General features: G+C 72.8%; 49 protein-coding genes and 2 tRNA genes (1 of these 51 only partly in view). 24 read left to right on the top strand and 27 right to left on the bottom strand.

Features of this window, described 5'->3' with window-relative positions; translation table 11 throughout:
* From ACI3ET_RS03705 to ACI3ET_RS03670, 8 genes are all read right to left on the bottom strand, one after another.
* Window positions 1-324 carry the 5' portion of a sucrase ferredoxin gene (locus ACI3ET_RS03705; RefSeq protein ID WP_405031606.1) on the bottom strand. It extends 645 nt beyond the left edge of the window, so 324 of the gene's 969 nt are visible here — the first part of the coding sequence; the start codon lies at window positions 322-324; the stop codon falls past the left edge of the window.
* 15 nt (window positions 325-339) lie between these two features.
* Window positions 340-2,712, bottom strand: coding sequence for a CHAT domain-containing protein (locus ACI3ET_RS03700; protein ID WP_405031605.1), 2,373 nt, complete (start codon window positions 2,710-2,712; stop codon window positions 340-342).
* 193 nt (window positions 2,713-2,905) lie between these two features.
* The gene (locus tag ACI3ET_RS03695) at window positions 2,906-3,379 is read right to left on the bottom strand and encodes a carboxypeptidase regulatory-like domain-containing protein (protein WP_405031604.1); all 474 of its coding nucleotides are present in this window, start codon (window positions 3,377-3,379) and stop codon (window positions 2,906-2,908) included.
* Window positions 3,380-3,383: 4 nt separating this feature from the next.
* Entirely contained in the window at window positions 3,384-3,956 is a 573-nt protein-coding gene (locus ACI3ET_RS03690; protein WP_405031603.1) for an RNA polymerase sigma factor, read from the bottom strand.
* Window positions 3,953-5,668 carry a S8 family serine peptidase gene (locus ACI3ET_RS03685; protein ID WP_405031602.1) on the bottom strand — a complete coding sequence of 572 codons (1,716 nt, stop codon included), beginning with the start codon at window positions 5,666-5,668 and terminating at the stop codon, window positions 3,953-3,955. The genes ACI3ET_RS03690 and ACI3ET_RS03685 overlap by 4 nt, the downstream gene beginning before the upstream one ends.
* Before the next feature lie 449 nt (window positions 5,669-6,117).
* Complete coding sequence (gene ndk / locus ACI3ET_RS03680; protein ID WP_405031601.1) at window positions 6,118-6,558, bottom strand: nucleoside-diphosphate kinase; 441 nt, start codon at window positions 6,556-6,558, stop codon at window positions 6,118-6,120.
* Window positions 6,559-6,607: 49 nt separating this feature from the next.
* The gene (locus ACI3ET_RS03675) at window positions 6,608-7,438 is read right to left on the bottom strand and encodes an undecaprenyl-diphosphate phosphatase (RefSeq protein ID WP_405031600.1); all 831 of its coding nucleotides are present in this window, start codon (window positions 7,436-7,438) and stop codon (window positions 6,608-6,610) included.
* A 4-nt stretch (window positions 7,439-7,442) separates the two neighbouring features.
* Window positions 7,443-7,796, bottom strand: coding sequence for a DUF4233 domain-containing protein (locus ACI3ET_RS03670; RefSeq protein ID WP_405031599.1), 354 nt, complete (start codon window positions 7,794-7,796; stop codon window positions 7,443-7,445).
* A gap of 155 nt (window positions 7,797-7,951) precedes the next feature.
* Here ACI3ET_RS03670 and ACI3ET_RS03665 point away from each other — a divergent pair, with 155 nt between their 5' ends.
* Window positions 7,952-8,566 (top strand): DUF3105 domain-containing protein, encoded by a 615-nt coding sequence (locus ACI3ET_RS03665; protein WP_405031598.1) that lies wholly within the window; start codon window positions 7,952-7,954, stop codon window positions 8,564-8,566.
* Window positions 8,563-9,375 carry a DUF305 domain-containing protein gene (locus ACI3ET_RS03660; RefSeq protein ID WP_405031597.1) on the top strand — a complete coding sequence of 271 codons (813 nt, stop codon included), beginning with the start codon at window positions 8,563-8,565 and terminating at the stop codon, window positions 9,373-9,375. The genes ACI3ET_RS03665 and ACI3ET_RS03660 overlap by 4 nt, the downstream gene beginning before the upstream one ends.
* An 85-nt stretch (window positions 9,376-9,460) precedes the next feature.
* On the opposite strand, the gene ACI3ET_RS03655 is transcribed toward ACI3ET_RS03660, so the two are convergent.
* Both ACI3ET_RS03655 and ileS read right to left on the bottom strand, forming a co-directional pair.
* Window positions 9,461-10,909, bottom strand: coding sequence for a bifunctional folylpolyglutamate synthase/dihydrofolate synthase (locus ACI3ET_RS03655; RefSeq protein ID WP_405031596.1), 1,449 nt, complete (start codon window positions 10,907-10,909; stop codon window positions 9,461-9,463).
* A complete protein-coding gene (gene ileS, locus ACI3ET_RS03650; RefSeq protein WP_405031595.1) occupies window positions 10,906-14,310 on the bottom strand; it encodes an isoleucine--tRNA ligase in 3,405 nt (1,134 codons plus the stop codon). Before ileS ends, ACI3ET_RS03655 begins: the two co-directional genes overlap by 4 nt.
* Before the next feature lie 324 nt (window positions 14,311-14,634).
* On the opposite strand from ileS, the gene ACI3ET_RS03645 reads away from it, so the two are divergent.
* Window positions 14,635-16,005 (top strand): FAD-binding oxidoreductase, encoded by a 1,371-nt coding sequence (locus tag ACI3ET_RS03645; RefSeq protein ID WP_405031594.1) that lies wholly within the window; start codon window positions 14,635-14,637, stop codon window positions 16,003-16,005.
* 120 nt (window positions 16,006-16,125) lie between these two features.
* Here ACI3ET_RS03645 and ACI3ET_RS03640 read toward each other — a convergent pair whose 3' ends face one another.
* Window positions 16,126-18,030, bottom strand: coding sequence for an alanine/glycine:cation symporter family protein (locus ACI3ET_RS03640; protein WP_405031593.1), 1,905 nt, complete (start codon window positions 18,028-18,030; stop codon window positions 16,126-16,128).
* Between the two features lie 199 nt (window positions 18,031-18,229).
* On the opposite strand from ACI3ET_RS03640, the gene valS reads away from it, so the two are divergent.
* The 6 genes from valS (at window position 18,230) to ACI3ET_RS03610 (ending at window position 25,308) form a co-directional block, all read left to right on the top strand.
* Complete coding sequence (gene valS / locus ACI3ET_RS03635) at window positions 18,230-20,944, top strand: valine--tRNA ligase (RefSeq protein WP_405031592.1); 2,715 nt, start codon at window positions 18,230-18,232, stop codon at window positions 20,942-20,944.
* Window positions 20,945-20,954: 10 nt separating this feature from the next.
* A complete protein-coding gene (locus ACI3ET_RS03630; protein ID WP_405031591.1) occupies window positions 20,955-21,743 on the top strand; it encodes a DUF4129 domain-containing protein in 789 nt (262 codons plus the stop codon).
* The gene (locus tag ACI3ET_RS03625; protein ID WP_405031590.1) at window positions 21,740-22,270 is read left to right on the top strand and encodes a hypothetical protein; all 531 of its coding nucleotides are present in this window, start codon (window positions 21,740-21,742) and stop codon (window positions 22,268-22,270) included. The genes ACI3ET_RS03630 and ACI3ET_RS03625 overlap by 4 nt, the downstream gene beginning before the upstream one ends.
* Window positions 22,270-23,280: an AAA family ATPase gene (locus tag ACI3ET_RS03620; RefSeq protein ID WP_405031589.1), complete on the top strand. Its 1,011-nt coding sequence runs from the start codon at window positions 22,270-22,272 to the stop codon at window positions 23,278-23,280. Before ACI3ET_RS03625 ends, ACI3ET_RS03620 begins: the two co-directional genes overlap by 1 nt.
* Window positions 23,281-23,398: 118 nt before the next feature.
* Window positions 23,399-24,772 carry a DUF58 domain-containing protein gene (locus tag ACI3ET_RS03615; protein WP_405031588.1) on the top strand — a complete coding sequence of 458 codons (1,374 nt, stop codon included), beginning with the start codon at window positions 23,399-23,401 and terminating at the stop codon, window positions 24,770-24,772.
* Complete coding sequence (locus tag ACI3ET_RS03610; protein ID WP_405031587.1) at window positions 24,769-25,308, top strand: hypothetical protein; 540 nt, start codon at window positions 24,769-24,771, stop codon at window positions 25,306-25,308. The genes ACI3ET_RS03615 and ACI3ET_RS03610 overlap by 4 nt, the downstream gene beginning before the upstream one ends.
* A 23-nt stretch (window positions 25,309-25,331) precedes the next feature.
* Here the strand turns inward: ACI3ET_RS03610 and clpX are convergent, their stop codons facing one another.
* From clpX to ACI3ET_RS03585, 5 genes are all read right to left on the bottom strand, one after another.
* Entirely contained in the window at window positions 25,332-26,606 is a 1,275-nt protein-coding gene (gene clpX, locus ACI3ET_RS03605) for an ATP-dependent Clp protease ATP-binding subunit ClpX (protein WP_405031586.1), read from the bottom strand.
* Window positions 26,607-26,831: 225 nt separating this feature from the next.
* A complete protein-coding gene (locus tag ACI3ET_RS03600) occupies window positions 26,832-27,503 on the bottom strand; it encodes an ATP-dependent Clp protease proteolytic subunit (RefSeq protein ID WP_405031585.1) in 672 nt (223 codons plus the stop codon).
* Window positions 27,504-27,533: 30 nt separating this feature from the next.
* Window positions 27,534-28,139, bottom strand: a complete 606-nt coding sequence (locus tag ACI3ET_RS03595) for an ATP-dependent Clp protease proteolytic subunit (protein WP_405031584.1) — start codon at window positions 28,137-28,139, stop codon at window positions 27,534-27,536.
* A 156-nt stretch (window positions 28,140-28,295) separates the two neighbouring features.
* The gene (locus tag ACI3ET_RS03590) at window positions 28,296-29,234 is read right to left on the bottom strand and encodes a DMT family transporter (RefSeq protein ID WP_405031583.1); all 939 of its coding nucleotides are present in this window, start codon (window positions 29,232-29,234) and stop codon (window positions 28,296-28,298) included.
* 92 nt (window positions 29,235-29,326) lie between these two features.
* Window positions 29,327-30,103, bottom strand: coding sequence for an IclR family transcriptional regulator (locus ACI3ET_RS03585; RefSeq protein ID WP_405031582.1), 777 nt, complete (start codon window positions 30,101-30,103; stop codon window positions 29,327-29,329).
* A gap of 94 nt (window positions 30,104-30,197) precedes the next feature.
* Here ACI3ET_RS03585 and ACI3ET_RS03580 point away from each other — a divergent pair, with 94 nt between their 5' ends.
* The 4 genes from ACI3ET_RS03580 to ACI3ET_RS03565 are packed head-to-tail and all read left to right on the top strand — an operon-like array spanning window position 30,198 to window position 34,238.
* Window positions 30,198-31,370 carry a cupin domain-containing protein gene (locus tag ACI3ET_RS03580; protein WP_463671514.1) on the top strand — a complete coding sequence of 391 codons (1,173 nt, stop codon included), beginning with the start codon at window positions 30,198-30,200 and terminating at the stop codon, window positions 31,368-31,370.
* The gene (locus ACI3ET_RS03575; RefSeq protein ID WP_405031581.1) at window positions 31,367-32,212 is read left to right on the top strand and encodes a fumarylacetoacetate hydrolase family protein; all 846 of its coding nucleotides are present in this window, start codon (window positions 31,367-31,369) and stop codon (window positions 32,210-32,212) included. The genes ACI3ET_RS03580 and ACI3ET_RS03575 overlap by 4 nt, the downstream gene beginning before the upstream one ends.
* Window positions 32,212-32,934: a maleylpyruvate isomerase family mycothiol-dependent enzyme gene (locus ACI3ET_RS03570; protein ID WP_405031580.1), complete on the top strand. Its 723-nt coding sequence runs from the start codon at window positions 32,212-32,214 to the stop codon at window positions 32,932-32,934. Before ACI3ET_RS03575 ends, ACI3ET_RS03570 begins: the two co-directional genes overlap by 1 nt.
* A 29-nt stretch (window positions 32,935-32,963) precedes the next feature.
* Entirely contained in the window at window positions 32,964-34,238 is a 1,275-nt protein-coding gene (locus ACI3ET_RS03565) for an FAD-dependent monooxygenase (RefSeq protein ID WP_405031579.1), read from the top strand.
* Between the two features lie 133 nt (window positions 34,239-34,371).
* Here the strand turns inward: ACI3ET_RS03565 and tig are convergent, their stop codons facing one another.
* Complete coding sequence (tig, locus tag ACI3ET_RS03560) at window positions 34,372-35,802, bottom strand: trigger factor (RefSeq protein WP_405031578.1); 1,431 nt, start codon at window positions 35,800-35,802, stop codon at window positions 34,372-34,374.
* Between the two features lie 84 nt (window positions 35,803-35,886).
* Window positions 35,887-35,963, bottom strand: a tRNA-Pro gene (locus tag ACI3ET_RS03555).
* A gap of 90 nt (window positions 35,964-36,053) precedes the next feature.
* Here ACI3ET_RS03555 and ACI3ET_RS03550 point away from each other — a divergent pair.
* Together ACI3ET_RS03550 and ACI3ET_RS03545 are read left to right on the top strand one after the other, a co-directional pair.
* Window positions 36,054-36,124: transfer RNA gene (locus ACI3ET_RS03550), tRNA-Gly, on the top strand.
* A gap of 49 nt (window positions 36,125-36,173) precedes the next feature.
* Window positions 36,174-36,788 (top strand): SIMPL domain-containing protein, encoded by a 615-nt coding sequence (locus ACI3ET_RS03545; RefSeq protein ID WP_405031577.1) that lies wholly within the window; start codon window positions 36,174-36,176, stop codon window positions 36,786-36,788.
* Between the two features lie 6 nt (window positions 36,789-36,794).
* Here ACI3ET_RS03545 and ACI3ET_RS03540 read toward each other — a convergent pair whose 3' ends face one another.
* A complete protein-coding gene (locus ACI3ET_RS03540) occupies window positions 36,795-37,262 on the bottom strand; it encodes a ribose-5-phosphate isomerase (protein WP_405031576.1) in 468 nt (155 codons plus the stop codon).
* On the bottom strand, window positions 37,262-37,906 hold the full coding sequence (locus tag ACI3ET_RS03535; RefSeq protein ID WP_405031575.1) for a mycothiol-dependent nitroreductase Rv2466c family protein: 645 nt from the start codon (window positions 37,904-37,906) through the stop codon (window positions 37,262-37,264). The genes ACI3ET_RS03540 and ACI3ET_RS03535 overlap by 1 nt, the downstream gene beginning before the upstream one ends.
* 93 nt (window positions 37,907-37,999) lie before the next feature.
* On the opposite strand from ACI3ET_RS03535, the gene pepN reads away from it, so the two are divergent.
* The gene (pepN, locus tag ACI3ET_RS03530) at window positions 38,000-40,570 is read left to right on the top strand and encodes an aminopeptidase N (RefSeq protein ID WP_405031574.1); all 2,571 of its coding nucleotides are present in this window, start codon (window positions 38,000-38,002) and stop codon (window positions 40,568-40,570) included.
* A 30-nt stretch (window positions 40,571-40,600) separates the two neighbouring features.
* On the opposite strand, the gene malQ is transcribed toward pepN, so the two are convergent.
* Window positions 40,601-42,727, bottom strand: a complete 2,127-nt coding sequence (gene malQ / locus ACI3ET_RS03525; RefSeq protein ID WP_405031573.1) for a 4-alpha-glucanotransferase — start codon at window positions 42,725-42,727, stop codon at window positions 40,601-40,603.
* Window positions 42,728-42,868: 141 nt separating this feature from the next.
* Here malQ and ACI3ET_RS03520 point away from each other — a divergent pair, with 141 nt between their 5' ends.
* From ACI3ET_RS03520 to ACI3ET_RS03505, 4 genes are all read left to right on the top strand, one after another.
* Window positions 42,869-43,774: a mechanosensitive ion channel family protein gene (locus tag ACI3ET_RS03520; RefSeq protein ID WP_405031572.1), complete on the top strand. Its 906-nt coding sequence runs from the start codon at window positions 42,869-42,871 to the stop codon at window positions 43,772-43,774.
* Window positions 43,775-43,781: 7 nt separating this feature from the next.
* Window positions 43,782-45,140 carry a hypothetical protein gene (locus ACI3ET_RS03515; RefSeq protein ID WP_405031571.1) on the top strand — a complete coding sequence of 453 codons (1,359 nt, stop codon included), beginning with the start codon at window positions 43,782-43,784 and terminating at the stop codon, window positions 45,138-45,140.
* 262 nt (window positions 45,141-45,402) lie between these two features.
* Entirely contained in the window at window positions 45,403-45,831 is a 429-nt protein-coding gene (locus tag ACI3ET_RS03510; RefSeq protein WP_405031570.1) for a globin, read from the top strand.
* 25 nt (window positions 45,832-45,856) lie between these two features.
* A complete protein-coding gene (locus tag ACI3ET_RS03505) occupies window positions 45,857-47,572 on the top strand; it encodes a glycoside hydrolase family 13 protein (RefSeq protein WP_405031569.1) in 1,716 nt (571 codons plus the stop codon).
* 13 nt (window positions 47,573-47,585) lie between these two features.
* On the opposite strand, the gene ACI3ET_RS03500 is transcribed toward ACI3ET_RS03505, so the two are convergent.
* From ACI3ET_RS03500 to ACI3ET_RS03475, 6 genes are all read right to left on the bottom strand, one after another.
* Window positions 47,586-48,887: a hemolysin family protein gene (locus ACI3ET_RS03500; protein WP_405031568.1), complete on the bottom strand. Its 1,302-nt coding sequence runs from the start codon at window positions 48,885-48,887 to the stop codon at window positions 47,586-47,588.
* 26 nt (window positions 48,888-48,913) lie between these two features.
* Entirely contained in the window at window positions 48,914-50,233 is a 1,320-nt protein-coding gene (locus ACI3ET_RS03495; RefSeq protein ID WP_405031567.1) for an MFS transporter, read from the bottom strand.
* A 96-nt stretch (window positions 50,234-50,329) separates the two neighbouring features.
* The gene (locus ACI3ET_RS03490; protein ID WP_405031566.1) at window positions 50,330-50,899 is read right to left on the bottom strand and encodes an ArsR/SmtB family transcription factor; all 570 of its coding nucleotides are present in this window, start codon (window positions 50,897-50,899) and stop codon (window positions 50,330-50,332) included.
* A 116-nt stretch (window positions 50,900-51,015) separates the two neighbouring features.
* Window positions 51,016-51,672, bottom strand: a complete 657-nt coding sequence (locus ACI3ET_RS03485; protein ID WP_405031565.1) for a hypothetical protein — start codon at window positions 51,670-51,672, stop codon at window positions 51,016-51,018.
* Window positions 51,669-52,154 carry an acyl-CoA thioesterase gene (locus ACI3ET_RS03480; RefSeq protein WP_405031564.1) on the bottom strand — a complete coding sequence of 162 codons (486 nt, stop codon included), beginning with the start codon at window positions 52,152-52,154 and terminating at the stop codon, window positions 51,669-51,671. The genes ACI3ET_RS03485 and ACI3ET_RS03480 overlap by 4 nt, the downstream gene beginning before the upstream one ends.
* Window positions 52,155-52,183: 29 nt before the next feature.
* Window positions 52,184-52,897 (bottom strand): FadR/GntR family transcriptional regulator, encoded by a 714-nt coding sequence (locus ACI3ET_RS03475; RefSeq protein WP_405031563.1) that lies wholly within the window; start codon window positions 52,895-52,897, stop codon window positions 52,184-52,186.
* Between the two features lie 141 nt (window positions 52,898-53,038).
* Here ACI3ET_RS03475 and ACI3ET_RS03470 point away from each other — a divergent pair, with 141 nt between their 5' ends.
* From ACI3ET_RS03470 to ACI3ET_RS03455, 4 genes are all read left to right on the top strand, one after another.
* Complete coding sequence (locus tag ACI3ET_RS03470) at window positions 53,039-53,791, top strand: (Fe-S)-binding protein (protein WP_405031562.1); 753 nt, start codon at window positions 53,039-53,041, stop codon at window positions 53,789-53,791.
* Between the two features lie 122 nt (window positions 53,792-53,913).
* Window positions 53,914-55,344, top strand: a complete 1,431-nt coding sequence (locus ACI3ET_RS03465; RefSeq protein WP_405031676.1) for a LutB/LldF family L-lactate oxidation iron-sulfur protein — start codon at window positions 53,914-53,916, stop codon at window positions 55,342-55,344.
* Complete coding sequence (locus ACI3ET_RS03460; protein WP_405031561.1) at window positions 55,341-55,976, top strand: LutC/YkgG family protein; 636 nt, start codon at window positions 55,341-55,343, stop codon at window positions 55,974-55,976. The genes ACI3ET_RS03465 and ACI3ET_RS03460 overlap by 4 nt, the downstream gene beginning before the upstream one ends.
* Window positions 55,977-56,040: 64 nt before the next feature.
* Entirely contained in the window at window positions 56,041-56,994 is a 954-nt protein-coding gene (locus ACI3ET_RS03455) for an acyl-CoA thioesterase (RefSeq protein WP_405031560.1), read from the top strand.
* The last annotated feature ends 84 nt before the right edge of the window (window positions 56,995-57,078 follow it).

The raw sequence follows: 57,078 nt of genomic DNA, 5'->3' as shown, positions 1-57,078 counted from the left end.
CGAGGGGCAGGCCCAGGTGCCCCAGGTCACCCGGCTGCCCGCCCGCGCCCGCGGGTCGACCACGCACCAGGCGCGCAGGGAGCAGACCGTCGACGAGCGGCGGCCGGGACGACGGATGAGCATGGTGCGGCCACCGGCGTCCTCGACCCTCCGGCGGACCTCGTCCTTGACGTCCTGCGGGACGGGCAACGACGCGAACCCGTCGAAGGCCCACCCGCTCTCCTGCTCGACGAGCAGCAGCCGACGCTGCGGCGGCGCCGTGCCGACGAGGGGGTCCTGCCGCTCGCGGGCGGCGTCGCTGCAGCGGAACGACGACTCGGGCATGCGCCCCAGTGTCGCCTACGCCCCACCCGCCCGCCACGGCGCGCCCAGCGCCTGGAAGGCGCCGGCCAGCGCACCGTCGGACGCGGAGGCGGCGAGCGCGAGCGCGTCGGCGCTCTCCTCGCCGGAGCGGAGGTGCTCGTGGTAGCGACTCATCACCTCGGCCGCGGTCGCGTCCGGCACACGGCAGGGCGAGGCGACGACGCTGCCGACCCCGAGGGTCAGCAGCCCGGTGGCCAGGCCGAGGTGGTGGGAGGCCCCCCGACGCCGGGACTGGCCGGCCTCGCAGGCGGAGATGACGACGTGCGAGGACGTGATGGCGGTCCGCTCCAGGTCGCAGAGGAAGAGCGGGCCGTCGGCCATCCACACCGAGGAGAAGACCGGGCTCTCCACGTGGTGGGTGCCGTGGGCGGCGACGTGCACGACATCGTGCTTCTCCAGGGCTGAGCGCAGGTCCTCGGCGGTGGCGGGGCCGAGGGTGGGCGCGACGGACCAGGTGGCGGCCACCCGCTCGACCTCGCGCTGCGCCCAGGTCAGCTCGGGGCCCGCCACGGCCAGCACCGTCGGAGCGGCGACGAGGCTCGTCCCGCCCAGCCACGAGGCCAGGCTGGGCGCGACCGTCGTGGGGAGGCCGGTCCGCCCGGGCACCATCCCCCAGGGCACGGCGTCCAGACCGTCGCAGGGCAGCACGAGCACGCGGTCGCCGAGCCCGAGGGGTGCGAGCAGCCGTGCTGCGCACCAGTCCAGCGAGGCGTCCAGGGAACGGCGCACCGCGCGTGCCAGCGGACCGTCGGCCACGGACGCGAGCGCGGTGAGGTCGGCGGAGAGCCGCCGGACCCCCTCGTCGACGTCCGCGTCCGGTCCGAGGTCGTGCAGCCTCGCCCGCCCGCGGTGCACGACGACGGCACCGAGCCGGCCACCCCCACGGACGTAGCCCACGAGGTCGGTGTCGCGGACCCGCAGCTCGGACCGCGCGCGGGAGACGACCTCGGCCGGTCGGGGGTGGGCGGCGTCGGTCCTCGGGCCCCCCTCCCCCGGTCCCGCTCCGCCGGAGGACCAGAGCAGGGAGGCGACCTCGGACTCGAGCGACCGCACCCGGCGTCGGACGTCGTCGCGCTCCGGCTGCTCGGCCAGCTCGCGGCGCGCCTGGCGCAGCCCGACCACCCGGGCGGCGAGGTGGGGGTCGGCCGGTGGTCGCACGACCGGCGTCTCGGCGACCGTCGACCGCCACCGCTCCAGGGCGACGAGCACCGCGCCGGCGCCGGCCGGGCGGGCGGTCTCGAGGTCGAGCTGGGCGAGCGGGCCCGCGTGCAGCGTCACTGCCGCCCGCAGGTCCAGGCTGCTGCTGACGGCGCGGGAGCGGTGCAGATCGGCAGCGGCGGCGTGCAGGTGACGGGCCGCGGTGCGCCGGTCACCCCGGCCCGTGGCGGTGACCGCCGCCACCCGCCGGTAGCGCAGCCTCGTCTCGAGGCCACCCGTCGGCACCTTCACGCCGAGCTGACGGACCAGCTCGACGGCGCGGTCCCCGTCCCGGGCGCGGCTGAACGCCTCGGCGGCGACGAGTCTGGCCACGAGGGCCGCGTGGGCGTCGCCGGCCTCCTCCATCGTCGAGGCCAGCAGCAGGGCGTCCTCGGCCAAGGAGGGCGAGGAGCGCTCGTGGCGCAGGCGGGCGGCGAGGACCACCAGCTCGGCCCGCCGGACCCACCCGGGTGTGCCGCGTCGTTCGAACACCTGGCGCGCCCGTCTCGCGCGGGCCAGGGCCGCCGACGGCTCTCCGAGCAGGATGAGCGCCCGGGCCAGCTCGAGGTCGATCTCGGCGCGGACCTGTCGCTGGCCACGGTCCCGGCAGAGCTCGGCCGCCTGCTCCAGCAGCTCGGCCGCCTCGGTCACCAGCCCCGCCTCGACGAGCACCCGCCCCCGGTCCTGCCAGGCGACCGCCCGCGAGATGTCCACGGGCAGGGCGTCCGCCTCGAGCATCAGGCGCAGCGCGCGCGGGAGGTCACCGGCGAGCTGGGCCGCGCAGCCTCGGTTGTGGCGGGCCATGAACTCCTGGCGGGCCAGCCCGTGCCCGGCGGCCAGCGCCGCGGCGTCGTCGAAGTCGCCGGCCGCCCCCGCCGCGTCGCCCAGGTCCATGCGCACCATCCCCCGGGAGAGGAGCACGACGAACCGGTCGCGCGGCGGCATGCCCGCGCCCCCCGCGACCGCGAGGTCCAGCTCCTCCAGCGCTCGGTGGGGATGCCCGGAGCGGCCGTGGATCATCGCGAGCTGCGAGTGCGCGATGGCGGCCAGGTCCGGACCGACCCGGTCGGTCGCCAGGCGCAGCGCCTCCTCGGCGGCCTCGACCGCGGCGGCGGTGCCGCGGCGCTCCAGGCGCGCGGCGCTCAGCGCCATCAGGGCACGCACCCGGAGCGTGGCGAGGGTGGCGGGAGCGGTGCGTCCGTCCTCCTCCTCGGCGCTGATCCGCTCGAGGGCAGCGTCGAGCAGGCGTTCCGCCTCGGCCGGTCGTCCGGCCGAGTTGGCGGCCCGCCCGCGTCCGACGAGCGTCTCGAGGTCTGCTGCGACGGTCAGGCTGGTCCTCCTGCGGTCAGATCGTGAAGCCGGGCGTGACGACGGGGCGTGAGCCCTCGTTGGACACCAGGAGCCTGGTCTGGCCCCGGGGCAGCTCGTCGAGGACGAAGCGCCCGTCGTCGTCGGCGGTCGTCTCGCGCACCGACCCGTCGGCGGACGTGACCTGGACCACCGCCCCGCCCCAGGTGAGCCAGCCGTCCAGCCGGCTGCGGTCGCGGCCCGCGTGCGTGACCGTGAGCATGATGCCGAGCTCGTCGGTGCTGAAGCTGATGGTCCGTGCCTCGGTCGGGGTGCCGAGCCCCCGGGTGGGGACGTACTGGTCGGTGAGCTGCGCCACCTCGGCGTGCAGCTGTCGCACGGTGAGGGCGAAGCCGACCCGGTCCACGAGGTCGGCCGGGCAGGGGTCGGCGCGGGAGTAGAGCTCGCGCAGGGCGGCGAGGATCTCCTCGTCCTGCGCGTCGAGCGGCTCGGCCGCCGTGTCCTTGGTCATGGTCCTACCCCCATCGTGGGTCGTCGGTGAGTGCGGTGCGCAGCTTGGCCAGGCAGCGCCCCCGGGTCGGGCCGATGCTGCCGCGCGGCATCCCGAGGGCCGTCGCGACCTGGTCGTAGTCGGGGCGGTGCGTGAAGGCGACGATGCGCAGCAGCTGCCGGCACCGCTCGGGCAGCGCCACGACGTGGTCCCACAGCAGTCGCTGCTGCTCGGTGAGGATCGCCAGCACCTCGGGGCCGGCGTCGACGGTGCCTGGGTCGACCGTGCCGGTCTCGTCGTGGTCCTCGCGGGAGGCCGCCCGGCTGGCCTTCCACGCCTCGCGCTTGACCCCCACGACCAGCCAGCCGATGAGCGCCCGCGGCTCGCGGATCTCCTCAGCGTGGTCGACGAGTCTCATCCAGACGGTCTGCACCGCGTCCTCGGCAGCGGCGCTGCTGCAGCCGTTGGCGCGAGCGACGTGCCACAGGAGGGGGGTGAGGGCCTCGACGACCTCGCCGAGGGCCTCGTCACGCCCCTCGCGGTAGGCCGTGAAGGCGGCGGCGACGCGCGCGTCGCGGGCGGAGGTGTCGGGACTCATTCGGACCAGCCGAGCTCGGCGTCCAGCGCCCTCCAGGCCCGTCCGGCCATCGCGGCCGGGGACACGTCGACGGCCTCGTCGTCCTCGCGGTGCAGCCGGGCGGCCAGCGCCCCTGCGAGGGCGGGTGCCGCGAAGGAGGTGCCGCTCCACACCCCGAAACCCCCCCGCAGGTCGTCGGGGTCGACGCTCGAGCGGGGGTGGCCGTCGACGTCGAGCCCCAGGTCGGCACCGGCGGACGCCTGGAGACCCGTGGGCAGGGTGCTGACGACGTGCACACCCGGGCGGTGGCAGGTGATCCACGGGCCGGAGTTGGAGAACGCGGCCACGGTCCGCCCCGAGGGGTTGAGCGCGCCCACGGCGAGCAGCGGGAGCATGCCTCCCTGGGGCCGGTCGGGGCCGCTGCCCCACGCCGCGGGGTAGAGGGGCCGTCGGGTCGCGTCGTTGCCCGCGGCCGTCACCACGAGGACCCCTCGCTCGGCGAAGGCGGTGAGCAGGTCACGGACCGGGTGGTCGGTCAGCAGGGTCGTGTCCTGGTGGTAGAACCCGAGCGAGAGCGAGAGGAGGTCGACGGCGCAGGCCCCCGGGTCGAGTGCGGTCGACCCCGCGTCCTGGGCGAGGCAGTGGCCGACGAGCAGCGCCACCAGCGCGCGGTGCACGTCACCCTCCGCCGCGGACCCGGTGACGTCCAGGACGGGCAGCGCGAGCAGCCGGGCCCCCGGTGCGGTCTGGCGGACGACCCCGGCGACGAAGGTGCCGTGGCCGGACTGCGGGCCGAGGCGTCCGAGGAGGTCCGGGCCGACCCCGTCGTCCTCGGGGTCGGGACCCGGTGGCGTGGCCAGCTGCACGCCGGCGACCTCGCGGGCGACGACCACGTCGGGGTCACCGGTGAACCACGGGTGAGAGCCGAGACCGGTGTCCGGGACCACGACCACGGGCGGTCGGGGCGAGGCTGGCGCGGTCTGAGCGGGGTCCGGACCGGGCCGGTGGGCGGGGGTCCGGGCCCCGACGCGGGCGGTGGGTCCCTGCCCGCCGTGGCTCTCCCAGTAGCCGTGGCTCTCCCAGTAACCCTCGGTGCCGGGGGTGGGAGCAGGGACGGCGTGGCTCTCCCAGTAGCCCTCGGTGCCGGGGGTGGGAGCAGGGAGGGCGTGGCTCTCCCAGTAGCCCTCGGTGCCGGGGCTGGTCGGCGGCACCCTGTGGCTCTCCCAGTAGCCCTGCGGCTCGACCTTCAGCGGGGTCGGTCCGGTGCTGGTGCCGGTGGCCACGACCAGGTGCTCGAGGTCCACGCCGGGCTTCGCGCCGAGGGAGGCGCGGGCGGTCAGCAGGACGGTCCAGGCATCGACCGGTGCAGCCGGTCCGTCGCCTGCGGGGGAGACGATCAACCGCGTCTGGTAGACGAGGTCGAGGACCTCGCTCAGCTCCGGTGCCCGTTCGGTCAGCGCCCGCTCTGCCTCGACGTCGGTGGGGTCCACCTCCAGGCGCACCGCCAGCCCGGCCTTCTCCACGGCCTCGCGCAGCCGGTGCAGCGTCGCCGCCGCGCGTCCCCCCGGCAGGCCCGACACCAGGAGGGTGGAACGACGGTAGAGGGTGGGGGCCGCGACCAGACGGTCGCCGGCGGCCGGCTGCACGTCCGCAGCGGGGTCGAGAACCCTGGCGTCGTGCAGCCGCAGCGCCCAGGGGTGCACGCCGGGGACGGGTTGCTCGTCCTCGGTCATCTGCGTCACCACCTCTCGGGGCCCTGCCGGTGCCTGCGCACGCCAGCGTAGTGCTCGGACGTCCTGTGCTGCATGGGAGCGCGAGGACGCCGCGCAGATACGTCGCAGAGCGTGTCGCCCGGGATGTATCTGGGCGGCCCCTGCGCGCTCTCCTCCGTGTCACCCGTCAGGGCGACGCAGGGAGCCACCGACGGCTCCGGGCAGAGACCCACCGCCACAGGTGGTGGGAAGGGTGCCGACGCGACCCGGGCAGGGTCGGGCCGCGCGGGCGCCGGTGTCCCGGAGCGCACTCGTCCCACCGGACCAACAGGGACACCCGCCGCCTCAACGGCGTCGCAGGGTGGGACCGGGCGAGGACGAGCCGTCGGGGATGGGAGGAGGAAGAGCTTTTGTCCGGGGAGGCGCAGGGGCGCCTCCCCGGACGACGCACACCTCAGACGGTCACGTGCTCAGGGCGTCACGTCAGGGAACCAGATGGCGATCTCGCGCGCGGCCGACTCCGGCGAGTCGGAGCCGTGGACGATGTTCTGCTGCACCTTTTCGCCCCAGTCGCGACCCAGGTCGCCGCGGATGGTGCCGGCAGCGGCAGCGGTGGGGTCGGTGGCGCCCGCGAGCGAGCGGAAACCGGGGACGCAGCCGTGGCCCTCGACGACCACGGCGGTCACCGGGCCGGAGGACATGAACTCCAGGAGCGGCTGGTAGAAGGGCTTTCCCTCGTGCTCGGCGTAGTGGGCCGCCAGCTGCTCCCGGGTCGGGGTCAGCACGGACAGGGCGACCAGGGTGTAGCCCTTGGCCTCGATGCGGCGCAGCACCTCACCGGTCAGGCCGCGACGGTAGCCGTCGGGCTTGACGAGGACGAGGGAGCGCTCGGTCTGCGGGGTGTCGGTCACGGGCGCCAGCCTACTGGCGGCGGACGCCGGGCCTGGCGTCCCGCCACGGTCAGGCCTCCAGCACCCCGAACCCGAGGAGGCCGAAGAGCACCAGGGCGAGCACGATCCGGTAGACCATGAAGGGGGTGAAGGTGTGGGTGGTGATGTAGCGCATGAACCAGGCGATCACGGCATACCCGACGAGGAAGGCGATCCCGGTGGCCAGCCAGATCGGTCCCCATGCGGTGCCCGATCCGATCGCGTCGCCGGTGACCACCTTGGCGACCTGGAGCCCTCCGGAGGCGAGGACCGCGGGGATGGCGAGCAGGAAGGAGTAGCGGGCCGCGGCCTCGCGGGTGAAGCCCATGAACAGGCCGCCGGCGATCGTGCCGCCGCTGCGCGAGACCCCGGGCACCAGGGCCAGCGCCTGCCAGAAGCCGAACGCCAGGCCGTGGCGCCACGTCAGGTCGGTGAGCTGGCGGCGCTGGGCACCGACGCGCTCGGCGGCCAGGATGACGAACGAGAAGACGAGCAGCATGGTCGCGGTGATCCACAGGCTGCGGAACTGCGTCTCGATGCGGTCCTGCAGCAGCAGCCCGAGCACCGCGATCGGGATCGTGCCCAGGATGACCCACCAGCCGAGCAGCGCGTCCGGGTCGTTGCGCGGGAGCCGGCCCACCAGCGAGGCGGACCAGCGGCCCACGATGCGGACGATGTCGCGCCGGAAGTAGATGAGGACGGCGGCCTCGGTGCCCAGCTGGGTGATGGCGGTGAACGCCGCGCCGGGATCGTCCTGGCCGAGCAGTCGGCCGACGATCGAGACGTGCGCGCTGGAGGAGATCGGCAGGAACTCGGTGAGCCCCTGGACCAGGCCCAGGACGGCAGCGGTGAGGAAGTCCACGGCCTCAGCCCTCCCGCTCGGCGGTCAGGGCGTCCATCCGGCGGCCCTGGCTCAGGCACAGCCACCACAGCAGCCCGAAGATGACCGCGACGACCACCATGGCTGGCAGGACGAGGGCGGAGGCCAGGGTGAGCAGCTGGCACAGCCAGCCGAGGGCGACCCCGGCGCGACCGCGCAGCGCTCCGGCGGCGACGAGGCACAGGAGGGCGAGCGCACCGCCCACCCACAGGTATGCCGTGCTCCCCGGGTCGCCGCTGGTGGCGCCGAGGCGCCAGGCCACCAGGGTGCCGAGGAAGACGACCAGTGCCTGTGCGGTGAGCGTCGTGGCGCCCAGGCGCCGCGTCAGCTTCCCGGGCACGGGTGGTCGGGTCCGGCTCGGTCTCGGGGAGGTCACCGGTGGATTCTGACAGACCCGGCGTCGAGCGCCCTCCCAGCCGCACGGCATACCCTGGCCTCTGACGTCCCCTCCGGAGCCGCCGCGCTCCTCTTTGTCCAGAACCAGGAGCCAGCACCGTGCCCCGACCCGACCGCACCCCCGCCGGCGCAGACCGCGCCGCCAAGGTCGCCTCCATCCAGAAGGCCAACACGTCGAAGGAGCGCCGCCGCGGCGTGCTCATCTGGGGTGCTGCCGCGCTGGTCGTCGCGCTCGTCGTGGGTGCGGTCGCGTGGGCGATCGTGGCCGACCGGCTGCCGGTGCAGGCCTACGAGTACAAGGCCGCGGACCACACCAGCAGCCCGGTGGAGTACGAGGAGACGCCCCCCGTCGGCGGTCCCCACCACCCGGCCTGGTGGAACTGCGGCGTCTACGACGAGCCGGTGCCCTCCGAGCACGTCGTGCACTCCCTCGAGCACGGCGCGGTGTGGCTGAGCTACCGCCCGGACCTGCCTGCCGACCAGGTGAGCGTGCTCACCGAGCTCGGTGCGCAGGACTACATGGTGGTCTCCCCCAACCCCGACCAGGAGTCGGCTGTGGTGGCCACCGCCTGGGGCAACCAGATGACGCTCGAGACGGCCGAACGGGACAAGCTGACCCGGTTCGTGCAGCAGTTCAAGCAGGGTCCGCAGACGCCCGAGCCCGGCGCCGCGTGCACCGGCGGGACGACCGAGGACCTCGTGGAGGGCGCGTGAGCCAGACGGGCCCGACCGTCGACGGCGGGGTCGTGCCGGAGCGTGCCGAGGCCGAGGGGCCTTCAGGTGCGGCGAGCGCGGCCCGGACGGCGCGGCGCGAGCGCTGGCGGACGTTCGGCGCCCCCGCGCTCGCGGCCGTGACGATCGGCGCCCTGTGTCTCGGTGTGCTCCTGGGCTGGTTGACGTTCGCCGCGGGCGACCCGGGCGAGCGCAGCGTCGAGGCGGGCTTCGCGCGGGACATGAGCGAGCACCACGCCCAGGCCGTGGAGATGTCGCAGCTGGTCATGCAGCGCAGCGACGACGAGGCCGTGCGCCGGCTCGCGGTGGACATCGACAACAACCAGAACTTCGAGCGCGGACAGATGGCGGCGTGGCTGGGGAGCTGGGAGCTGCCGAGGGCCCGTGCGGGGGAGCGGATGACGTGGATGGAGGGCCACGACCAGGCGACGACGGAGCTGCCGGCCGGCGTCGCGATGCCCGGGATCGCTACGCCGTCCGAGATCCAGGCGCTCACGGACGCCTCCGGCCAGGAGGCCGAGGTGCTCTTCCTCCGGCTGATGATCACCCACCACATCGCGGGCGTGGAGATGGCGGAGGCGGCGCTGGCGGGGGCCCGCGACGAACAGGTCCTGGCTGCCGCCCAGCGGATGGTGGACGCGCAGTCGGGCGAGGTCGCCCTGATGACCGAGATGCTGGCCGAGCGCGGCGCCGAGCCCCGCGAGGACGTCACCTCCTGGCTCCGCGACGCGGGCGCCGCCGGCAGCACGGGGGGGACCGGGTCGACGCCGGACCACGGCGGGGACCACTGACCCGACGCACCCGTCGCGACCGCCGCACCTCGTCGCGACCGGCCCCGAGGGGTGCCGGTCCCTCGGGGACCGGCCGCACCGTGGGTCAGGTGGTGGTGACTCCCAGGAGCTGGCGCACCTCGGCCGCGGTGGTGACCGAGCCGGTGGCCAGGACCGCCGAGCCGACGCCGCCCTCGGCATCGGCCAGTCCGGCCGCGACGTCGAGGGCGTCGGGCAGGTCGTGGACGACCGTGACCCGCTCCTCGCCGAAGTACTCGGCGACGAGCTGACCCAGGCGCTCCGGACGGATCGCCCGGCGCGAGGTCGTGCGCGTGACGACGACGTGGTCGAGCACCGACTCGAGGTGCTGGATCATCGGCTCCACGTCCTTGTCCTCGAGGACGGCGAGCAGCCCGACCAGCCGGGTGAAGGTGAACGACTCCTCGATCGCCTCGACGAGGGCAGCGACGCCGGCCGGGTTGTGCGCGGCGTCGACGAGGACGGTGGGGCTGCGCCGGACGATCTCCAGGCGGCCGGGCGAGGTCACGCCCAGCAGCCCGCCCCTGATCACCTCGTCGGTCAGCGGCTGCTCCCCTCCCCCGACGAAGGCCTCGACCGCGGCGACCGCGATCGCGGCGTTGTGCACCTGGTGCGCGCCGAACAGGGGCAGGAACAGGTCGTTGTAGTCACCGGCGAGCCCGCGCACCGACATCTGCTGGCCGCCCACGCCCACGTCCCGGTCCAGCACGCCGAAGGCGACGCCCTCGGCCTTCATCGTCGCCCCGACCTCCTCGCAGCGCTCCGCCAGGATCTCCATCACCTCCGGCTCCTGCACGCCGACGACGGCGATGGAGCCGGCCTTGATGATCCCGGCCTTCTCCGTGGCGATCTCCTCCAGCGTCGAGCCGAGGAGCCGGGTGTGGTCGAGCGAGATCGGGGTGACGACCGACACGATGCCGTCGGAGACGGAGGTCGCGTCCCACACCCCGCCGAGCCCGACCTCGACGACCGCGACGTCCACGGGCGCGTCCGCGAAGGCGGCGAACGCCAGGCAGACGACGACCTCGAAGTAGCTCATCCGCACCTGCCGCTCCGGCTCCTCGTCGGCCATCGACTCGGCGTCCACCATCTCGACGAAGGGCAGGACGTCGTCGTAGGCGGCGAGGAAGCCCTCCACCGAGATCGGCTCGCCGTCGAGCGCCACCCGCTCTCGCATGTCGTGCAGGTGCGGGCTGGTGAACCGCCCCGTCCGCAGGCCCATCTCGCGCAGCAGCCGCTCGGCGATCCGCGTCGTCGACGTCTTTCCGTTGGTGCCGGTGAGATGGATCATCGGGAACGCCCGCTGCGGGTCACCCATGAGCTCCATCACCCGGGCGACCCGGTGCAGGGTCGGCTCGGGCATGTGCTCGGGAGCCCGCGCCAGGATCGCCTCGGTCACCTCGGCGTAGCGCGCGAGCGCCGCAGGGTCGGTCGGCTCCGCCCGACCCGGTCGGGTCGGGGTGGCGCTCCCGGCGCTCACCGGCAGCTCGTTGCCCTCGAAGAACTGGTCGGTCATCGTGCCTCCACCTTGGTGATGAGCAGCTCGACCGAGCGGCCCCCGTCGAGCGTCGCCGAACTCGTGTATGACGTGATCCGCGGCTGGGTGCCACCGTCGGGGTCGCTGCCGCCGCCAAGCCCGTGGCGGGGAGCCCTGGGCAGCGGCGTGCCGGCGCCGGCGGCGCCGAACTGGACGGCCAGGGTCTCGTCCATGACGAGCCTCTGGTGCTCCGTCGCGGCCCGCCACACGTCGTCGTCGCCGACGACCGTGAGGCTGATCCGGTCGGTGATCTCGAGCCCGGCCTCCTTGCGCGCACCCTGGACCGCGCGGACGAGGTCGCGGGCCAGGCCCTCACGGGCCAGGTCCTCGCTCACCTCGGTGTCGAGCACGACGAACCCGCCACCGTGCCCGCGCAGCATCGCGGTCGCCCGGGACGACCCGTCCGTCGACTCGGCCACGACGGTCTCGAGGGTGTACTCCCCCTCGACGAGCTCCAGCCCGCCGGAGGTCACGGTCCCGTCCTCGGCCACCGACCAGTTCGCGGACTTCGACCCCTTGATCGCAGTCTGCACGTCCTTGCCCAGGCGGGGACCCGCCGCCCGCGCGTTGACGCTCAACCGCTGCTCGACGCCGAAGTCCTGCGCCGACGCCTGCTCCAGGTCGATCACCACCACCTCTCGCACGTTGACCTCGTCACGCACGATGCCCGCCAGGTCCGACAGTCCCGCCGGGTGCGCGGTCGCCACGGTCAGCGAGGACAGCGGCAGCCGCACCCGCAGGTTCTTCTCCTTGCGCAGCCCGAGGGTCACCGAGCACACCTCGCGCACCGTGTCCATCGCCGCGACGAGCTCGTCGTCCTGCGGCAGGTCGTCCGCGTCCGGCCAGTCGGTGAGGTGCACGGACTCGCCCCCGGTGAGGCCACGCCATACCTCCTCGGTGACCAGCGGCAGGAGCGGCGCCGCCACGCGGCAGAGCACCTCGAGCACGGTGTAGAGCGTGTCCAGGGGCTCGGACGCCGACTCCGGCCCCTCGGAGCCGGCAGCCCAGAACCGGTCACGGGAACCGCGGATGTACCAGTTGGTCAGGACGTCGACGAACGTCCGCACGCTGTCGCAGGCCCCGGCGATGTCGAACCTGTCCTGGGCCCCCTGCACCTCGCTCACGAGGTCACGCGTCTTCGCCAGGATGTAGCGGTCCAGCTCGTGCGTCGACGCCGTCGACCAGCGCGCCTCGTGTCCGGCGGCGTTGGCGTAGAGACCGAAGAAGTACCACGCGCTCCACAGCGGGATCAGCACCTGACGGACGCCGTCGCGGATCCCCTGCTCGGTGACCACGAGGTTGCCGCCGCGCAGGATCGGCGAGGACATGAGGAACCAGCGCATGGCGTCCGCGCCGTCCCGGTCGAAGACGTCACGGACGTCGGGGTAGTTCTTCAGCGACTTGGACATCTTCAGCCCGTCGTTGCCGAGCACGATGCCGTGGCTGATGCAGGTGCTGAACGCCGGACGGTCGAAGAGGGCCGCGGCGAGGACGTGCATCGTGTAGAACCAGCCGCGCGTCTGCCCGATGTACTCGACGATGAAGTCGGCCGGGTAGTGCTCCTCGAACCACTGCTGGTTCTCGAAGGGGAAGTGCCACTGGGCGAACGGCATCGAGCCGGAGTCGAACCACACGTCCAGCACGTCCTCGACCCGGCGCATCGTGCTCCGCCCGGTCGGGTCGTCGGGGTTGGGTCGTGTCAGCTCGTCGACGAACGGCCGGTGCAGGTCGACCTGCCCGTCCCGGTCGAGAGGGAGCCGCCCGAAGTCGCGCTCGATCTCCGCCAGCGACCCGTAGACGTCCACGCGAGGGTGGGCGGGGTCGTCGGAGCGCCACACCGGGATCGGGCTGCCCCAGAACCGGTTGCGCGAGATCGACCAGTCGCGCGCGTTCTGCAGCCACTTGCCGAACTGCCCGTGCTTCACGTGGTCCGGCACCCAGGTGACGTCCTCGTTGGTGCGCAGCATCGTCTCCTTGACCTTCGTCACCTCGACGAACCAGGACGACACGCCCTTGTAGATCAGCGGTTCGCGGCACCGCCAGCAGTGCGGGTAGGAGTGGTCGTAGGCCTCGCGGCGGAGCAGCACCGTGCCCTCGGTGACAGCACCCTGGTCGTGCGGCTGGGCGTCCGGCGCCTGGTTGCGGGTCGCGGCCTTCAGGTGGTCGATGATCGGCGCGTTGGCGTCGAAGACGAGCATCCCGGCGTACTCCTCCACCGGCGAGGTGAACTGCCCGTCCGCCCCGACCGGCATGACCGCCACGATGCCCTCGCGGTCGGTCACCACCTTGTCGTCCTCACCGAAGGCGCCGGCGGTGTGCACGAGCCCGGAGCCGTCGGTGGTGGTGACGAACTCGGCCACGACGAGCCGGTGCGCGCGCTCCCACCCCTGGTAGTAGGAGAACGGCGGCAGGTAGGACCGGCCGGCCAGCTCGGCACCGGTCAGGCGCGCGACGACCGTCGGGTCCTCCCCCAGCTCCTGCTGGTATGCCGTGAGCCTCGCCTCGGCGAGGACGTAGCGCTCGGTGCGGCCGGTGTAGTCCGACTCGACGACGACGTAGTCGATCTCCTCGCCGACCATGATCGCCAGGTTGGACGGCAGCGTCCACGGGGTGGTGGTCCAGACCAGGGCGAGCGCCCCGGCGAGCACGTCGTCGCCCGCCGCAGACGCTCCATACCCCTGCGTGCCCTCCTGGGGCAGGATCCGCAGGCCGACGGTCACGGCCGGGTCCCGCCGCACCTGGTAGACCTCGTCGTCCATCCGCAGCTCGTGGTTGGACAGCGGCGTCTCGTCGTTCCAGCAGTAGGGCAGCACACGGAAGCCCTCGTAGGCCAGGCCCTTGTCGTAGAGCTGCTTGAAGGCCCACAGCACCGACTCCATGTAGCCGACGTCGAGCGTCTTGTAGTCCCCCGCGAAGTCCACCCAGCGCGCCTGGCGGGTGACGTAGTCCTGCCACTCGTGGGTGTAGCGCAGCACCGACTCGCGGCAGGCCTGGTTGAACTTCTCGATCCCCAGGTCGAGGATCTCGTCCTTGGTCTTGATGCCGAGCTGGCTCATCGCCTCGAGCTCGGCCGGCAGTCCGTGGGTGTCCCACCCGAAGCGCCGCTCGACCCGCCGTCCGCGCATCGTCTGGTAGCGCGGCACCACGTCCTTGACGTAGCCGGTGAGCAGGTGGCCGTAGTGCGGCAGACCGTTGGCGAAGGGCGGCCCGTCGTTGAAGACGAACTCGTTGGACCCGTTCTCGCCGGCCTCACGCCGCTCGACGCTCTTGACGAAGGTGTCGTGCTCGGCCCAGTAGGCCAGCACCGCCTTCTCGATCTCCGGGAAGACCGGGGACGGGGTGAGTCCGGAGGTGCCGGTCGGCTGCTGCGGGTAGGCCATGGCGGTGGCTCCTGTGGTGCGGTGTGGGCTCGTGGTCTGCTGCGCTGCTCCCACGAGGACGACACTGCCCGGGGAGAACGCCCGGGCGGCACCGCGGTACCACCTCGCTTGCGCGCCCCGCGCGGGGGCGCACCACTTCACGGAACGGCTGTGACGGGCCTGCCCGTCCGGGTCTAGTGGGCTCCCGACCGGGATGTCGGGGCGCTTCTTCCGGAAAGCTCGCCGCTGATGACGGCTCGGACGCTGTGCCGTCCATCGTAACCGCTCCGCGCACCTGTCACGCCGTGCGTCCTGTCCACAGGCTGTCCCTCGTAGGCTCGCGGCATGGCCTCCCCCACCGCGGACCTGCACCGGCTGCTCGGAGACCGGGTGGTCACCGACCCGGACGTGGCGACCGGCTTCGCCTCCGACGCCTACCCCCAGGCGCAGCCCCTGTCGGGCACCGAGTTCACCGTCGTGCGCGCGCGCAGCCGCGAGGACGTCGTCACCACGCTGCGGTACGCCGCGGAGCACCGGGTCCCGGTCGTGCCCCAGGGCGGACGGACCGCCACCACCGGCGCGGCCGGCGCGCTGCCCGGTGGCATCGTCCTGTCGACCGCGGCGATGACCACTGTCGAGATCCTCTCCCAGGAGCGGATCGCCGTCGTGGGACCCGGCGTCATCAACGCGGATCTCAGGGCGGCGGCCGCCGAGCGCGGGCTTGCCTACCCGCCCGACCCGGCGAGCAGCGCGATGTGCTCGATCGGCGGCAACGTCGCGACCAACGCCGGTGGGCTGTGCTGCGTCAAGTACGGCGTCACGGCCGACTACGTCCGCGGGCTGGAGGTGGTGCTGCCCGGCGGTGAGGTCGTGCGGACCGGACGGCGGACCGCCAAGGGGGTGGCCGGCTACGACCTCACGGGGTTGTTCGTGGGCTCGGAGGGCACCCTGGGCGTCGTGACGGAGGCGGTCCTGCGGCTCCTTCCGCTCGGCGACCCGGCGCTGACCGTGCTCGCCGTCTTCCCCACCCTCGCCGCGACGCTCGCCGGCGTGGACGCTCTCCGCGGCGCACGGCATACCCCGTCCCTGCTCGAGCTCCTCGACGGACCGAGCGTCGACGCGGTCCAGGCCTACGGCGACTACGGCTTCCCGCTCGGCAGCGGTGGTGTGCTCCTGGTGCAGTCGGACCGCGCCGGGCACACGCTGGAGGACGTCGAGGAGTATGCCGTGGCGATGCGCGCCGCGGGCGCGTCCGAGGTGGCGGTGGCCGAGGACCGAGCAGAGGCGGACCTGCTGCTGGCGGGCCGACGGGCGCTGAACCCGGCGCTGCATGCCAAGGGGCACCGCTTCATCGAGGACGTCTGCGTCCCGGTGACCCGGCTGGGCGAGCTGGTGCGGCGGGTGCACGTCATCGCCGACGCCCGTGGCCTGGACGCGACCTGCGGCGGGCACGCCGGCGACGGCAACCTGCACCCGTGCTTCTTCTACGACCCGGACGACCCGGCCAGCCGGGCGGCGGCCGAGGCTGCCTTCGACGACGTGGTGCGCGCCGCCTGGGAGCTGGGCGGCACCCTGACCGGCGAGCACGGGGTGGGCGTGCAGAAGCGGCCGTGGCTCGCCGAGGAGCTGGGCGTCGCCGAGGTCGCGCGGCAGCGGGCGGTCAAGACGCTCTTCGACCCGCTGGGGATCATGAACCCGGGTCGCGGCATCGCCTGAACGCAGACCGACGACCGGTCGCCACGGCACCCTCCGGACCCGCAGGGCATCCCCCGGCACGCCACGAGGGCGACGCCCCTCGTGGGTGCGTCGCCCTCGTGCCGTGCTGGCCGGGCCGTGTCAGGTGCGCGGCCGGTGGTCCGGGTCGTCCGGGTCCTCGACGTCGCCGTCGGCCTCGTGCCGGCCGCGCTCCTGGTGGTGCGGCAGGTCCTCCGGCACGGTGGTGCCACCGCGGCCGAAGCCGTCGTCGTCGGGGTCCAGCGCCTCCTCGTGACGACCGTGGTGGCGAAGGTGCGGCGGCGGGTACGGGTCGGTGGCGCTGCCCAGACCGAAGCCGTCGTCGTCGGGGTCGGTGTCGGGGTGGGCACGCAGGTGACCGTCACCCTCTGTGGCGACCTGCACCCCGGTGCTGGCACGCAGGTCGTCGACGCCCACGCCGGCCGCGACCCGGTTGCGACCGGACGCGTCCAGGATCTGGTTCTCACCGGCGAGCTCGGAGATCGGCCGGGTCTTCTCCGCGTCCGGCAGACCGAGCTCGGCGAGGAGACCGCTCTTGCGGTCGGCGAGGTACTCGTTCATCTCGCGCTTGATGACCGGCAGCAGCATGTAGACACCGAGCAGGTTGACGAACGCGCAGACGAAGAGGAAGTTGTCGGCGAAGGCCAGCACCTGGCCGAAGGTCAGCAGGGTGCCGCTGACGGTGAACAGCAGGAAGACGACGCGGTAGATGGTCGTCGACGCGTGGCTGTCGCCGAACAGGTGGTTCCACGCCTTCTGGCCGTAGTAGGACCACGTGATCAGCGTCGAGATGGCGAAGAGGGCCACTGCGACGGCCAGCACCGCCGGGAACCAGCTGATCTGCTCCCCGAAGGCGCTCGAGGTGACCTCGACGCCGGACAACCCGTAGTCGGAGTCGTAGCGGTCGCTGTCCTCGAAGGTGAAGTCACGCGCGTCGTTGTAGAAGGTGGTGTCGGCGATGACGATGGTCAGCGCCGTCATGGTGCAGATGACCACGGTGTCGATGAAGGGCTCGAACATCGCCACGAAGCCCTCGGAGACGGGGCGGCGGGTCATGACGGTCGAGTGGGCGATGGGGGCCGAGCCCAGGCCGGCCTCGTTGGAGAAGGCCGCGCGGGTCAGGCCCACGACCAGGGCGCCCACGAAGCCGCCCGTCACGCCCTCGGCGGTGAAGGCTCCGGAGATGATCTCGCCGATGGCAGGGATGACGTTCGGGATGTTGGTGAGGATGACGATGAGGCAGGCGAGGACGTAGACGCCGCCCATGAGCGGGACCAGGGTGGAGGTGACGCGACCGATGGACTTGATGCCGCCGAGGATGACGGCTCCGATGATGGCCGCCAGGATGATGCCGAAGACCAGGGAGCCGGTCGTCGAGGACAGCCAGCCGGTGCCGTCGGGGTCGAGGACCGTGACGGCCTGGGAGTAGGTCTGGTTGGCCTGGAACATGTTGCCGCCGCCGACGCCGAAGAAGAGGATGGCGACCGCGAAGAGCCCGGTCAGACCGACGGAGATCCACTTGGGGTACCTGCTGAACGCGACGGGGAGGTACTTGAACGGTCCGCCGGAGACGGTGCCGTCCGGGCGGATCTCGCGGTACTTCACCCCGAGCGTGCACTCGGCGAACTTGGTCGCCATGCCGAAGAGGCCGGCCAGGATCATCCAGAAGGTCGCGCCCGGACCACCGAGGGTGACGGCCGCGCCCACACCGGCGATGTTGCCCAGGCCGACGGTGCCGGACACGGCGGAGGTCAGCGCCTGGTAGTGCGGGATCTCACCGGGGTCGTCGGCCGAGGAGTAGCGGCCGCGGAGCGTCTCCCACGCGGTCTTCAGACCGCGGAACTGGATGAAGCCCAGGTAGACGGTGATGATGATGGCTGCCGCGACGAGCCACATCACCACGAAGGGCATCTGGGGGATGCCGGGGAGGGTGAAGAAGATGATCTCCCCGGACCAGTAGGTGACGCTGGTGAAGGCGCTGTCGACCGAGGACTCGAGATCGGTCACCCATTGTGGGTCCTCCACGACGGTCATGGGCATGGGTCTGGTGGGAAACATGGGTCACACGGTTCCCGGCGGAGCCGGACGAGGTCAACACCCCGACCCGATCGAGACCAAAACGTGACCTCGATCACGGAACACGGCATACCCCCCCGGGTGTGGGCCCGCACGGCGGCCCCCGGAGCACCCCCGCTGGTCTGGGACAATGGCGTCCATGACCTCACCTGCGCGCCTCGCTGCCCCGCGCCCGGCCACGCTGCCGGAGCGCCCGTCCGTCGACGGGCTCGAGGACAGGTGGGTGCAGGTATGGCGGGAGCGCGGCGCCAACGCCTTCGACCGGGACGCCGCACTGGCGGCCGACCGCAGCCAGATCTTCGCCGTCGACACCCCTCCCCCGACCGCGTCCGGCAGCCTCCACATCGGGCACGTCTTCGGCTACACCCAGGCCGACTGTCTCGCGCGCTACCACCGGATGACGGGCAAGCACGTCTTCTACCCGATCGGCTGGGACGACAACGGCCTGCCCACCGAGCGCCGGGTCCAGAACTACTACGGGGTGCGCGGCGACGCCACCCTGCCCTACGACCCGGGCTTCACGCCGCCGCAGCAGGGCGGGGACGGCAGGAGCACGAAGGCGTCCGACCAGGTGCCCGTCGGACGAGCCAACTTCATCGGGCTCTGCGAGGAGCTGACGGTGATCGACGAGAAGGCGTTCGAGGACACCTTCCGCCGCCTGGGCCTGTCGCTGGACTGGACCGTGCAGTACCGCACCATCGACGACCGCTCCCGCACGGTGGCCCAGCAGGCGTTCCTGCGCAACCTGGCCCGCGGCGAGGCCTACTCCGCCGAGGCGCCCGGCCTGTGGGACGTCACCTTCCAGACCGCGGTCGCCCAGGCCGAGCTCGAGGCCCGCGACTACCCCGGCGCCTACCACCGGGTGGCCTTCCACGCGCCGGGCGGCGGAGCCGTCCACATCGAGACCACCCGGCCCGAGCTCATCCCGTCGGTCGTGGCGCTGATCGCCCACCCCGACGACGAGCGTTACCAGCACCTGTTCGGGACGACGGTCACCTCGCCGCTCTTCGGCGTGGAGGTGCCGGTGGTCGCGCACGCCGCCACCGAGATGGACAAGGGCGCCGGCATCGCCATGTGCTGCACCTTCGGCGACATGACCGACGTGCAGTGGTGGCGCGAGCTGTCGCTGCCGACCCGCTCCGTCATCACCCGCTCAGGGCGACTGCAGACCGAGGTGCCCGACTGGGTCGCGGGCGGCCCGGGCGAGGTGCTGTATGCCGAGGCGCTGGCCGGGAGGACCACGTTCGGCGCACGCGAGGCCGTGGTCGCGGCGCTGCGGGACAGCGGTGACCTCGACGGCGAGCCGCAGAAGACCCAGCGCAAGGCCAACTTCTACGAGAAGGGCGACAAGCCGCTGGAGATCGTCACCTCGCGCCAGTGGTTCATCCGCAACGGCGGCAAGGACGAGGAGCTCCGGGCCGCGCTCCTCGCCCGCGGAGAGGACCTCGGCTTCCACCCCGACTTCATGCGCAGCCGCTACCGCAACTGGGTCGGCGGCCTCAACGGCGACTGGTTGATCAGCCGGCAGCGCTTCTTCGGCGTCCAGATCCCGGTCTGGTACGCCGTGGACGCGGACGGCGACGTCGACCACGACACCGTCGTCGTGCCGTCCGAGGACCGGCTCCCGGTCGACCCGATGTCCGACGTCCCGGAGGGCTTCACCGCCGACCAGCGCGACCAGCCGGGAGGCTTCACCGGCGACCCCGACATCATGGACACGTGGGCCACCAGCTCGCTCACGCCCCAGATCGCCGCCGGCTGGCCGACGCTGGGCGGGCAGGGCGAGGGGTCCGACCCGGAGCTGTTCGCCAAGATCTTCCCCTTCGACATGCGGCCGCAGGGTCACGACATCATCCGCACCTGGCTGTTCGCCAGCGTGGTCCGGGCGCACTACGAGCACGACTCGCTGCCGTGGACGGACGCCTACATCAACGGCTGGATCCTGGACCCGGACCGCAAGAAGATGAGCAAGTCCAAGGGCAACGCGACCACGCCGCTGGGCCTGCTGGAGGAGCACGGCACGGACGCGGTCCGCTACTGGGCCGCGGCTGCCCGCCCGGGTGTCGACACCATCGACGACCCGGGCCAGGTCAAGGTCGGCCGCCGCCTGGCGATCAAGCTGCTCAACGCGAGCAGGTTCGCACTGGGCTTCGGCGAGCTGCCCACCGGACCGGACGGCCTGCCCGTGGACGCGGCGAGCCTGGTGACCGAGCCGGTCGACCGCTCGATGCTGGCCGGCCTCGCGGCGGTCGTGGAGCGGGCCACCGCCTCCTACGAGAACTTCGACTACTCCACGGCCCTCGACGCCACCGAGTCGTTCTTCTGGACCTTCTGCGACGACTACCTCGAGCTGGTCAAGGAGCGGGCCTACGGCTCGGACACCGCCGGTCCTGACGGCGCCATCACCGGCGCCACGGCCTCGGCACGGGCCGCGCTCCAGCTCGCCCTGTCGGTGCAGCTGCGCCTGCTGGCCCCCGTCCTCTCCTTCGCGACGGAGGAGGTCTGGTCGTGGTGGCACGAGGAGGGGTCCTCGGTCCACACCCAGCCGTGGCCCACCGTCGAGGAGCTCACGGTCGCGACCGTGGACGCCGACCCCGCCCTCCTGGCGACCGTGGGCCAGGCGCTCGCCGGCCTGCGTCGAGCCAAGTCGGAGGCCAAGGTCAAGATGCGCACCGAGATCTCGGCCGCAACGGTGGCCGGACCGGTCGGCGTGGTCGAGCAGGTCCGCGCCGCGCTCGGCGACCTCCGGGCGGCGGGCAAGGTCACCGGCCAGGTCGAGCTCGCGCGGGCCGATGAGCTCGTCGTGCGCGACGTCGTGCTGGTGACGGAGCACCCCGGCGCCTAGGCTGACGCCCATGCGCAGCGGCACCGGGTCGACGGTCGTCACGGCGGTCGCCGCCGCGGCCGTCCTGATGGTCCTGCTGGTCTGGAGCGCAGGCAACGGCACCCCGCTGGTCAGCGCCCCCGACGTGACGTGGGGAGCGAGTTCGCCGGAGCTGAGCGCGGCGACGGCCGAGCCGCAGGACCTACCGACCGTGGAGCCCCCGGTCGAGGCCGAGGAGCCCACCGAGCTGACCAACCGGACGATCGACGTCGCCGCCCTGCTCTACGGCGCGGCCCTGCTCGCGGTGGTGCTGCTCGTGCTGAGGTGGCTCCTCACGCGTCGTCTGGAGGACCGCCACCTGCGAGACGACCGCGACGAGGAGGAGCTCCTCGACCTGCTCGAGGCCACCAGCGACGAGGTGCGCTACCGGGCACTGACCCAGGGTGACCCGCGCAACGCGGTCGTGGCCTGCTGGGTGGTGCTGGAGGAGGCCGTCGCCCGCTCCGGGCTGCGCCAGGACCGGGCCGAGACGGCGACCGAGCTCGCCCGGCGGGTGCTGGGTCGCTGGGACGTCGAGCCGGGCGCCGTCGACACCCTGGCACAGGCCTACCGCGAGGCCCGCTTCTCGCGGCACCCGGTCACCGAGGGGCAGCGCGCCGAGGCGGTGGCCGCCCTCGAGCGCATCCATGCCGACCTGCGTCGCCGGGTGAAGGCCGAGGAGGACGAGCGGGCCGCCGAGCGGGCCCGCGCCGCGGAGGCCGGCGACGCTGCGGAGGCCGGCGAGAGGGCGCCCGCCCCGCGGGCCGAGCCGGTGCCGTGAGGACCGCCCGGCGCGGCCGCATACCCGCTGAGGTCCGCACCCTCGTCCTGCCCGTGGCGGGGTGGGTGGTGGCGCTGGGGGTCGTCCTCTTCGTCGTCGGCTCGCTGCGCTACTCGATGGCGGAGGCTCTGCTCGTGGTGCTCCTCGCCGCCGTGGTGCTGGCGCTGGTCCCGTGGAGCGTCACCCGCACGGCGCGGCGATCCGAGCGCGCCTACTGGGTGTCCACGCCGCGACAGGAGTCGGTCCCGCCCGCCGCGCTGGACTACCGCCTCGTGCGGATCCGGCGCGACCTGCGCGACGCGGTCGAGCGGGACGACCGCCCCGACGAGATCTACCCGCTGCTGCGCGAGCTCACGACCGAGCGGCTGCGCTCCCGCCACGACCTGGACCTGGACTCCGAGCCGGAGCGGGTCCGGGCCCTCGTCGACCCGCAGCTGTGGCGATACCTGACCACCCCGCCCACCGACACCCGCAGGCGCAGCCGCGCCGCCGTGCACACCGCCCTCGAAGGGATCGAGAAGCTCTGATGACCGCGCCCACCCCACCGACCCAGACCCTGACCGTCGCCGAGGTCTCCGCACGCACGGGTGCGGTCCTCGACCGGGTCGAGCAGGCCGTGGTCGGCAAGCGCGAGGCGCTGACGCTCGTGCTCACCGCCCTGCTGGCCCGCGGCCACGTGCTGCTGGAGGACTTCCCGGGACTGGGCAAGACGCTGGCGGCCCGCTCCTTCGCCCAGACCCTGGGCCTGGACTTCACCCGGGCGCAGTTCACCCCCGACCTGCTCCCCTCGGACCTGACCGGGTCCTTCGTCTTCGACCAGCGGGAGTCGGAGTTCGTGTTCCGCCCTGGGCCGCTGTTCACGGGCCTGCTGCTGGCCGACGAGATCAACCGGACGCCGCCCAAGACCCAGTCCGCGCTGCTGGAGGCGATGCAGGAGCACCAGGTCACCGTCGAGGGGCAGACCTTCGCCCTCCCGCAGCCCTTCCACGTGCTCGCGACCGCCAACCCGGTGGAGTACGAGGGCACCTACCCTCTGCCCGAGGCCCAGCTCGACCGCTTCCTGATGCGCGTGTCCTTCGGCTACCCGAGCCCGGAGGAGGAGTGGGACGTGCTGCGGCGCAGGCTGGTCCGGCAGCACGAGGACCAGCACCTGGCCGCGGTCACCGACGCCGACGGGCTGTCCGCCATGCAGGACGCCATCGAGCGGGTGCCGGTCGAGGACGACATCAGCCGCTACTGCGTCGAGCTGGCGTCCGCGACCCGGCGGCACCGGTCCGTGCAGGTCGGGGCCTCCCCGCGGGGCTCGCTCGGCCTCATGCTCACCAGCCGGGCGTATGCCGTGGTGCAGGCCCGCGACTACGTCACCCCCGAGGACGTCAAGGCCGTCGCCCACGCCGTCCTCGACCACCGGATCTCCATCAAGCCCGAGCTGTGGATGTCGGACACCGGGGGGGCCGCGGTCGTCGACGCGGTGCTGGGCCAGGTGCCGGTGCCCGGCTCGCGCACCGGGGCGTCCACGGTCGCGGACCAGCCCTGAGCGTGGGACCACTCCCAGGCAGAAAGCGTTCTTCCCGGTGGATGCATCCGCCGGGAAGCACGATGTCTGCCGTGCAGTCGGGAATCGCTCACAGCGTCCCCGGTGGCGGGCGCAGGCGATGACCCCGCACCGTGCCGACCGCTGGGCCCCGACGCCCGCCCTGGTGCGGCTCGTCGCCGCGGTCGCGACCGTGGCCCCGGTCGCGCTGCTGTCGCGCCGCCCCGACCTGCTCGTGCTGGTCTCGCCCCTGGTCGTCGTGCTGGCCTGGAGCCTGGTGACGCGGCCGGAGGCGGTGCCGGCGCGACAGTTCGTGCTGTCGCACGGGCAGGTCCGGGAGGGCGGGCAGGTCCTGGCCGTGGCCGAGGTCGAGCCGGTGGAGAGGGCCGAGATCCTGGCGGCGGCCCTCAGCCCGGCGCCCTACGTCGAGGGCGTGCCGCGCGGGGCCCGGCGCAGGGTCGAGGACGCGGACGGGGTGGCGGTACAGCGGACCAGCGACGTGGTCGACGCCCGGGGGCCGGTCGTGGCGGGTCGGCGCCGGCTGACCGTGGGGCTGCGCCCCACCCGGTGGGGGGTCCGGCGGATCGGCCCCCTGCAGGTGGGGGCCGTCGGCGCGTGGGGGTCCTTCCGGTGGGGGCCGGTGCCGCTGGACGCGATGGCCCTGCGCGCCGTGCCCCAGCCGGCCGCCTTCGACTCCTCGGCACCAGCCCCCCACCCCCGGGGCCTGGTGGGGATGCACCGCTCGGCGAGGCCGGGTGAGGGCTCGGAGTTCGCGACGCTGCGCCCCTTCCAGCTGGGTGACCGGTTGCGCCGGATCCACTGGCCGCGCTCCACCCGGGGCGACGGCCAGCTCTTCGTCACCAGCAGCTACGCGGACGAGGACACCCACGTGGCGCTGCTCGTCGACGCCCACTACGACCTGGGTCGCTCGGGCGGGGTGCGGGGGTGGGCCAGCTCGCTGGACCGGTCGGTGCGTGCCGGGGCGGCGGTGGCCGAGCACTTCCTCCAGCAGGGCGACCGGGTGAGCCTGCGCGTGCTCTCGGCCCGGACCCCCCTCACGGTGCCCGCCGGCACCGGGAGACGTCACGGCGTGCGGATCCTCGACACCCTCAGCCGGGTGGTGCCGGCCGTCGTCGAGGAGACCGACGCGCGCCGGGTCCACCTCGGCGTGCGCGAGGGGACGCTCGTGGTGATGGTCTCGGCCCTCGTCTCCCCGGACGCGCTGACGCAGGCGGCGGCACTGGCACGGCGCGGGCTCGCGGTGGTCGTCGTCGACGCCCTCGTCGACCCGGCCGTCGGCGGGGTGGTGCAGGAGGACGAGCGTGACCCCCTGGCCCGCACGGCCTGGCGGATCCGGATGCTCGAGCGGGACCGCGAGATCCGGGCGATCCGCTCCCAGGGCGTGCCGGTCGTGCCGTGGCTGGGCCCGGGCAGCCTCGACGTCGTCCTGCGGGAGCTGGGCCGGCGCGGCCCCGCGGTCAGGAGCTTCTCGTGAGGGAGCTGCTCGACCTGTGGGCCGACCTGCGCTCGGCCAGCCGCACGCACCTCGCCGTACGAGGGGTCGCAATGCTGGGTGCCCTGCTCTTCACGCTGGCGCTGCTGCTCGCCGGGCCCGGCAACCCGGTCCTGTGGACGGGGCTCGTGCTGCTCGGCGCGCTGGTGGTGCTCCACCCGCACACCCTCCTGCCCGTGGTCTTCATCCTCTTCGCCGTCGGTGCCTGGTGGGCGAACGTCGAGCAGGTGTGGCACTGGGCCCTGCTGCCCGCGGCCCTCGGGCTGCTGCTCGTGCACTCGGGGGCGGCCCTGGCGGCGGCGGTGCCCGCCCAGTCACCGGTGCCGGACAGCGTGCTGCGCCGCTGGGCGGCGCGGGTGGGGCTGGTCAGCGCGGTGACGGTCGCCGTCTGGGCGCTCTCCGGTGCCCTCGCGGCGGTGCAGTCAGGAGCCGGTGGTGCGCTGCCGGGCATCGTGGGCCTGGCGGTGCTGGCCGCGTCCCTGCTCGGCTACCTGCGGTGGCGCGCCGGGACGGAGTGAGGTCCGCGCGCCCGGAGCACGCCTCAGGCGCTCTCCTTGCGGGGCGGGCGCTTGCGGCCCTGCACCTCGCGGCGCACGATCGTGGGGTTGACGTTGTCGAGGACGACCTCACGGCTGATGACGACCCTGGCGATCTCGTCGTCGGAGGGGACGTCGAACATCACCGGGAGCAGCACCTCCTCAAGGATGGCGCGGAGCCCGCGGGCACCGGTGCCGCGCAGCAGCGCCTGGTCGGCGATGGACTCCAGGGCGTCGTCGCTGAACTCGAGATCGACGCCGTCGATCTCGAACATCTTCTGGTACTGCTTGACCAGCGCGTTGCGGGGCTCGGTGAGGATGTTGACGAGGGCGTCCCGGTCGAGCGGCGCGACAGTGGTGATCACGGGGAGCCGACCGATGAACTCGGGGATGAGTCCGAACTTCATCAGGTCCTCGGGCAGGACGTCGGCGAAGTGCTCGTTGGCGTCGGTGGCGGACTTGAGCTCGGCCCCGAAGCCCAGGCCCTGCTTGCCCGTCCGGGCCTCGATGAGCTTCTCCATGCCCGCGAAGGCGCCGCCGACGATGAACAGCACGTTGGCCGTGTCGATCTGGATGAACTCCTGGTGCGGGTGCTTGCGGCCGCCCTGCGGCGGGACGCTGGCGACGGTGCCCTCGAGGATCTTCAGCAGCGCCTGCTGCACGCCCTCGCCCGACACGTCGCGGGTGATCGAGGGGTTCTCGCTCTTGCGGGCGATCTTGTCGATCTCGTCGATGTAGATGATGCCGGTCTCGGCCTTCTTCACGTCGAAGTCGGCGGACTGGATGAGCTTGAGCAGGATGTTCTCGACGTCCTCGCCGACGTAGCCGGCCTCCGTCAGCGCGGTCGCGTCGGCGATCGCGAAGGGGACGTTGAGCATCTTGGCCAGGGTCTGGGCGAGGTAGGTCTTGCCGCAGCCGGTCGGGCCGATGAGCAGGATGTTGGACTTGGCGATCTCCACCGAGTCGTCACCGCGGGCGGTCTCCCCCGCCTGGATCCGCTTGTAGTGGTTGTAGACCGCGACGGCCAGCGCGCGCTTGGCGGGGTCCTGACCCACGACGTACTGCTGCAGGAAGTCGAAGATCTCCCGCGGCTTGGGCAGCTGCCCCAGACCGAGGTCGCTGGACTCGGCCAGCTCCTCCTCGATGATCTCGTTGCACAGGTCGATGCACTCGTCGCAGATGTACACGCCAGGGCCGGCGATGAGCTTCTTGACCTGCTTCTGGCTCTTCCCGCAGAAGGAGCACTTCAGCAGGTCGCTGCTCTCACCCATGCGTGCCACGCTGTCTTCCCTTCAGTGTCCCGTGCTGCTGTCCTGGCCCCGACGCTACCCTGCCCGACCCCCGGCGCACAGACATTTGCGCTGACGGCATACGCGTGTTGGTGGCCCCTGCGCTGACAGCGGAAACGCGCCGGGGGCCACCCGGATGGGTGCGGGCCGCGTGCCGGAGCCCGCCACCCCCTCGGGGTGACGGGCTCCGCATACCGCGTCGGTGCTCGGCGCGGGTCAGTCCCGCGAGGCCTTGCGCGAGGCCAGGACCTCGTCGATGAGGCCGTAGTCCTTGGCCTGGGCGGCCGTGAGGATCTTGTCCCGCTCGATGTCCTTCTGCACCTGCTCGACGCTGCGGCCGGAGTGCAGGGCCCAGGTCTCCTCGAGCCAGGTGCGCATCCGGAGCACCTCGTTGGCCTGGATCTCGATGTCGGAGGCCTGACCGTAGTCCCCACCGGCGAGCGCCGGCTGGTGGATCAGCACGCGGGCGTTGGGCAGGGCGAACCGCTTGCCGGGGGCGCCGGCGGCCAGCAGCACGGCAGCGGCGGAGGCGGCCTGGCCGATGACGAACGTCTGCACGTCCGGCTTGATGTACTGCATGGTGTCGTAGATCGCGGTCAGGGCGGTGAAGGAACCACCGGGCGAGTTGATGTACATGAGGATGTCGCGGTCGGGGTCCTGGGACTCGAGCACGATGAGCTGGGCGATGACGTCGTCCGCCGAGGCGTCGTCCACCTGCACGCCGAGGAAGATGATGCGGTCCTCGAAGAGCTTGGTGTAGGGGTCCTGGCGCTTGGTGCCGTAGGAGGTGCGCTCCTCGAACTGCGGCAGGATGTAGCGGCTGGTCGGGGCCACGGGGGCGCTGCCACCGGGGCTGGCGCCGAAGGAGGGGTTCACGGGCTGGTACATGTCAGCTCTCACTTGTTTCTCGTCGGGCCGTCAGGGCTTGGGGGCGTCGCCGGAGCGCTCGTAGACGTGGTCGACGAAGCCGTACTCCTTGGCCTCCGCGGCGGTGAACCAGCGGTCGCGGTCGGAGTCCTTCTCGATCTGGTCGACCGTCTGGCCGGTGTGCTCGGCGATCAGCGCGGCCATCTGCTTCTTGATGTGCAGCATCTGCTCGGCCTGGATCTTGATGTCGGAGGCGGTGCCGCCGATCCCGCCCGAGGGCTGGTGCATCATGACCCGGGCGTGCGGGGTGGCGTAGCGCTTGCCCGGCTCGCCGGCGGACAGCAGGAACTGGCCCATCGACGCTGCCAGGCCCATCGCGACCGTCGCGACGTCGTTGGGGATCCACTTCATCGTGTCGAAGATCGCCATGCCGGCCGTCACCGAGCCGCCCGGGGAGTTGATGTAGAGCCAGATGTCGGTGTCCGGGTCCTCGGCCGACAGCAGCAGCAGCTGGGCGCAGATGGCGTTGGCGTTGTCGTCGCGCACGTCCGAGCCGAGGAAGATGATCCGCTCCTTGAGGAGGCGGTTGTAGATCTGGTCGTCCAGGCCGGCAACCGGGCGGTCGGCCATGCTGGTCGGGCTGATCTCGTGAGTCATGCGTCGTCCCTCGTTCCTGGGTATGCCGTGGGGCACGGTATTTCTCGCAACTGTCAGGAACCCTAACGTCCGCTCCCGACGTGGCACTCCCGCGGGTGGACCGTGTTCGCCCTGAGCGCAGCGGGTCCTCCGGCGCGACCGGACGCGGGGGCGCCGCTATCCGGCGCGTCCGGTCCGCGAGGGGATCCGGACGCGGACGGCGGGGGTGGTGCTGCGCTGCTCGTGCAGCGCCAGGGCCACCACGCTGGCGAGCACGACCGCGATCCCCAGCCACTGGGTCGCGCTGGGGCGGGTGTGGAAGGCGACGACGCCGACGAGCGCCGCGGTGAGCGGGAAGGCGAGCTCGGCCAGCGTCGCGCGCGAGGCGGGCGTGCGACCCAGCGCCAGGTAGTAGAGGACCATCGCCGCGAGGCCCGGCACCAGGGCCAGGAGCAGCAGGGACGGCACCGCGGCGGCCGTGATCTCCAGCGACGTGCCGGTCAGCGCCACGACGACACCGAGGGTGAGCAGCCCGATCGAGAACCGCAGGGCGGCCAGGTCCCGGAAACCCAGCTCGGCGCTCGCGCCACGGCCCAGCACGGTGCCGGCCGCCCACAGGGCTGCGGCACCGAGGGCGAGCAGGGCGGCCTGGGCGCTCGCCACCGTCACGTGCGTGGGCTGCGGGAAGGCGAGGAGCCAGGCACCGACGAGCGCGGGGAGCAGGAACGCGGCATACACCGGTCGCAGCCGCTCACCGAGCAGCACCGCGGCCAGGGCGACCGCGAGCAACGGCTGCAGCTTCTGCAGCACCTGGGGCGTGATGGGGTCACCCATCCGGAACGCCGCGGTGAAGAGCACGGTGGCCAGGGCCGAGGAGCCGGCGCCGATCACCACCACCGACGCGACGGTGCGTGGCCGGGCCGTTCGCAGCCGGCGGACGGCGGGGACCAGCCACGGGCTCACCGCGACGCTCAGGAGCAGGTGCTCCCAGAAGACGATGGTCAGGGCCGGGAGCTCCTGGGCCAGCGGTCCTCGCCAGAGCGCCGACAGTCCCCAGAGGCTCGCGGCCACGGCGACCAGCCAGGTGCGGTCCGCGGCGCGGTACGGCGTCGTCATGCGGCACAGACTGCCACGTCCCCGGGACAGCGAGGACCGCCGCACCACGCGTTCGGTTGAGCACCCCCACGCGTACGGTCGAGGGTCTGCGGTCAGGGGGAGCGCAGGGCGAGCTCGTGCTGGATGCTCGACCGCACGTCGGCGACCGTGGAGCGGAGCTCGCGCAACCAGTCGTCGACGTTCGTCGGGTCGTAGCGCAGCGTCGGCATCGAGACGCTGACCGCCGCCGGGGTGAGGCCGGTCTGCCCCAACGACACGCCGACGGCGGTCACCCCGGCCTCGCTGCGGTTGCGCTGCACCGCCGCACCGGTGCGTCGGACCCCGGCCAGCTCGCGCTGCAGACGGACGAGCTCGGGGCGGTCCTCCTCGCGCCCCGCCCAGCGCTGGGCAGAGGAGAGGTCGCGGACCTGCGCGTCGGACAGCTCGGCCAGCAGGGCCAGCCCGCCGGAGGTCAGGTGCGCCGGGAACGTCATACCCTCCCGGCTCCCCACGCGCAGCGGCTGGGTGCTCTCCCACGACGCGATGAAGTGGACGAACTCGCCCACGCGCACCACCAGGTTGACCGACTCCGCCGTCCGCCGCGCGAGGGCCTCCAGGTGCGGGTTGGCCAGCTCGCGCAGCAGCCCCGTGCCCAGCCCCCGGTGCTCGTCGAGGGAGAAGGCCGGCCCCGGTCGGTACTGCCGCGACGAGTCCTGCACGGCGAAGTCGCGGTAGACGAGCATCGACAGCAGCCGGTGGGCGGTGGACGGTGCCACCCCGAGCCGTCGCGCGGCCTCGGTCACCGACAGCGATCCCTCGGTGCGCAGCACGGTGGCGAGGACCAGCGCGTTGTCGACGCTGCTGAGCCGGTAGGGGGGCGCCTTCTTCATAGCAGAACACCCTGTCATGTATGCAGAATATGCGCCAGGATGGCTGACGAGCGGCTCCCCAGCCCTCCGCCCGCGTCCCCGCCAGGAGAGAACCATGACGATCGACCAGACCGTGGACCCTGACAACCCCCACCACCCACCCGTCTCCCCCGTGCAGGTGCGGCCCAGCGACGCCCCGGACCAGCCGGTGCCCAGCCCCGAGCTGGACATGCTCTACCGCAACTTCGAGAAGGAGCTCCTCGTCCCGCTGTGGACCGAGATCGGCGACCTCATGCCGCCGCACCCGCAGTCCAGGGCCACGCCGCACCTGTGGCGCTGGGAGCAGCTCGTCGACCTGGCCGGCCAGGCAGGGCACCTCGTGCCCGTCGGTCGCGGCGGTGAGCGGCGCGCGATCGCGCTGGCCAACCCGTCGCTGGACGGCAAGCCCTACGCCACGCCCACGCTGTGGGCCGCGATCCAGTACCTCATGCCCGGGGAGGACGCCCCCGAGCACCGGCACACCCAGAACGCCTTCCGGTTCGTCGTCGAGGGCGAGGGCGTGTGGACCGTCGTGGGCGAGGACCCCGTCCCGATGACCCGCGGCGACTTCCTGCCGCAGGCCGGCTGGAACTGGCACGCCCACCACAACGCCGCGAGCGAGCCGATGGCCTGGATCGACGGCCTGGACATCCCGTTCCAGTACACGACCGAGGCGCAGTTCTTCGAGTTCGGCCGCGACCAGATCAGCGACGCCGAGCACACCACCCCCGAGCGCTCGCGCGCCGAGCGGCTGTGGGGCCACCCGGGCCTGCGTCCGGTGTCGATGCTGGCCGAGAGCCAGGGCAGCCCGCTGCTGCGCTACCGCTGGGCGGACACCGACGCGGCGCTCACGGACCAGCTCGAGATGGAGGCCGAGGGCTTCCCCGGCGTGCTGGAGCCGGGCCACGCCGCGATCCGCTACACCAACCCGACGAACGCCAGGGACGTCCTGCCGACGATCCGCACCGAGTTCCACCGGGTGGTCCCCGGCACCGAGACCGCGCCGGTGCGCGAGGTCGGCTCGTCCGTCTACCAGGTCTTCGACGGCACCGGCCGGGTCACCGTCGGCGAGCACTCCTGGACCGTCCAGCGCGGCGACATGTTCGTCGTGCCCTCCTGGCAGCCGCTGTCGATCCGCTCCGAGGCCTCCCCCTCCGACTCCGACTCCGGCGCCCTCGACCTCTTCCGCTTCAGCGACACCCCGATCTTCGAGAAGCTCAACCTCTACCGGATGGAGACCACCCGATGAAGCTCGCCACCCTCCGCACCGCCGACGGCCACCGCGCCGCCCGCATCGACGAGGCTGCCGGCCACGCGACCCTGCTCGACGCGAGCGACGTGGGCGCGCTGCTGGTGCTGGAGGACTGGGCGACCGCGGCCGCCGCCGACGGCGAGACCGTGCCCCTCGACGGCGTCGACTACGCCCCCGTGGTGCCGCAGCCGGGCAAGATCTTCTGCGTCGGCCTCAACTACCGGACGCACATCACCGAGATGGGTCGCGACCTGCCCGAGCACCCGACCGTCTTCTCCAAGGTCGCCGACACGCTCGTCGGGGCCCGCGACGACATCCGGCGACCGTCCGAGACCGAGGCCTTCGACTGGGAGGTCGAGCTCGCCGTCGTCATCGGCAAGACCGTGCGGCGCGCCGACGAGGCCACCGCGGCGGACGCCATCGCCGGTTTCGCCGTCCTCAACGACGTGACCTGCCGCGACTGGCAGTTCCGCACCCGCGAGTGGCTGCAGGGCAAGAACTGGGAGGCCACCACGCCGCTCGGCCCCTGGCTCGTCACCCCCGACGAGGTGGGCGGCACCCGCCCGACCCTCACGGTGCGGACCACGCTGGACGGCGAGGTCATGCAGGAGGACACCACGGGCGACCTGCTCTTCGACCCGGTGCACCTGGTCTCCTACCTGTCCACGATGATCACCCTGCGGCCCGGTGACGTCATCGCCACCGGGACCCCGGGCGGCGTCGGGCACGCCCGCAAGCCCCCCGTCTACCTGCAGGCCGGGCAGCGGATCGTCACCGAGGTCGAGGGCCTGGGCCGCTGCGACAACACCGTCGTCGCCGACGGCCCGGGCGCCGCCTGATGGCGCCGCCGCTCGAGCGCTCCCGCGCCTGGATGGCGCAGGGCACCACCGTGCTCGACCAGGCCCTGGCCGGCACGGAGGACGACACGCTGCTGGGCCCGACCCGGCTGGCCGGCTGGACCGGCCGCCACCTGCTGGCGCACCTGGCCGCCAACGCCGACGCCCTGCGCAACCTGGCCGCGTGGGCCCGCACGGGCGTGGAGACCCCCATGTACTCCTCCCCCGAGCAGCGCAACGCCGACATCGAGGCCGGCGCGGTCCGTCCCGTCGGCGAGCTTCGGGAGTGGTATGCCGTGTCCGCCGCCGCGCTCGCGGCGGACCTGGACGGCCTGGACGAGCGGCAGTGGCAGCACCCGGTCCGGACCGCCCAGGGCCGCACCGTCGCCGCGACCGAGGTGCCGTGGATGCGCGCCCGCGAGGTGATGGTGCACGCCGTCGACCTCGGCACCGGCGTGCAGTTCACCGACCTGCCCGAGGGCTTCCTGCACGACCTCCTCGACGACGTCGTGCCCAAGCGGTCCAGCACCCCCGACCATCCCCCGCTGACCCTGCGCGAGGAGGCGGGCGGCCGGACGTGGCAGGTCGCCTCCCCCGGCCCCGACGCACCCGAGGTGACGGGAACGGCCGCCCAGCTGGCGGCATACGTCTCGGGCCGTGCGGACGGCTCGGCGTTGGTCACCGCGGACGGCGCGCCCTCCCCCACCCTCCCGCCCTGGCTCTGAGCCGGGTCCCGACGGACAGGACCACACAGATGAGAGACAAGGACGTCATCGTCGTCGGCGGCGGCATCGGCGGGCTGGCCACCGCGCTGCGGCTGACGCAGCTCGGGCTCACCGTCCGGGTGCTCGAGCAGGCCAGCGAGTTCGGCGAGGTCGGCGCCGGCCTGCAGATCGCGCCCAACTGCACCCGGATCCTCGACCACCTCGGGCTGCTCGAGGAGGTCAAGAGCCTCGGGGTCCTGCCCGACCACATGGTCATGAAGGACGCGGTGGACGGGACCGTGCTGACCCGGCTCGACCTGCGGGACCTGGAGGAGCGCTACGGCTACCCCTACATGGTCATCCACCGCAGCGACCTGCACGGCACCCTGCTGCGGGCGTGCGAGCGGGCCGGGGTCGAGCTGGTGAACAACGCGTGCGTCACCGGTTACGAGAACGTCGAGGACGGTGCTGCGGCCGTCACCGAGGGCGGTCGGCACGAGGCCCGGCTCGTGGTGGCCGCGGACGGCATCCGCTCGGTGGCACGGCGGCTGCTCGCCGACGACGAGCCGGTCAGCTCCAACTACGTCGCCTACCGCGGCGCGGTGCCGATCGACCAGGTGGCCGAGCTCGACGTCATGGACGACGCGGTCGTCGTCTTCGTGGGGCCCGGCTGCCACTTCGTGCAGTACCCGCTGCGCCAGGGCGAGATGTTCAACCAGGTCGCGGTCTTCGAGTCGCCCAAGGCGCTGGCGGGCGAGGAGGACTGGGGCACGCCGGACGAGCTCGACGCAGCGTTCGCCGGCATGCACGAGAACATCCAGGCCGGCCTGCCGCTGATGTGGCGGGACCGGTGGTGGCGGATGTTCGACCGCGAGCCGCTTCCCGACTGGGTCGCGGGCCGGGTCGTCCTGCTCGGCGACTCCGCCCACGCGCCGCTGCAGTACATCGCCCAGGGCGCGATCATGGCGATCGAGGACGCCTGGGTGCTCGGTGCGCACGCCGAGAAGCAGCTGGCCGCGGGCGCGACCGGCGAGACCGTCGACTGGGACCCCGTCGTGCGCGCCTACAGCGACGTCCGCACCCGGCACACGGCCCGGGTGACCGGGACGAGTCGGAAGTGGGGCGAGCTGTGGCACGTCGAGGGGCGGGAGCGCGAGCTGCGCAACGAGATCCTGCGGGCCCGGGAGACCGGCGACTACAGCTTCACCGACTGGCTCTACGGGCCGACCGCCCTGACCCCGCAGGAGCTGCCGGGGATGTTCACCCCGATCCCGGTGTCGGAGGAGGGTGTGCGGCTTGCCACGGCGGGCGCTCCTCCCCCCTGACGCGTGCCCCGCACCAGCGTCTGGCGCTGACGGCCGGCGCCCGCTGTGGACCTCCTCTGCGGGAACCTGAGCGGTATGACGAAGGCTCCCGACCTGCGAGGTCGGGAGCCTTCGTCGTGCTGCGTCCTGGGTGTCAGGCCTTCGCGTCGTCCGCATCCGGCTCGACGTCCGGCTCGACGTCCGCCTCGTCCGCGGACTCGTCGTCCTCGTCTCCGGGCTCCTCGTCGTCGATCTCGAGGTCCTCGACGTCGTCCAGCTCGTCCAGTTCGTCGTCGTCGAGCTCGTCGTCGTTCTCGCCGTCCGGGTCGATCGCGTCGAGGTCGACCACGTTGCCGTCGGCGTCGGTGACCGTGGCGGCCTCGAGCACGCTGGCCAGCGCCTTGCGTCGGCCGACCTCGGCGACCATCGCGGGAACCTGCTTCTGCTGGTCGATCGACTGGGCGAACTGCTGCGGGTTCATGCCGTACTGCTGGGCGGTCATCATGATGTACTCGATGAGCTCGCCCTGGTCGACCTCGACGTCGTCGCGGGCCACGAGCGCGTCGAGCAGGAACTGGGTCCGCATCGCCTTGGTCGTCGACTCGGTCACCTCGGCACGGTGCGCGTCGTCCTCGAGGCGGCTCTCCTCCTCCAGGTGACGGTGGACCTCGGCCTCGACCAGCGTGGCCGGCACGGGGATGTCCACGAGCTCGAGCATCGCGTCGAGGACCTTGTCGCGGGCGGCGATGCCCTGCTCGAAGCGGGCCCCCTGCTCGGCCTGCTTGCGCAGGTCCTCCTGCAGCTCCTCGAGGGTGTCGTGCGGGCTCGCGAGCTGGGCGAACTCGTCGTCAAGCTCGGGCAGCTGACGCTCCTTGACGGACTGCAGGGTGACGGTGATGTCGGCGCTCTCTCCCGCACGGTCGCCGCCGGCCAGCGGTGAGGAGAAGGTGACGGTCTCGCCGACGGTGACGCCGGTCAGCGCGGTGTCGAGGCCCTCGAGCATGGTGCCCGAGCCGATCTCGTAGGAGACCCCGGTCACCGAGTCGATCTGGTCCTCGCCGATGGTGGCGTCGAGGTCGATCGTGGTGTGGTCGCCGTCCTGCGCGGCGCGCTCCACCGGCACGAGGGTGCCGAAGCGGGCGCGGAGGGCGTCCAGGCGCGTCTGCACGTCGTCCTCGTCGAGGACGAGCGTCTCCACCTGCACCGCGATGCTCGAGAAGTCGGGCAGCTCGAAGCGGGGGACCACGTCGACCTCGGCCTCGAACGCGAAGTCCTGGCCGTCCTCGAGCGGCAGCGAGGTGACGTTGACCTCCGGCTGGCCCAGCGGGGTGATGTCGTGCTCGGCGAGCGCCTGGCCGTAGAACTCCGGGAGCGCGTCGTTGACGGCCTCCTGGACGACGGCGCCGCGGCCGAAGCGCTGGTCGATGATGCGGTTGGGCACCTTGCCCTTGCGGAAGCCCGGCACCTGCACGTTGGCGCCGATCGTCTTGTAGGCCGCGTCCAGGCGCGGCTTCAGGTCCGCGGCGGGGACCTCGACGGTCAGCTTGACCCGGGTCGGGGTCAGGGTCTCGACGGCGCTCTTCACTACAGGTGCTCCATGGGGTGTTGAGGTGTGCGGCGCCACGCCCGGTGGGACCGGCGCCGCGGGATGAGTCACCCATATGCTAGGTGGTCGGGGTAGCCGGATTCGAACCGGCGGCCTTCCGCTCCCAAAGCGGACGCGCTACCAAGCTGCGCCATACCCCGTCCGGCCACCGTGCCGGAGCACCGTGGCCAGAGGGATACACTAACTGCTCGGTCGCGTCGTCCCCTACCGGCGGGAGGCGCGACAGTCGCGCGGGTGTAGCTCAATGGTAGAGCCCCAGTCTTCCAAACTGGCTACGCGGGTTCGATTCCCGTCACCCGCTCCCCGCTTCCCACCGCAGCGTCCTCCTCCGCGAGCGCTATCGTCGGGCCATGAGCCACTCTTCTCCCGACACCGTCGTCGTCGTGGGCACGGGTGCAGCGGGCGCCGCTCCCGACACCCTCGTCCTCGACCTGCAGCTGGAGGGCCAGGGGGCCACGGTCTCCGAGGCCCTCGGCGCCCTCACCCGGGCCTCGCACGCCTGCCACGAGGCGCTGCCCGACCTGTCCGTGCGCACGCACGGTCTCGGCGTCCACCGCCGCCACACCCAGCAGGGCGTGCAGTCCGGGCACACGGCATACCAGTCCCTGCAGGTGCGCACCCCCGACCCTGCCGGGGCGGGCGACCTCGTGCAGCGCCTGAGCGAGGTGGTGGGGGACGCGTTGTCGGTCAACGGGTTGCGCCCCGAGCTCTCGGACACCGTGGAGCTGCAGCGGCTGGCCCGGGAACGGGCGTTCTCCGACGCGAGGGCACGGGCGCAGGAGTATGCCGTGCTCGCCGGGCGCGAGCTCGGGAGCGTGGTGCGCGTGCGCGAGCTGCCCGAGGGCGGTGCGCAGCCGTCCCCCCGTGCCGAGGCTCGGATGGCCATGGACGCCGGGCCCGTGGTGGACGCTGCCGACCACGAGGTGACGGTGGCCGTGCGGGTGACCTGGCTGCTGCAGGGCTGACGGCGCCTACGGCACCGGGGGCAGGGCGCCGTCGGTCTCGTAGGCGGTGATCATGTCGATGCGCCGCTGGTGGCGCTCCGCGCCGGAGAACGACGTGGACAGGAAGGCCTCCACGATGGCGTGCGCCTCCTCCGGCGTGTGCATCCGAGCCCCGAGGGAGACGACGCGGGCGTCGTTGTGCTCGCGGGCCAGCCGCGCGAGCTCCGGGGCGTAGGCGAGGGCGGCACGCACGCCCACGACCTTGTTGGCCGCGATCTGCTCCCCGTTGCCGGACCCGCCGAGCACGATGCCCAGGGAGTGCGGTTCGGCGGCGACGGCCTCGGCCGCACGCAGCACGAACACGGGGTAGTCGTCGAGCTCGTCGTAGGCGACCGGGCCGTGGTCGACGACGTCGTGGCCCTGGCCGGCGAGCCAGGTCACCAGGTCCCTCTGCAGCTCGTGGGCGGCGTGGTCACCGCCGATGTGGACGCGCATCAGCTGAAGTCCGGCCCGACCTGGCGGGAGCGCTTGATCTCGTAGAAACCGGGGGTGGCGGCGACGAGGAGGCAGCCGTCCCAGAGCCGCCCGGCGGCCTCGCCCTTCGGTGCGGGGGTGACGACCGGCCCGAAGAAGGCCGTGCCCTCCACGGAGACGACAGGGGTGCCCACGTCGTCGCCCACGAGGTCGATCGCGCGCAGGTGGCTGGCGCGGAGCTCGTCGTCGACCACGTCGGACCCGGCCACGTCGGTCAGCGCGGCGTCCAGGCCGAGCTCCTCGACGACCTCGGCGATGACCGCATCGATGTCGTCGGTGCCCCGACCGTCGAGGTGGATCCGCTGGCCGAGGGCGTCGTACATCTTCTTGCGCAGGGTGTTGGCGTCGTCCGCGGGCAGGTCCTTGGTGGCGGCGACGATCACGCGGACCGGCCCCCAGGCCTTGGTGAGGAAGGACCGGTAGCCCTCGTCGAGGTCCCGTCCGTCGTTGAGGACGGCCAGGCTCATGACCGACCACGTGACGTCCAGGTCGCGCACCTGCGCCGCCTCCATCAGCCAGCGAGAGGTCATCCACGCCCAGGGGCAGGTCGGGTCGAAGAACATCTCGGCTCGCGTGGTCCGGATAGGTGCGGGGGCGCTTGTCATGACACCATCGTCCCACTGGCCGGCGGTGCGGGGGGCAGGGCCCTCCCAGCGCTGCGTGGCCTCGCCACCACCACCGACCCAGGAGGTCACCGCATGCCCGGCACGAACCTGACCCGCGACGAGGCGACTCAGCGTTCACAGCTCGTCGCCACCCGGTCCTACGACGTGGCGCTCGACCTGACGGCGGGTCCGGAGACCTTCCGGACGACCACCACCGTGCGGTTCAGCTGCACCGAGCCGGGCGCGCAGACGTGGATCGACTTCGTGGGGCGCTCGGTCTCCTCGCTCGTGCTCAACGGCGAGGACCTCGACCCGGCCACGCACTGGGCGGACGGCCGGATCACGCTGCCGGGCCTGGCCGCCGAGAACGAGCTGACCGTCGACGCCGTGGGTCTGTACATGAACACCGGCGAGGGTCTGCACCGCTTCGTGGACCCGGCGGACGGCGAGGTCTACCTCTACACCCAGTTCGAGGTCCCGGACAGCCGGCGGATGTATGCCGCGTTCGAGCAGCCCGACCTCAAGGCCTCCTTCACCTTCATCGTGACCGCCCCGGCGCACTGGCAGGTCATCTCCAACGAGCCGACCCCCGAGCCGGTCGCGGCCCCTGAGGCTGCCAACGTGGACGGCGGCGAGGTGGCCCGCTGGGAGTTCCCCGCCACCCCCCGCATCTCCTCCTACATCACCGCGCTGGTCGCCGGCCCCTACGACGTCGTGCGCGACAGCGTGACCACCCGGGCGGGAGCGGTCCCCCTGGGGGTGTTCTGCCGCCGCAGCCTCACGGCATACCTCGACGCGGACAACATCCTCGACGTGACGAAGCAGGGGTTCGCGTTCTTCGAGGAGGAGTTCGACCAGCCCTACCCGTTCACCAAGTACGACCAGATCTTCACGCCGGAGTACAACATGGGCGCGATGGAGAACGCCGGGTGCGTGACCATCGTCGAGCAGTACGTCTTCCGGTCCAAGGTCACCGAGGCCATCGTGGAGCGCCGCGCGCTGACGATCCTGCACGAGCTCGCGCACATGTGGTTCGGCGACCTCGTGACGATGCGGTGGTGGGACGACCTGTGGCTCAACGAGTCGTTCGCCGAGTGGGCCTCGACGACCTGCCAGGCCGAGGCGACGGGCTGGACCGACGCGTGGACGACCTTCGGCACGGCCGAGAAGGCGTGGGCCTACAAGCAGGACCAGCTCTCCTCCACCCACCCGGTGGCCGCGGACATGGTCGACCTGGCCGCGGTCGAGGTGAACTTCGACGGCATCACCTACGCCAAGGGCGCCTCGGTGCTCAAGCAGCTGGTGGCCTACGTCGGGCGCGAGCCGTTCCGCGACGGTCTCCGGGCCTACTTCGCCAAGCACGCGTGGGGCAACACGAGCCTGTCCGACCTGCTCACCGAGCTGGAGACGACCAGCGGCCGTGACCTGCGCAGCTGGAGCCAGGTCTGGCTCGAGACCGCCGGGGTCAACACCCTGACGCCGGAGGTCACGGTCGCCTACGACGGGACGATCGGGGCGTTGACGGTCGTGCAGACGACCCCGGAGAAGCACCCGACGCTGCGGCCGCACCGGCTGGCGGTCGGCTGCTACGAGCTGGTCGACGGTGCGCTCGTGCGCACCCACCGGGTCGAGCTGGACGTCGCGGGCCAGCGCACCGAGGTCCCCGAGCTCGTCGGGCGGTCGATGCCGGACCTGCTGCTGGTCAACGACGACGACCTCGCCTACACCAAGATCCGGCTCGACGAGCGCTCGCTCGCGACGGCGCTCGAGCACGTGCGCGCCCTTGCGGAGTCGCTGCCGCGGGCGCTGGTGCTGGGGGCCGCGTGGGACATGACGCGGGACGGGGAGATGGCGGCGACCGACTACGTGCGGCTCGTGCTGCGGGCCGTGCCGGGCGAGACCGACTCCACGCTGCTGCGGGTGCTGATCCAGCAGGTGACGACGGCGGCGCTGACCTACACCGCGCCGGCGCACCGCGACGACGTGGTGGCCGAGCTGACCGCGGGCATGCGGGGCGCCGCCGAGGCGGCGGCGCCGGGGAGCGACGCGCAGCTGCAGCTGGTGACGGCGTGGGCGGCGCTGGCGCGGACCCAGGACGACGTGGCGCGGGTCGCCGGCCTGCTCTCGGGCGAGGGGTCGATGGCCGGGCTGGAGCTCGACCAGGACATGCGGTGGGCGCTGCTCACCTCGCTCGCCACCGCCGGTGCCGCCGACGAGGAGCAGATCGCCGCCGAGCAGGCGCGCGACAACACCGCGACGGGCCGGGAGAAGGCGGCGCGAGCACGCGCTGCCCGCCCGACGGCCGAGGCCAAGGAGGCTGCCTGGGTGTCGGCCGTCGAGCAGGACGCCCTGTCCAACTCGGTGCTGGCGTCCCAGTCGCTGGGTTGGGGCTGGGTGCACGACGCGACCCTGCTGCAGCCCTACGTCGACCGCTACCACGCGATGATCGAGAAGGTGTGGGACGAGCGCACCCACCACATCGCCGAGTCGCTCGCCGTCGGCTTCTACCCCCTCGCCCTGGCGACCCCGGAGCTGCGCGACGCGACGCAGACGTGGCTGGACGAGCACCCCGACGTCTCGAACTCGCTGCGCCGCACCGTGGCCGAGAACCGCGACGCCGTGGAGCGCGCCCTCACCGCCCAGGCGGCGGACGCCCGCGCCTGAGCACCGGACGGCGTCCGGTCGGGTGGGGGGTCAGCCGCCCTCGGTGACCGTCCGCGCGAGGCGGCGCGCAGAGCGCCAGGTGAAGAGTTCCTCGAGCATCACCGCACTGCCGTCGGGGCCGGCCAGGGGCACGCGCCAGTTGGGGTACTCCTCGTCGGTGCCCGGCTGGTTGATGACCCGCTTGTCCCCTGCCAGGTCGCTCACGCTCACGCCCACCAGCTTGGCCGGGGTCCGGGTGAGGAAGGCGTGCAACGCCTCCACCTGGTCGGGCACGCCGGCGCCGGGGCGCAGCAGGCCGCGCTGACGCAGGTCGGCCAACACCTCCTCGCGGGACTGCTCGTCCTCGGACTTCTCCTCCTCGAGCCCGCGCTCGAGCAGCCCCAGGCGGTGGCGCAGCTCGACGTGCACCCCCTCGAGATAGCCGGCGGTCGGCGGCAGGTCGTGCGTGGTGACCGTGGCCAGGCACAGCTCGCGCCACTCCTCTGGGTCGAGCAGCCCCCCGTCGCCCTCCCAGTCGCGCTCGAACCACAGGATCGAGGTCCCCATCACGCCGCGCTCGCGCAGGTAGTCGCGCACCCACGGCTCGACGGTCCCGAGGTCCTCGCCGATGACCACGGCACCCGCACGGTGCGCCTCGAGCAGCAGGATGCCGACCATCGCCTCGTGGTCGTAGCGCACGTAGGTCCCCTCGAAGGGCTTGCGCCCCTGCGGGATCCACCACAGGCGGAAGAGCCCGATCACGTGGTCGACGCGCAGCCCGCCACTGTCGCGGAGGGCGGCCCGCACCATGTCCCGGTATGGCGTGTAGCCCAGGTCGGCGAGCTGGTCCGGGCGCCACGGGGGCTGGCTCCAGTCCTGCCCGAGCTGGTTGTACTGGTCGGCAGGCGCACCCACGGTCACGCCGCGGGCGAGCGCGTCCCCCAGGCCCCAGGCGTCGGCGCCGTCCGGATGCACGCCCACGGCGAGGTCGGAGATCAGCCCGATCGACATGCCCGTGTCGATGAGGTCGCGCTGCACCTTGGCCAGCTGGTCGTCGAGGATCCACTGCAGCCAGCAGTGGAACTCCACCTCGTCGGCGTGCTTCTCGCGGAAAGCCTCGACCGCGGCGCCGCGCGGGTCCTGCAGCCCGGCCGGCCACTGCCGCCACCAGGTGCCGTGGAACTGGCACAGGGCGCACCACGTGGCATAGTCCACCAGCCCCTGGCCCTCGCGCTCGACGAAGGCGTTGAACGCGCGGGACCGGCGCAGCGAGCGCCGCTGCCGGAAGATCATCCGCAGCGCCGCCTCCTTGGCCATCCACACCGCGTCGCGCTCGATAAAGTCGAGCGAGAGGTAGCGCTTGGCATCGTCGGAGTGCCACTCCACGAGCTGCCGCTCGGCCGCTGACAGGTAGCCGACCTCGGGGACGTCCTCGACGCGGATGTACAGCGGGTTGACGAACCGACGGCTCGTCGGCAGGTAGGGCGACGGCTCCAACGGTGGGACCGGCTCGGCGGCGTGCAGCGGGTTGACGAGGACGAAGTCGGCGCCCATCCCCGCCGCCCACGCCCCGGCGTCCCCGAGGTCGGCGAGGTCGCCGATCCCCCAGGACTCGGTGGAGCGCATGGCGTAGAGCTGGGTCATCAGACCCCAGCTCTGCGCGCCCGGACCCGCGAGCGACTCGGGCAGGGCGAGCACGGGCGGGGTCACCACGAGGGGCATCCGCCGCACGGCGTCGCCCTCCCGCACCTCCACGGTGTGCCACCCCAGCGGCAGGTCGGTGCCGAGGTCCAGGTGCACCCTCGCCACGGTGCGCCCCCCGACCTCCCGCGACTCACGCTCGTCGTCCAGCGCACCGAGCTCGGTCACGGTGCCGTCCTCCAGCACGACGCGCGCCTCGAAGGACCCTCCCTCGGTCATGTGGACCGGCACCTCCGGGCGGGTGCCCTCGACGGTGACGACGACCGGCGGCAGCACGCGGGTCCAGGGACGCTCGTCGACGGCGGCGAGCGCCCGCTCGACGTCGCCCTCCCCCTCCGCCTCCACGCCCAGGGCGGTCAGCACGGCCAGCACGGTCTCGACGGACACCTCGACGCGGCGGCCCTGCCAGTCCCAGAACTCGGTCGCCACCCCGTGGGCGTCGGCGAGCTCGGTGAGGCGGGGGGTGAGCTGGGGCACAGCGGGACCTTTCGGAGCAACATCGGACGCACATCGTCTGCAGGGGACGGACCAGCGGGCACGGGACGTGCCGGGCACAGTTTGTCAGGCCCACGGACATGCTCTCGCACTCCGCTCGGTCGTGCCGCGACAATGGACCTCATGCAGACGTCGACGACACCGTTCACCAGCTGGGAGTCGACCCTGACGTGGCTCGCCGGTCCTCCCCTGCGCATCGTGCTCATCGTCGTGGGCGCGCTGGTGCTCCGGTGGGTGGTGCTCCGGGCGATCCGCACGGTGGTCGACCGAGCCGTGGAGCGCGCCGACGACCACGAGCGCACGAGCCTGGCCCGGGCGCTCGACGTCGCGTCCGGCGTCACCGAGGAGCGACGGCGGCAGCGGGCGCTCACCACCGGATCGCTGCTCCGCAGCATCGCGACCTTCACCATCGCCGCGGTGGCGGTGCTGACCGTCATGGCCGAGCTCGGCCTGGCGCTGGCCCCGCTGCTCACCTCGGCGGGGATCGGCGGCGTGGCCTTGGGCTTCGGCGCCCAGTCGCTGGTGAAGGACTTCCTCTCCGGGATCTTCATGATCATCGAGGACCAGTACGGCGTCGGCGACGTCGTCGACACCGGCGAGGCCACCGGCACGGTCGAGGAGGTCACCCTGCGGGTCACCCGGCTGCGGGACGCCACCGGCGTCGTCTGGTTCATCCGCAACGGCGAGATCGTCCGCATCGGCAACAAGAGCCAGGGCTGGGCCGTCGCGCCCGTCGACGTCCCGGTGGCCTCCGACGAGAACCCGCACCGGGTGATCCCCATCCTGAACGAGATGCTCGCCGACCTCGCCGCGGACGAGGCCTGGTCGGACGTGCTGCTGGAGACGCCCACGGTGGCCGGGGTGGAGGGGGTCAGCGGCGGCACGATGACCCTGCGCATCTTCGTCAGGACCCGACCCGGCGAGCAGTACGCCATACCCCGGGAGATCCGCGAGCGCGCCAAGTCGGCGCTCGACGCCGCCGGCGTGCGTGGTCCGATCCTCGCGCCCTACGCGGGGCCGGAGGTCTGAGCCCACGATGACCCGCGGGGTCCGGTGGCTCGTCCTCCTCCTCGGGCTCGCGCTCGTGGTCGTCGTCCACGCCACGGGGCCCGGCGACCGAGGAGAGGGCACGAGCGCCCCGACCCGCCCCCCGGCCCTCGCTCCCGACCTGACCGGGCGCGGCTGGGTCCTCGACGACGAGGGACGGCCACCGGTCGGCGTCGACGGCATGCGCCTCACCGACGCGGTCGAGGTGGACTACCGCCAGCAGGAGGGGACCGTGCGGCTGGGTGCCGGGTGGCGGACCGGAGGGGCGAGGTATGCCGTGCTCTGGTGCGACCTGCCCGCGCTGGACGATCCGGCGCTGAGGCCGCCGACGCTCACCCTGACGTTCGACGAGGGGACCGTCCAGGTGCCGTGCGCGGGGAAGGAGGGCACACCGCCGCTCACGCGGCTCCACCCGCTCCCGCCCGCTGGACCGGAGGACCGGCCCGCACCGGAGCACGCGTGGTCCGGTGACCTGCCGCGGAGAGGGAGCGCGACGCTGGCCGTCTACCTCGAGCTCTACGGCGCTCCCCTGCGCTCCGGTCCGTTGCTGGACGTCCCCGACGCCCCGGACGGCTCCGCCGGGCTCGACTCCTCCGCTCCGACCGTGCGGCACGGAGCAGGGACGGTCCAGGTCGCGATGGTGGGCGTCGAGCACGACTCCCGGCTCGAGCTGTGGGCAGGGGAGCCGGGCCTGCTGACGCTCGCGGTCGACGGGATCGTCGTGACCGACGACGGCGACCTGGACGACGACGACTCCGACTGGGCGCAGCAGGACCCGGACCTGCGGGCCGGCGCGTGGTTCGCGGCACGGCCGGGGGCCCGGCGCACGCTCGACCTTCCGGCCGAGCTGGTGCCCGTGGCGGGACGGTCGCGCACCGTCGTCCTCTCCGTGGAGGGAGCCAGGGCGCTGCCGCGGTCCTGGTCGGTGCAGGTGGTGCCCGGGAGCCCCGAGCAGCCGCAGGGTGCGGCCCTCGCGACGCCGGTGCCCGACGGCCTGCCGGACGTTCCCGGGCTGGTGCCCGCAGGGGCATGGCTGGTGCCGCGCGACGGGCACCGGCACGAGCTGCCGGTCGCACCGTCCCCCGACGACGACCCGTGGACCTGGGGCTGGGTGGTCCTCGGCACCGACGGTCCTCCGACGACGCCGGCCACCCTCACGCGTGGTGAGCAGCTGCGACGTGTCCCGCACCTGCAGGACACGGCCCGTCTCGCCGAGACGCTCCTGCGGCAGGTCAGGGTGGACCGGGCCGCCACCGGCGACGGGCCCACCCAGCTGTCGGCCAGCGTGCCGCCCGCCCCCGGGCAGCCGCCGCTGCAGATCGTCGCGTGGCGCCCCAGCGCACCCTGACCAGCCGTCACCCCCTCCTGGCCAAGGACCCGCCCCCCCCCCGTCCTCCACCGACTACCCGGCAGAAATCGTTCCTCCCGCTGGAAGCATCCGCCGGGAGGAACGATTCCTGCCGGGTAGTGGGGCCGAGGACGTGGGGCCGGGCTCCACCCGGCGAGCACCTCGATCGAGCTGGTCGTCGAGGGCTACGACGACCGCTTCGAGGTCGAGCTGCACTCCTACGCCGTCGGGGGCTGGGCACCGCACCTGAGACACTCGGGGGGTGAGCCAGCAGCCCCTCCCCGACGAGACCACGCCCGCCGAGGCACCGCAGACCTTCTACGAGCGGGTCGGCGGCCACGGCACCTTCGTCCGCCTCGTCCACGCGTTCTACGTGGGCGTCGCCGACGACGCCCCGCTGCGCGACCTCTACCCGGAGGAGGACCTCGGTCCGGCCGAGGAACGGCTGCGGGGCTTCCTGGAGCAGTACTTCGGCGGCCCGACCACCTACTCCCAGCAGCGCGGCCACCCGCGCCTGCGGATGCGGCACGTCCCCTACAAGGTCACCCCGGCCCAGCGCGACAGGTGGCTTCAGCACATGAACGCCGCGATCGACACGATCACCGACCGGCTCAGCCCGATGGACGAGCACCAGATGCGCGCCTACATGGCCAACGCGGCCCACTCGATGGTGAACAGTCTGGAGGACTGAGCCGCACGGCATACCCTGGTCGGTCGTGACCACCCTCCCCTCCCGCACGACGCACGCCCCCGAGCCGCACTCCGCCCCGTGGTGGCGGCATGCCGTGATCTACCAGGTCTACCCGCGCAGCTTCGCCGACGGCGACGGCGACGGCGTGGGCGACCTGCCGGGCGTCACCTCGCGCCTGGAGTACCTCGCCGGGCTCGGGGTGGACGCCGTCTGGCTCAGCCCCTTCTACGTCTCCCCCATGCTCGACGCGGGATATGACGTGGCCGACTACCGCGACGTCGACCCCCTCTTCGGGTCGCTGGGGGACGCGGACGCGCTGATCGCGCGTGCCCACGAGCTGGGGATCCGGGTGCTGATCGACCTGGTGCCCAACCACACCAGCGACCGCCACGTCTGGTTCCAGGAGGCGCTGGCGGCCGACGCGGGCTCCCCGGAACGCGACCGCTATCTCTTCCGGGACGGCGTCGGCCCTGACGGGGCGCTGCCGCCCAACAACTGGCAGTCCGTGTTCGGCGGGATCGCCTGGACGCGGGTGCCGGAGGCCGACGGGACGCCCGGCCAGTGGTACCTCCACCTCTTCGACGACTCCCAGCCCGACCTCAACTGGCGCAACGCCGAGGTGGCGGAGGAGATGGAGTCGGTGCTGCGCTTCTGGCTGGACCGCGGCGTGGACGGCTTCCGCGTGGACGTCGCGCACTCGCTGGTCAAGGACGAGGAGCTGCCCGACTGGGAGGAGCGGGCCGTGATGGCCGGGGCGGCCGACCCGGAGGCCGCGCACGCCAACCTGGGCCCGATGTGGGACCAGGAGGGTGTGCACGAGATCTACCGCCGGTGGCGCGAGGTCCTGGACAGCTACAACCCGACGGGGGACCCCGCGCAGGACCGGATCCTGTGCGCCGAGGCCTGGCTGCCGAGCCAGCACCGGACGATGCGCTTCGTGCGGCCCGACGAGATGCACCAGGCGTTCAACTTCCACTTCCTCGACACCCCGTGGCGGGCGGCGGACCTGCGCAAGGTGGTCGACGCGTCGTTGGCGGCGGCCGACGAGGTGGGTGCGCCGACGACGTGGGTGCTGTCCAACCACGACGTCGTGCGTCATGCCTCGCGGCTGGGTCTTCCCCCGCACACGCACCGCCCCAACGGGATCGGCGTCGACAGCGTCCAGCCCGACACGGTGCTCGGACTGCGTCGCGCGCGGGCCGCGACCGCGCTGATGCTCGCGCTGCCCGGCTCTGCCTACCTCTACAACGGCGAGGAGCTCGGCCTGCCGGACCACACCGCGATGCCGGACGCGGTCCGCCAGGACCCGGCGTTCCACCGTACCGACGGCGAGGAGCTCGGCCGGGACGGCTGCCGGGTCCCGATGCCCTGGGTGGCAGGTGCCCCGTCCTACGGGTTCGGGTCGGCACAGGAGAGCTGGCTTCCGCAGCCGCTGGCCTACGGGCCGCTCGCCGTCGACCGCCAGGAGGGTGTCGACGGGTCGACGCTGGAGACCTACCGCCGCCTGCTGCAGCTGCGCCGCGAGCACGACCTCGGCGTCGGCGGGCTGGAGTGGCTGCCCGGTTTCGGTCCCGACGTCCTCGCGTTCCGCAACGCCCGCCTGGACGGGCGGCCGGTCGCCGTGCTGGCCAACCTGGGGACGGAGCCGGTCGCCCTGCCGGAGGGCATGGAGGTGCTCGTCGCGAGCGGGCGTCTGGAGGCCGGTCGGGTGCCGCAGGACTGCACGGTCTGGCTCGGCTGACGGGCAGAGCTCCTCAGTCCGTCGAGGGCGCCTCGCGCGTCACCTCGACCTCGCGGATCCGCATACCCTCCATGGCCACGACCCGCAGCCGAACGCCCCCCACCTGCACCTCGTCGCCCTCGCGCGCGACGCTGCCCAGCTGCTGGAGGATCAGGCCGGCCACCGTCTCGTAGCCGCCGCGCGGCAGCGTGAGCTCGAGCGCGTCCTCGAGCTCCTCGACGATCAGACCGCCGGCCACGCGGACGGTGCCGCCCTCGTGGACCAGGGAGTCCTCGGGATCGGGGTCGGTGTCGTACTCGTCGTAGATCTCCCCGACCACCTCCTCCACGAGGTCCTCGATCGTGACGATGCCCTCGGTGCCGCCGTGCTCGTCGACGACGAGGGCGAGGTGCTGCTGCGTGTCGCGCAGCAGCTTGAGGGTCGGCAGGACCGCCTTGGTGACCGGGAGCGCGGTGATCGTGCGGACCCGGTCGCCGACGCGCACCCCGGCTCTCAGGGCGTCGTCGATCGTGAGCAGGTCGCGCACGTGCACGAAGCCCAGCACGTCGTCGACGGACTCGCCGATCACCGGGTAGCGGCTGTGCGACGAGCTGGCGAGGAACTCCTCGATCTCCTCCACGGTCTGCGTGGCGCGCAGGAACTCGACGTCGGGCCGGGGGCGGAGCACGTCGCCGAGGGTGCGCTCGGCAGCCCGGAAGACGTCGGCGAGGATCTCGCGGCTGTAGGGGCGCAGGTCGCGGTTGTCCGCGACGACGCGGCGCAGCTCCTCGATGCTCATCTCCTCGTTGGTGGCGTCGGGGTCGCCGCCGAGGATCCGGACGACCACGTTCGTCGACGCCGACAGCAGCCAGATGACCGGGCGGAGGGCCTTCGCGAAGAGCCCGAGCGGCGGAGCCAGCGCCCGCGTGAACTGGGTCGAGCGCTGCATGGCGAGCCGCTTGGGCACCAGCTCGCCGAGGACGAGCGAGAGGTAGGCGATGACGAGGGTCATGAGCACCAGCGAGAGGGGGTCGGCCACCCCCTCGCCGAGGCCGGCCGACTGCAGCGACCTCGAGACGTAGGGCGCGATCGTCGCGCCGCCGAACGCGGAGGAGAAGAACCCGGCGACCGTCACGCCGACCTGGACCGCGGAGAGGAAGGTGTTGGGGTCGCGGACGAGGCGCGCGATCCGCGGACCGCTGCCGCCGGCGCGCTCGATGTCGTCGACCTGGCTCGGCCGCAGCGACACGATCGCCATCTCGGTGGCGGCGAAGACACCCCCGACGAGCACGAAGATCAGGACGAGGGCGATGTTGGTCAGCAGGGCGGTGTCCACCCCTGCAGGGTATGGCGTGGCGCCGGTCAGGCGGTCGGGCCCGCCTTCTCCTCGGTCGGGGGGTGCGCTGCGGACTCGGCGGGGTCGGCGGCGAGCGCGTCGAGCTCGCGGGGCAGGGTGCGCATCCCGACGAGCGGCGAGAGCACCACGGGCAGGGCGGCGAGGAGGGCGAGGGAGGAGAAGATCCACATCGTCGGCACGACGCCAAGCTCCCGGCCCAGGAGGCCGCCGAGAAAGGCACCGACCGGCATGGGGCCCCACACCAGGAAGCGGATCGAGGCGTTCATCCGGCCCAGCAGCTGCCTGGGGCAGAGCCGCTGGCGGAAGCTGACCTGGGCGATGTTGTAGACGACGACGGCCCAGGAGATGAGGAACCCTCCGACGAGCAGGGTGGGCGCCGGGGGCAGGACGCTGGCCAGCGGGGTGGTGAGCATCGCCGCCCCGCTGATGACGGCGGCGAGGGGGATCGCCCGGCCCTCACCGACGAGCCGGCCGAAGCGCTCCGAGCTGACCGCCCCGAGGAGTCCGCCGACCGCGCTGACCGACAGCACGAGGCCGAGGGTGGTCTCCGACAGACCAAGGGTCCGGATGGCGTAGAGCACGAAGAGCGCAAAGACGGCCGAGGAGGTGAGGTTGGACAGGCCGGTGCACGCGACGATGCGGCGCAGCAGCGGGTGACCGAGCACGAACGCCATACCCTCCTTGACCTCCTCGACCAGCGGCCGTCGGGCGGCGGGGTCGGGGGCGTCCTCGCGATGGCGGATGCGGCTGACGAAGAGCGAGGACAGCGCCATGCAGACCGCGGTGGCGGCGATGGTCAGCGGCGAGCCGACCAGCCGGACCAGGGCCGCCGCAGCGGCCGGACCGACGACCCCGGCGGTCTGCTGGCTGGCCTGCAGCTTGCCGTTGCCCTCGCTGATCTGGTCGCCGGGAACGATCTCGGGCAGGTAGGACTGGTTGGCGACGTCGAAGAAGACGGCGATGCAGCCGACCGCGAACGCGACGACGTAGAGCTGCCACATCGTCAGCGCCTCGAGCAGCCAGGCCAGGGGCACGGTGATGAGGATCGCGGCGCGGAGGAGGTCGCCGAGGACCAGGACCACCTTCTTGCGCCACCGGTCGACCCAGGCACCGGCGGGCAGGGAGATGAGGAGGAAGGCGAGCGACTGCAGGGTGGCGAGCAGACCCATCTCGAAGGCGTCCGCCCCGAGCAGCTGCACGGCCATGAGCGGCATCGCGAACCCGACGAACTGCGCGCCGAAGACCGACACCGTGTCGCCCATCCACAGCTGCCGGAAGTCGTGGTGGTGCCAGAGGCTGCGCCGCGCAGCGGTCGGGGTGGTCACGGGACGATCGTGCGTCAGTGATTTGGTCTTGTCAATCACTGACCAGACGTGTCGTGCTGCCGGGCCGGACGCGCCGTGCTGTCCGGACCCGACGCCCTACTGGTCCGGGGCCGCGGCGTGCCTGGAGGTGTCGGGGTGAAGGGCGACGAAGAGGGACCATGGCTCCGCGGCGAGGTCCCGCGGTCGGTCGTGAAACTCGTGAAGGAGTTCCTGCAACCGTGTCTCAAGCTCCTCCACGTCCCCCGGCGGCAGACGCAGCCCGAGGCGGGTCATTTTCCGGTCGACCTTCGGCACCGCCCGCACCTCGGCGAGGAAAGCCTCGATCATGGCGTCTCCTGTCACCGGAGTGCGTGTGTACCACGACTTGCCCGTGGCTCTGTAGGGGATCTCGCGGGCCCCGCGCCGCCCGCGACGGGTCTCGGTGGCCTCGAGGTAGCCGGTGTCCACCAGCGTGCGCACGTGGTGGAGCACGGTCGCAGGGTTGCGTCCGAGCGCATCGGCGATCTCGCGGTTGGTCAGCGCCTCGTCGATGCACAGCCTCAGGATCCGCAGCCGCAGACCCGAGGCGAGCGCGCGGGCCTCAGCGTCCGTCGCCTCATGCGCCTCATGCGCCTCGAACTCCGCGCCCTCGCGCGGCGCAGGAGCAGAGTTGGGCTCGGGCGGCATGCCCCAGTGTTGCAGGGTGGTCGCCCGCCCGTCCGACTCGCACCCGATCTCGGGATCCGGGGGCGGTGGCAGTACGACGGCACGCCGGGCCGGCCACCCGACGCGTCCGGCGCCGGTCAGCGGGAGAGGACGTGGCCGGTCGGGAAGGTGACGCGCGTCCAGACGCCGCTGCGGTGGACCGTGGCGACGCGGCCGTCGCCGGGCCGTGCGAACCCCAGCACCCTGGCGGCGAGGCCGGCGCCGGCGGTCGCGCCGCCCTGGACCTCGCGCGCCCAGACGCGGGCGCGCAGCATCGCCACCGCTGCGGCACCCGAGCCCGTGGGGGCGCCCTGGGCCACCTCGGCGATCCCCTCCTCCGCGGCGGCGAGCAAGGCCTCCGTGCTCACCTCGCCCTCCGGCTCCCAGCTGCCCCGGGGCGGGCTGACGCTCGCCCACTGGGGGACGACCTGCGTGGGCGGCACCGACAGCGTCGCCCCGGCGTCTCCGGTCGCCCCCCGCCGGGCGAAGCGGTCGGCCAACGCCGTGAGCGGCACCGTGACGTCCAGCCGGTGATCGTCGGCGAGGGCCATCGTGCGCAGGCCCAGGACCAGCCCCGACCTCATCAGCCCCTGACCCGGCACCACACAGACCCACCCGGCCAGCACCGGCCCGACGGCCTGCAGACGGATCGCGCCGTCGGCGTCGAGGGTCCGCGACCGAGCCACGTAGGTGGCGAGGTCGGCGACGCCCTCCCCGTCCGCGAAGGTCAAGGTCAGGGTCGAGGTGTCGTTCACCCGCGGCCCCCCGGGCGCCGATCGCTGCGGAGTCGCGGAGAAGGACCCATAAATCGTTGCAGCGCAGCATGTTCCACCTCGCCGAGCCGGCGTGGCGTCTTGCCCTCGAGGTCGTAGGCGACGAGGGTCACCCGGCCCCGCGCGTAGACGGTCCGGTCCCCCGCGGGCCCGCCCACGGCACACCCCAGCTCGAAGCTCGCGGCCCCGACGTCGCAGCACCACACCGCGACCCGCGCCGGTGCGTAGGAGAACTCCATCGGAACGAGGTAGTCGACGGCCTGCGAGACCACGAGCATCCCCTCGTCGATGAGGTCGCGTTCCTGCCCGAACCAGTCCTTGAAGGCGTAGACCCGCGCCTCCTCGAAGTAGCGCAGGTACTGCACGTTGTTGACGTGGGCGTAGGCGTCCAGGTCCGACCAGCGGACGGTGATCGGGTAGACGATGGCCGCGGCGGGCACGTCGGGCAGGGGGTCGTCGCTCATCCCGCCATTGTGTCCCGCTGCCCCGGGGCCTAGTCGACCACCCGCAACCGGCGCCAGGCCTCCCGGACGTGGACCTCGACCAGGGCCTCGGCGACCGGAGCGTCGCGCGCGAGGACCGCCGCGTGGATGGCCTCGTGCTCGCGCATCAGGTCCACGGCCAGCTCGTCGTACTCCTCGTGGCTCAGCCGTGCCATCCCGCGAAGGATCGGGGGGCGCACCGACTCACGGATGGCAATGGTCGTGTCGGTGGACAACCGGTTGCCCGACGACTGCGCGATGGCCACGTGGAAGGCGGCGTCGGCGTCGTTGAACTCCTCGCGCGTGGTGGCATCGCGCATCGCCTGCAGCTGCTCCCCGACGCGCACCAGGTCCTCGTCGGTGGCGCGTGCGCACGCCAGCCGGACACTGAGCCGCTCGAGAGCGACCCGCACCTCGACCACGTCGTCGAGCGGGAAGTTGGCCAGGGCGACGTGCAGCCGCAGCAGTCTCGCCAGAGCACCTGCCGGCACGGCGGTGACCTGCGTGCCACCAGCCCGCCCGGCACCCACCGAGGAGTGCAGGACACCCTGGGCCTGCAGGCTGCGCACGCCCTCGCGGACGGCGGGACGGCTCACGCCGAGCATGCCGGCCAGCTCACGCTCCGAGGGCAGGAAGTCGCCGACGCCGAGCTGCCCGAGAAGCACCCGTTCCTCCACCCAGGCCACCACGATCTCGTAGGCGCGAGGGGGACTGACCTCACCCATCCGGACCTCCTGCTGCCTGCGTTCGCCGGTCGGCGATCCCTTGACGTGTCGCAGACTCTAGCCCTAGGCTCGACGGCAATGGTCCGACCATTCGGTGGGCCCCGGCGGACCGCGCGACGATGCGCAGGGAGGAGGGCGAGGGTGAGCCCGAGCCCCACGGTGGCGATCTTCGCCACGTGCTTCAACGACACGATGTGGCCAGAGGCTCCCCGCGCCGTGGTCACCCTGCTCGAGCGGCTGGGGTGCCGGGTCGTCTTCCCGCGTGAGCAGACCTGCTGCGGGCAGATGTTCACCAACACGGGGTATGCCGACGAGGCCACCCCGCTCGTCCGCAAGTTCGTCGACGTCTTCGGCGGGTACGACCACGTCGTCGCCCCCTCCGGGTCGTGCGTCGGGTCGGTCCGCGAGCAGCACGCGATGCTGGCCCGACGGGCCGGGGACACCGGCCTGGCGCACGCGGCCGAGGAGACCGCCGGCCACGTCTACGAGCTGTCGGAGTTCCTCGTGGACGTCCTCGGCGTGACCGACGTGGGGGCCTACTACCCCCACCGCGTCACCTACCACCCCACCTGCCACTCGCTGCGCATGCTCCACGTCGGCGACAAGCCGCTGCAGCTGCTGCGCGCCGTGCGCGGCATCGACCTCGTCGACCTCCCGTCCGCCACGGAGTGCTGCGGCTTCGGCGGCACCTTCGCGGTCAAGAACGCCGACACGTCCATCGCGATGGGTGCGGACAAGGCCCGCCACGTGCGGGAGACCGGCGCCGAGGTGGTCGTCGCGGGGGACAACTCCTGCCTGGCCCACATCGGCGGCATCCTCGACCGGCAGCGGTCGGGCGTGCGCACGGTGCACCTCGCCCAGATCCTGGCCTCGACCGAGGGAGACCCGGCATGACCCCGCCCCAGCCCGAGACGCTGCCGACGGGCGACGTCGGCGCCGGCCCCACGTCATACCCCGACGGGACCCAGGAGGACCACCGCGGCCCTCTGCAGGTCACCTCCCCGATCTTTGTCGGTATGCCGTCCTTCCAGTCCGCGGCCCGTGTCGCCCTGACCAACACCCAGCAGCGGCGCAACCTCGCGCACGCGACCGCCACCATCCGCGCCAAGCGGGCGTCCGTGGTCGCGGAGGTCGACGCCTGGGAGGAGCTGCGCGTCGCCGGCGCGGAGGCCAAGGACGAGGCGCTGCACCACCTCCCGGAGTACCTCGAGGAGCTGGAGACGAACCTGACGGCGCGCGGGGCCGTGGTCCACTGGGCCCGGGACGCCGAGGAGGCCAACCGCATCGTCGTGGAGCTGGTGCGCGCCAAGGGCACCGACGAGGTCGTCAAGGTCAAGTCGATGGCCACCCAGGAGATCGAGCTCAACGAGGCCCTCGAGGCTGCGGGCATCCACGCCTGGGAGACCGACCTCGCCGAGCTCATCGTGCAGCTCGGGCACGACCGCCCCAGCCACATCCTGGTGCCCGCCATCCACCGCAACCGCTCCGAGATCCGCGAGATCTTCATGCGCGAGATGGGGTCCGTGGGCCGGCCCGCCCCGGAGGACCTCTCCGACGAGCCCGCGAAGCTCGCGGAGGCGGCGCGCCTGCACCTGCGCGAGAAGTTCCTGCGCGCCAAGGTCGCGGTGTCCGGCGCGAACTTCGCGATCGCCGACACCGGCACGCTCGTCGTGGTCGAGTCCGAGGGCAACGGCCGCATGTGCCTCACACTCCCCGAGACGCTCATCTCGGTCGTCGGCGTGGAGAAGGTGCTGCCGACCTTCGCCGACCTCGGCACCATGCTGCAGCTGCTGCCGCGGTCCAGCACCGGGGAGCGGATGAACCCCTACACCTCGATGTGGAGCGGCATCCACGAGGGCGACGGACCGCAAGAGGTGCACGTGGTCCTCATCGACAACGGACGCAGCCGGGTCCTGGCCGACGACGTCGGCCGCGACGCCCTGCGCTGCATCCGCTGCTCCGCCTGCCTCAACGTCTGCCCGGTCTACGAGCGGGCCGGCGGGCACGCCTACGGCTCGGTGTACCCCGGGCCGATCGGTGCCGTCCTCAACCCGCAGCTGCGGGGCACCGGGTCCACGGTGGACAAGTCGCTGCCCTACGCGTCCTCGCTCTGCGGGGCGTGCTTCGAGGCCTGCCCCGTCCGGATCGACATCCCGGCGCTGCTGGTGCACCTGCGCACCCAGGTCGTGGAGGAGTCGTCCGGCCGGTCGGTCGAGGCCCTCGGCATGAGGGCCACCGCGTGGACCTTCGCCGACCACCGTCGGCTCGAGGCCGCGCAGAGGGCGGCCGGCCTGGGCGGGCGCCTGCTCGGCGACCGCACGATCCGCAGCATCCCCGGCCTGGGCGCCTGGACGCAGGCACGCGACGTGCCGACGCCGCCCAGGGAGACGTTCCGGCAGTGGTGGGCCAAGACCCACGGCGACAGCCACGAGGAGGACGGCGCATGAGTGCCCGCGAGGAGATCCTGGGCCACCTGCGAGAGGCCACGCAGGACATCAGCACCCCCAAGGGGCACCGAGGCCCGGTGCCGATCATCCAGGTCGACTCCCCCGGCACCGAGGAGACGCTCGAGCTGTTCGCCGAGAACGTCGCCGACTACCGCGCGACCGTCGTGCGCTGCGCACCGGGTGCCGTGGGCGGCGCCGTCGCCGAGGCTCTGGCCCGGGCCGGCGCCCGGACGGTGGTCGTTCCCCACGGGCTGGAGGCGGGCTGGGTCTCCCCCGCCCACGATGCGGGCGTGGAGCTGCGCAGCGACGAGCACCTGGACGTCTACGCCCTCGACGCCGTCGACGCCGTCGTGACCGCCTCCCGGGTCGGCATCGCGACGACCGGCACGATCGTGCTCGACCACGCCGAGGACCAGGGCCGTCGGGCGCTGTCCCTCGTTCCCGACCAGCACGTCTGCGTGATCCGCGCCGACCAGGTCGTCCACGACGTCCCCGCCGCCGTCGCGCTGGTCGACCCGCTGCGGCCGCTCACCTGGATCAGCGGCCCCAGCGCGACCAGCGACATCGAGCTCGACCGCGTCGAGGGCGTCCACGGACCGCGCACCCTGGACGTGATCATCGTCGAGGGATGAGCGGGCGCCGCTGCTCCGACCGGGTGCACGGCGACGGCATACCCGACGCACTAGGCTCCACCGCGTGACCGACGCGCCCCTGACCGACCCGATCGACGACCTGCTCGACGTGCTCGACCTGACCTACGAGGGTCCCACCACGATCCAGGTGGCCTCACCCACGGAGGCGACGGGCGACCTGGGCGAGTCGCCCGGCGAGGTGTTCACGGGTCGGAGCCAGCCGCAGCCCCACGGTCGCGTCTTCGGGGGTCAGGTGCTCGCCCAGTGCGTCGTCGCGGCCGGCCGCACCGTGAACAGCACGGACGACGGCGACCATGCTCTCTCGACACCCCGCCACATCCACTCCCTGCACGGCTACTTCCTGCGGCCCGGCGACGCGAGCAAGCCGATCCAGTTCGTCGTGGAGGCCATGCGCGACGGCCGCAGCTTCTCCGCACGGCGCGTCCACGCGACGCAGGAGGGCCGCATCCTGCTCTCGCTCATCACCTCCTTCCAGGATGACTCCGACGGACTGGACCACCACCTGGCCATGCCGACGGTGCCGGGTCCGGAGGAGCTGCGCTCGGACCGCGACATCCTGTCCCGGATCGACCACCCCGTCGCGCGGCACTCGGCGCGCAGCCGCGCGGTGGACCTCCGGCACGTCGAGCCGCTGCTGCTCGCGCCGGCCGAGCCCGGCCCCTCCGAGCAGTCGGTCTGGCTGCGGGTCGAGCGCGAGCTGCCCGACGACGACCTGCTGCACGCGGCGATCCTGGCCTACGCCTCCGACTACGTCCTGCTCGAGCCGGTCCTGCGCCGCCACGGCATCGGCTGGGGAGACCCTCGGCTGCGCCCGGCCAGCCTCGACCACGCGATGTGGTTCCACCGCCCGGCCCGCCTCGACGACTGGGTGCTCTACACCCAGTCCTCCCCGTCCGCCCAGTCGGGGCGTGGGCTGGGCCTCGGTCACATGTTTGCCGCGGACGGCACGCTGCTGGCGACCGTGGGCCAGGAGGGCATGGTCCGGCTGAAAAGCTGAGGCTTCCGCCCGGCACCACCTCCGTCGTAGATCGCCCCCCCCCCCCCCCCCCCCCCAAGGGGGGACGTTCTCGGTTTTGCCCAA

Origin of the sequence: Ornithinimicrobium jinqii, from assembly GCF_045032595.1 — a bacterium.
In the GTDB taxonomy this organism is placed as follows: domain Bacteria; phylum Actinomycetota; class Actinomycetes; order Actinomycetales; family Dermatophilaceae; genus Ornithinicoccus.
This window is presented reverse-complemented; position numbering and strand designations above follow the sequence as displayed.

Excerpts from the sequence above, each read along its gene's own strand:
- ACI3ET_RS03700 (WP_405031605.1), bottom strand. The coding sequence starts at position 2,712 with ATGGCGCTGAGCGCCGCGCGCCTGGAGCGCCGCGGCACCGCCGCCGCG.
- ACI3ET_RS03695 (WP_405031604.1), bottom strand. The coding sequence starts at position 3,379 with ATGACCAAGGACACGGCGGCCGAGCCGCTCGACGCGCAGGACGAGGAG.
- ACI3ET_RS03690 (WP_405031603.1), bottom strand. The coding sequence starts at position 3,956 with ATGAGTCCCGACACCTCCGCCCGCGACGCGCGCGTCGCCGCCGCCTTC.
- ACI3ET_RS03685 (WP_405031602.1), bottom strand. The coding sequence starts at position 5,668 with ATGACCGAGGACGAGCAACCCGTCCCCGGCGTGCACCCCTGGGCGCTG.
- ACI3ET_RS03655 (WP_405031596.1), bottom strand. The coding sequence starts at position 10,909 with ATGACCGACCAGTTCTTCGAGGGCAACGAGCTGCCGGTGAGCGCCGGG.
- ileS (WP_405031595.1), bottom strand. The coding sequence starts at position 14,310 with ATGGCCTACCCGCAGCAGCCGACCGGCACCTCCGGACTCACCCCGTCC.
- ACI3ET_RS03645 (WP_405031594.1), top strand. The coding sequence starts at position 14,635 with ATGGCCTCCCCCACCGCGGACCTGCACCGGCTGCTCGGAGACCGGGTG.
- valS (WP_405031592.1), top strand. The coding sequence starts at position 18,230 with ATGGCGTCCATGACCTCACCTGCGCGCCTCGCTGCCCCGCGCCCGGCC.
- ACI3ET_RS03630 (WP_405031591.1), top strand. The coding sequence starts at position 20,955 with ATGCGCAGCGGCACCGGGTCGACGGTCGTCACGGCGGTCGCCGCCGCG.
- ACI3ET_RS03620 (WP_405031589.1), top strand. The coding sequence starts at position 22,270 with ATGACCGCGCCCACCCCACCGACCCAGACCCTGACCGTCGCCGAGGTC.
- ACI3ET_RS03615 (WP_405031588.1), top strand. The coding sequence starts at position 23,399 with ATGACCCCGCACCGTGCCGACCGCTGGGCCCCGACGCCCGCCCTGGTG.
- ACI3ET_RS03600 (WP_405031585.1), bottom strand. The coding sequence starts at position 27,503 with ATGTACCAGCCCGTGAACCCCTCCTTCGGCGCCAGCCCCGGTGGCAGC.
- ACI3ET_RS03595 (WP_405031584.1), bottom strand. The coding sequence starts at position 28,139 with ATGACTCACGAGATCAGCCCGACCAGCATGGCCGACCGCCCGGTTGCC.
- ACI3ET_RS03590 (WP_405031583.1), bottom strand. The coding sequence starts at position 29,234 with ATGACGACGCCGTACCGCGCCGCGGACCGCACCTGGCTGGTCGCCGTG.
- ACI3ET_RS03585 (WP_405031582.1), bottom strand. The coding sequence starts at position 30,103 with ATGAAGAAGGCGCCCCCCTACCGGCTCAGCAGCGTCGACAACGCGCTG.
- ACI3ET_RS03580 (WP_463671514.1), top strand. The coding sequence starts at position 30,198 with ATGACGATCGACCAGACCGTGGACCCTGACAACCCCCACCACCCACCC.
- ACI3ET_RS03575 (WP_405031581.1), top strand. The coding sequence starts at position 31,367 with ATGAAGCTCGCCACCCTCCGCACCGCCGACGGCCACCGCGCCGCCCGC.
- ACI3ET_RS03570 (WP_405031580.1), top strand. The coding sequence starts at position 32,212 with ATGGCGCCGCCGCTCGAGCGCTCCCGCGCCTGGATGGCGCAGGGCACC.
- ACI3ET_RS03565 (WP_405031579.1), top strand. The coding sequence starts at position 32,964 with ATGAGAGACAAGGACGTCATCGTCGTCGGCGGCGGCATCGGCGGGCTG.
- ACI3ET_RS03545 (WP_405031577.1), top strand. The coding sequence starts at position 36,174 with ATGAGCCACTCTTCTCCCGACACCGTCGTCGTCGTGGGCACGGGTGCA.
- ACI3ET_RS03540 (WP_405031576.1), bottom strand. The coding sequence starts at position 37,262 with ATGCGCGTCCACATCGGCGGTGACCACGCCGCCCACGAGCTGCAGAGG.
- ACI3ET_RS03535 (WP_405031575.1), bottom strand. The coding sequence starts at position 37,906 with ATGACAAGCGCCCCCGCACCTATCCGGACCACGCGAGCCGAGATGTTC.
- pepN (WP_405031574.1), top strand. The coding sequence starts at position 38,000 with ATGCCCGGCACGAACCTGACCCGCGACGAGGCGACTCAGCGTTCACAG.
- ACI3ET_RS03520 (WP_405031572.1), top strand. The coding sequence starts at position 42,869 with ATGCAGACGTCGACGACACCGTTCACCAGCTGGGAGTCGACCCTGACG.
- ACI3ET_RS03515 (WP_405031571.1), top strand. The coding sequence starts at position 43,782 with ATGACCCGCGGGGTCCGGTGGCTCGTCCTCCTCCTCGGGCTCGCGCTC.
- ACI3ET_RS03490 (WP_405031566.1), bottom strand. The coding sequence starts at position 50,899 with ATGCCGCCCGAGCCCAACTCTGCTCCTGCGCCGCGCGAGGGCGCGGAG.
- ACI3ET_RS03480 (WP_405031564.1), bottom strand. The coding sequence starts at position 52,154 with ATGAGCGACGACCCCCTGCCCGACGTGCCCGCCGCGGCCATCGTCTAC.
- ACI3ET_RS03475 (WP_405031563.1), bottom strand. The coding sequence starts at position 52,897 with ATGGGTGAGGTCAGTCCCCCTCGCGCCTACGAGATCGTGGTGGCCTGG.
- ACI3ET_RS03465 (WP_405031676.1), top strand. The coding sequence starts at position 53,914 with ATGCCGTCCTTCCAGTCCGCGGCCCGTGTCGCCCTGACCAACACCCAG.
- ACI3ET_RS03460 (WP_405031561.1), top strand. The coding sequence starts at position 55,341 with ATGAGTGCCCGCGAGGAGATCCTGGGCCACCTGCGAGAGGCCACGCAG.